Annotated in this window: 55 protein-coding genes, 1 pseudogene, 2 riboswitches and 1 other annotated feature (2 of these 59 running past the window's edge); of the genes and pseudogenes, 16 read left to right on the top strand and 40 right to left on the bottom strand. The window is 41.4% G+C overall.

The window, feature by feature from the left end:
• The 6 genes from MHI11_RS03440 to MHI11_RS03415 form a co-directional block, all read right to left on the bottom strand.
• Window positions 1-1,293, bottom strand: the start of a protein-coding gene (locus tag MHI11_RS03440; RefSeq protein ID WP_340960451.1) for an amino acid adenylation domain-containing protein. 3,177 nt of this gene lie to the left of the window's left edge; the window shows 1,293 of its 4,470 coding nt (coding positions 1-1,293); the start codon lies at window positions 1,291-1,293; its stop codon lies off the left edge, out of view.
• 91 nt (window positions 1,294-1,384) lie between these two features.
• On the bottom strand, window positions 1,385-2,584 hold the full coding sequence (locus tag MHI11_RS03435) for an MFS transporter (RefSeq protein ID WP_044141542.1): 1,200 nt from the start codon (window positions 2,582-2,584) through the stop codon (window positions 1,385-1,387).
• Between the two features lie 133 nt (window positions 2,585-2,717).
• Complete coding sequence (locus tag MHI11_RS03430) at window positions 2,718-3,905, bottom strand: CamS family sex pheromone protein (RefSeq protein ID WP_106066670.1); 1,188 nt, start codon at window positions 3,903-3,905, stop codon at window positions 2,718-2,720.
• Window positions 3,906-3,920: 15 nt separating this feature from the next.
• Window positions 3,921-5,927 (bottom strand): NAD-dependent DNA ligase LigA, encoded by a 2,007-nt coding sequence (gene ligA / locus MHI11_RS03425; protein ID WP_340960450.1) that lies wholly within the window; start codon window positions 5,925-5,927, stop codon window positions 3,921-3,923.
• A gap of 44 nt (window positions 5,928-5,971) precedes the next feature.
• On the bottom strand, window positions 5,972-8,194 hold the full coding sequence (gene pcrA / locus MHI11_RS03420; protein ID WP_340960449.1) for a DNA helicase PcrA: 2,223 nt from the start codon (window positions 8,192-8,194) through the stop codon (window positions 5,972-5,974).
• A 57-nt stretch (window positions 8,195-8,251) separates the two neighbouring features.
• Complete coding sequence (locus MHI11_RS03415) at window positions 8,252-8,944, bottom strand: heptaprenylglyceryl phosphate synthase (protein WP_041816135.1); 693 nt, start codon at window positions 8,942-8,944, stop codon at window positions 8,252-8,254.
• Window positions 8,945-9,216: 272 nt separating this feature from the next.
• Here MHI11_RS03415 and MHI11_RS03410 point away from each other — a divergent pair, with 272 nt between their 5' ends.
• Window positions 9,217-9,630 (top strand): DUF2283 domain-containing protein, encoded by a 414-nt coding sequence (locus MHI11_RS03410; protein WP_113768329.1) that lies wholly within the window; start codon window positions 9,217-9,219, stop codon window positions 9,628-9,630.
• On the opposite strand, the gene MHI11_RS03405 is transcribed toward MHI11_RS03410, so the two are convergent.
• Window positions 9,611-9,841, bottom strand: coding sequence for a hypothetical protein (locus MHI11_RS03405; RefSeq protein ID WP_106072537.1), 231 nt, complete (start codon window positions 9,839-9,841; stop codon window positions 9,611-9,613). The genes MHI11_RS03410 and MHI11_RS03405 overlap by 20 nt on opposite strands.
• Before the next feature lie 139 nt (window positions 9,842-9,980).
• Here MHI11_RS03405 and MHI11_RS03400 point away from each other — a divergent pair, with 139 nt between their 5' ends.
• Complete coding sequence (locus MHI11_RS03400; RefSeq protein ID WP_265208826.1) at window positions 9,981-11,561, top strand: FMN-binding glutamate synthase family protein; 1,581 nt, start codon at window positions 9,981-9,983, stop codon at window positions 11,559-11,561.
• 100 nt (window positions 11,562-11,661) lie between these two features.
• A pseudogene (locus MHI11_RS03395) lies at window positions 11,662-12,155 on the top strand (DUF3916 domain-containing protein).
• Between the two features lie 143 nt (window positions 12,156-12,298).
• On the opposite strand, the gene MHI11_RS03390 reads toward MHI11_RS03395, so the two are convergent.
• The 3 genes from MHI11_RS03390 to MHI11_RS03380 all read right to left on the bottom strand — a co-directional run bounded on the left by MHI11_RS03390 (window position 12,299) and on the right by MHI11_RS03380 (window position 15,468).
• Window positions 12,299-12,769 carry a bleomycin resistance protein gene (locus MHI11_RS03390; RefSeq protein WP_437435413.1) on the bottom strand — a complete coding sequence of 157 codons (471 nt, stop codon included), beginning with the start codon at window positions 12,767-12,769 and terminating at the stop codon, window positions 12,299-12,301.
• Window positions 12,770-12,862: 93 nt separating this feature from the next.
• The gene (locus tag MHI11_RS03385) at window positions 12,863-13,177 is read right to left on the bottom strand and encodes a YerC/YecD family TrpR-related protein (protein ID WP_003214053.1); all 315 of its coding nucleotides are present in this window, start codon (window positions 13,175-13,177) and stop codon (window positions 12,863-12,865) included.
• Window positions 13,178-13,725: 548 nt separating this feature from the next.
• Entirely contained in the window at window positions 13,726-15,468 is a 1,743-nt protein-coding gene (locus MHI11_RS03380) for an adenine deaminase C-terminal domain-containing protein (RefSeq protein WP_106036058.1), read from the bottom strand.
• Window positions 15,469-15,592: 124 nt separating this feature from the next.
• On the opposite strand from MHI11_RS03380, the gene MHI11_RS03375 reads away from it, so the two are divergent.
• Complete coding sequence (locus tag MHI11_RS03375; protein ID WP_106066665.1) at window positions 15,593-15,814, top strand: YgaP family membrane protein; 222 nt, start codon at window positions 15,593-15,595, stop codon at window positions 15,812-15,814.
• A 32-nt stretch (window positions 15,815-15,846) separates the two neighbouring features.
• Here the strand turns inward: MHI11_RS03375 and MHI11_RS03370 are convergent, their stop codons facing one another.
• The 4 genes from MHI11_RS03370 to MHI11_RS03355 are packed head-to-tail and all read right to left on the bottom strand — an operon-like array spanning window position 15,847 to window position 19,831.
• Window positions 15,847-17,112 (bottom strand): peptidase, encoded by a 1,266-nt coding sequence (locus MHI11_RS03370; protein ID WP_340960448.1) that lies wholly within the window; start codon window positions 17,110-17,112, stop codon window positions 15,847-15,849.
• A 14-nt stretch (window positions 17,113-17,126) separates the two neighbouring features.
• Window positions 17,127-17,792 carry a 3-oxoacid CoA-transferase subunit B gene (locus MHI11_RS03365; RefSeq protein ID WP_340960446.1) on the bottom strand — a complete coding sequence of 222 codons (666 nt, stop codon included), beginning with the start codon at window positions 17,790-17,792 and terminating at the stop codon, window positions 17,127-17,129.
• Window positions 17,768-18,454, bottom strand: coding sequence for a CoA transferase subunit A (locus MHI11_RS03360; RefSeq protein WP_340960444.1), 687 nt, complete (start codon window positions 18,452-18,454; stop codon window positions 17,768-17,770). The genes MHI11_RS03365 and MHI11_RS03360 overlap by 25 nt, the downstream gene beginning before the upstream one ends.
• A gap of 12 nt (window positions 18,455-18,466) precedes the next feature.
• Entirely contained in the window at window positions 18,467-19,831 is a 1,365-nt protein-coding gene (locus tag MHI11_RS03355) for an aspartate aminotransferase family protein (RefSeq protein ID WP_340960443.1), read from the bottom strand.
• 190 nt (window positions 19,832-20,021) lie between these two features.
• Between MHI11_RS03355 and MHI11_RS03350 the strand changes: the two genes are divergently transcribed.
• Window positions 20,022-21,680, top strand: coding sequence for a PucR family transcriptional regulator (locus MHI11_RS03350; protein WP_340960442.1), 1,659 nt, complete (start codon window positions 20,022-20,024; stop codon window positions 21,678-21,680).
• Here MHI11_RS03350 and ablB read toward each other — a convergent pair.
• The 19 genes from ablB to MHI11_RS03255 form a co-directional block, all read right to left on the bottom strand.
• The gene (gene ablB, locus MHI11_RS03345; RefSeq protein WP_340960441.1) at window positions 21,675-22,520 is read right to left on the bottom strand and encodes a putative beta-lysine N-acetyltransferase; all 846 of its coding nucleotides are present in this window, start codon (window positions 22,518-22,520) and stop codon (window positions 21,675-21,677) included. The two genes, MHI11_RS03350 and ablB, sit on opposite strands and share 6 nt — an antisense overlap.
• Window positions 22,521-22,542: 22 nt before the next feature.
• Window positions 22,543-22,737 carry a hypothetical protein gene (locus tag MHI11_RS03340; RefSeq protein ID WP_340960440.1) on the bottom strand — a complete coding sequence of 65 codons (195 nt, stop codon included), beginning with the start codon at window positions 22,735-22,737 and terminating at the stop codon, window positions 22,543-22,545.
• A gap of 113 nt (window positions 22,738-22,850) precedes the next feature.
• A complete protein-coding gene (gene purD / locus MHI11_RS03335; protein WP_340960439.1) occupies window positions 22,851-24,125 on the bottom strand; it encodes a phosphoribosylamine--glycine ligase in 1,275 nt (424 codons plus the stop codon).
• Window positions 24,126-24,137: 12 nt separating this feature from the next.
• The gene (purH, locus tag MHI11_RS03330; RefSeq protein ID WP_340960438.1) at window positions 24,138-25,676 is read right to left on the bottom strand and encodes a bifunctional phosphoribosylaminoimidazolecarboxamide formyltransferase/IMP cyclohydrolase; all 1,539 of its coding nucleotides are present in this window, start codon (window positions 25,674-25,676) and stop codon (window positions 24,138-24,140) included.
• A gap of 15 nt (window positions 25,677-25,691) precedes the next feature.
• The gene (gene purN / locus MHI11_RS03325) at window positions 25,692-26,261 is read right to left on the bottom strand and encodes a phosphoribosylglycinamide formyltransferase (protein ID WP_044141522.1); all 570 of its coding nucleotides are present in this window, start codon (window positions 26,259-26,261) and stop codon (window positions 25,692-25,694) included.
• The gene (purM, locus tag MHI11_RS03320; protein ID WP_113768216.1) at window positions 26,258-27,298 is read right to left on the bottom strand and encodes a phosphoribosylformylglycinamidine cyclo-ligase; all 1,041 of its coding nucleotides are present in this window, start codon (window positions 27,296-27,298) and stop codon (window positions 26,258-26,260) included. Before purM ends, purN begins: the two co-directional genes overlap by 4 nt.
• A 95-nt stretch (window positions 27,299-27,393) precedes the next feature.
• On the bottom strand, window positions 27,394-28,824 hold the full coding sequence (purF, locus tag MHI11_RS03315) for an amidophosphoribosyltransferase (protein WP_012009144.1): 1,431 nt from the start codon (window positions 28,822-28,824) through the stop codon (window positions 27,394-27,396).
• Window positions 28,800-31,031: a phosphoribosylformylglycinamidine synthase subunit PurL gene (gene purL, locus MHI11_RS03310; protein WP_340960437.1), complete on the bottom strand. Its 2,232-nt coding sequence runs from the start codon at window positions 31,029-31,031 to the stop codon at window positions 28,800-28,802. The genes purF and purL overlap by 25 nt, the downstream gene beginning before the upstream one ends.
• Complete coding sequence (gene purQ, locus MHI11_RS03305; protein ID WP_066031226.1) at window positions 31,015-31,698, bottom strand: phosphoribosylformylglycinamidine synthase subunit PurQ; 684 nt, start codon at window positions 31,696-31,698, stop codon at window positions 31,015-31,017. The genes purL and purQ overlap by 17 nt, the downstream gene beginning before the upstream one ends.
• Window positions 31,695-31,949, bottom strand: a complete 255-nt coding sequence (gene purS, locus MHI11_RS03300; protein ID WP_003214349.1) for a phosphoribosylformylglycinamidine synthase subunit PurS — start codon at window positions 31,947-31,949, stop codon at window positions 31,695-31,697. Before purS ends, purQ begins: the two co-directional genes overlap by 4 nt.
• Window positions 31,942-32,664, bottom strand: coding sequence for a phosphoribosylaminoimidazolesuccinocarboxamide synthase (gene purC / locus MHI11_RS03295; RefSeq protein ID WP_044141517.1), 723 nt, complete (start codon window positions 32,662-32,664; stop codon window positions 31,942-31,944). The genes purS and purC overlap by 8 nt, the downstream gene beginning before the upstream one ends.
• Before the next feature lie 72 nt (window positions 32,665-32,736).
• Window positions 32,737-34,032: an adenylosuccinate lyase gene (gene purB, locus MHI11_RS03290; RefSeq protein WP_340960436.1), complete on the bottom strand. Its 1,296-nt coding sequence runs from the start codon at window positions 34,030-34,032 to the stop codon at window positions 32,737-32,739.
• On the bottom strand, window positions 34,029-35,171 hold the full coding sequence (gene purK, locus MHI11_RS03285) for a 5-(carboxyamino)imidazole ribonucleotide synthase (RefSeq protein ID WP_268484505.1): 1,143 nt from the start codon (window positions 35,169-35,171) through the stop codon (window positions 34,029-34,031). The genes purB and purK overlap by 4 nt, the downstream gene beginning before the upstream one ends.
• Window positions 35,164-35,652 (bottom strand): 5-(carboxyamino)imidazole ribonucleotide mutase, encoded by a 489-nt coding sequence (gene purE / locus MHI11_RS03280; RefSeq protein WP_044141605.1) that lies wholly within the window; start codon window positions 35,650-35,652, stop codon window positions 35,164-35,166. The genes purK and purE overlap by 8 nt, the downstream gene beginning before the upstream one ends.
• 169 nt (window positions 35,653-35,821) lie before the next feature.
• Window positions 35,822-35,923, bottom strand: a riboswitch (purine riboswitch).
• A gap of 79 nt (window positions 35,924-36,002) precedes the next feature.
• On the bottom strand, window positions 36,003-36,203 hold the full coding sequence (locus tag MHI11_RS03275; protein WP_340960435.1) for an NETI motif-containing protein: 201 nt from the start codon (window positions 36,201-36,203) through the stop codon (window positions 36,003-36,005).
• Window positions 36,200-36,754 carry a DUF2179 domain-containing protein gene (locus MHI11_RS03270; RefSeq protein ID WP_003214176.1) on the bottom strand — a complete coding sequence of 185 codons (555 nt, stop codon included), beginning with the start codon at window positions 36,752-36,754 and terminating at the stop codon, window positions 36,200-36,202. The genes MHI11_RS03275 and MHI11_RS03270 overlap by 4 nt, the downstream gene beginning before the upstream one ends.
• A 206-nt stretch (window positions 36,755-36,960) precedes the next feature.
• Complete coding sequence (locus MHI11_RS03265) at window positions 36,961-37,761, bottom strand: hypothetical protein (RefSeq protein ID WP_113768213.1); 801 nt, start codon at window positions 37,759-37,761, stop codon at window positions 36,961-36,963.
• Between the two features lie 377 nt (window positions 37,762-38,138).
• Complete coding sequence (locus MHI11_RS03260; protein ID WP_126741185.1) at window positions 38,139-39,464, bottom strand: NCS2 family permease; 1,326 nt, start codon at window positions 39,462-39,464, stop codon at window positions 38,139-38,141.
• 144 nt (window positions 39,465-39,608) lie between these two features.
• Window positions 39,609-39,710, bottom strand: a riboswitch (purine riboswitch).
• A 115-nt stretch (window positions 39,711-39,825) separates the two neighbouring features.
• Window positions 39,826-40,722: a LysR family transcriptional regulator gene (locus tag MHI11_RS03255; RefSeq protein ID WP_335351302.1), complete on the bottom strand. Its 897-nt coding sequence runs from the start codon at window positions 40,720-40,722 to the stop codon at window positions 39,826-39,828.
• A gap of 101 nt (window positions 40,723-40,823) precedes the next feature.
• Between MHI11_RS03255 and MHI11_RS03250 the strand changes: the two genes are divergently transcribed.
• Window positions 40,824-42,011, top strand: a complete 1,188-nt coding sequence (locus MHI11_RS03250) for an MFS transporter (RefSeq protein ID WP_340960434.1) — start codon at window positions 40,824-40,826, stop codon at window positions 42,009-42,011.
• Between the two features lie 104 nt (window positions 42,012-42,115).
• On the opposite strand, the gene MHI11_RS03245 is transcribed toward MHI11_RS03250, so the two are convergent.
• The 3 genes from MHI11_RS03245 to MHI11_RS03235 all read right to left on the bottom strand — a co-directional run bounded on the left by MHI11_RS03245 (window position 42,116) and on the right by MHI11_RS03235 (window position 45,563).
• Window positions 42,116-43,468, bottom strand: a complete 1,353-nt coding sequence (locus tag MHI11_RS03245) for an IS1182 family transposase (protein ID WP_340960248.1) — start codon at window positions 43,466-43,468, stop codon at window positions 42,116-42,118.
• Window positions 43,469-43,603: 135 nt separating this feature from the next.
• Complete coding sequence (locus MHI11_RS03240; protein WP_340960433.1) at window positions 43,604-45,049, bottom strand: DUF4179 domain-containing protein; 1,446 nt, start codon at window positions 45,047-45,049, stop codon at window positions 43,604-43,606.
• Window positions 45,018-45,563, bottom strand: coding sequence for a sigma-70 family RNA polymerase sigma factor (locus MHI11_RS03235; protein ID WP_309219912.1), 546 nt, complete (start codon window positions 45,561-45,563; stop codon window positions 45,018-45,020). The genes MHI11_RS03240 and MHI11_RS03235 overlap by 32 nt, the downstream gene beginning before the upstream one ends.
• A 179-nt stretch (window positions 45,564-45,742) precedes the next feature.
• Between MHI11_RS03235 and MHI11_RS03230 the strand changes: the two genes are divergently transcribed.
• Window positions 45,743-45,916: a Fe3+ hydroxamate ABC transporter substrate-binding protein gene (locus tag MHI11_RS03230; protein WP_340960432.1), complete on the top strand. Its 174-nt coding sequence runs from the start codon at window positions 45,743-45,745 to the stop codon at window positions 45,914-45,916.
• A gap of 44 nt (window positions 45,917-45,960) precedes the next feature.
• Here MHI11_RS03230 and MHI11_RS03225 read toward each other — a convergent pair whose 3' ends face one another.
• The gene (locus MHI11_RS03225) at window positions 45,961-46,530 is read right to left on the bottom strand and encodes a hypothetical protein (RefSeq protein ID WP_340960431.1); all 570 of its coding nucleotides are present in this window, start codon (window positions 46,528-46,530) and stop codon (window positions 45,961-45,963) included.
• 138 nt (window positions 46,531-46,668) lie between these two features.
• Between MHI11_RS03225 and MHI11_RS03220 the strand changes: the two genes are divergently transcribed.
• From MHI11_RS03220 to MHI11_RS03200, 5 genes are all read left to right on the top strand, one after another.
• Window positions 46,669-47,235 carry a GNAT family N-acetyltransferase gene (locus MHI11_RS03220; protein WP_340960430.1) on the top strand — a complete coding sequence of 189 codons (567 nt, stop codon included), beginning with the start codon at window positions 46,669-46,671 and terminating at the stop codon, window positions 47,233-47,235.
• A gap of 5 nt (window positions 47,236-47,240) precedes the next feature.
• A complete protein-coding gene (locus MHI11_RS03215) occupies window positions 47,241-47,693 on the top strand; it encodes a LytTR family DNA-binding domain-containing protein (RefSeq protein WP_340960428.1) in 453 nt (150 codons plus the stop codon).
• 5 nt (window positions 47,694-47,698) lie between these two features.
• The gene (locus MHI11_RS03210) at window positions 47,699-48,106 is read left to right on the top strand and encodes a hypothetical protein (protein WP_340960425.1); all 408 of its coding nucleotides are present in this window, start codon (window positions 47,699-47,701) and stop codon (window positions 48,104-48,106) included.
• Window positions 48,107-48,237: 131 nt separating this feature from the next.
• Window positions 48,238-48,912, top strand: coding sequence for a CPBP family intramembrane glutamic endopeptidase (locus tag MHI11_RS03205; RefSeq protein WP_340960424.1), 675 nt, complete (start codon window positions 48,238-48,240; stop codon window positions 48,910-48,912).
• Between the two features lie 45 nt (window positions 48,913-48,957).
• Window positions 48,958-49,785, top strand: coding sequence for a hypothetical protein (locus MHI11_RS03200; protein ID WP_340960423.1), 828 nt, complete (start codon window positions 48,958-48,960; stop codon window positions 49,783-49,785).
• A gap of 127 nt (window positions 49,786-49,912) precedes the next feature.
• Here the strand turns inward: MHI11_RS03200 and MHI11_RS03195 are convergent, their stop codons facing one another.
• Window positions 49,913-50,485 carry a GNAT family N-acetyltransferase gene (locus MHI11_RS03195; protein WP_340960421.1) on the bottom strand — a complete coding sequence of 191 codons (573 nt, stop codon included), beginning with the start codon at window positions 50,483-50,485 and terminating at the stop codon, window positions 49,913-49,915.
• A 3-nt stretch (window positions 50,486-50,488) separates the two neighbouring features.
• Window positions 50,489-51,367, bottom strand: coding sequence for an AraC family transcriptional regulator (locus MHI11_RS03190; RefSeq protein WP_340960419.1), 879 nt, complete (start codon window positions 51,365-51,367; stop codon window positions 50,489-50,491).
• Between the two features lie 211 nt (window positions 51,368-51,578).
• Between MHI11_RS03190 and MHI11_RS03185 the strand changes: the two genes are divergently transcribed.
• From MHI11_RS03185 to MHI11_RS03170, 4 genes are all read left to right on the top strand, one after another.
• Complete coding sequence (locus MHI11_RS03185; protein ID WP_340960417.1) at window positions 51,579-52,466, top strand: AraC family transcriptional regulator; 888 nt, start codon at window positions 51,579-51,581, stop codon at window positions 52,464-52,466.
• Between the two features lie 242 nt (window positions 52,467-52,708).
• Window positions 52,709-52,973 (top strand) — a binding site (T-box leader).
• A gap of 56 nt (window positions 52,974-53,029) precedes the next feature.
• Window positions 53,030-54,691 (top strand): 2-isopropylmalate synthase, encoded by a 1,662-nt coding sequence (locus tag MHI11_RS03180; protein WP_340960414.1) that lies wholly within the window; start codon window positions 53,030-53,032, stop codon window positions 54,689-54,691.
• Window positions 54,692-55,771 (top strand): AraC family transcriptional regulator, encoded by a 1,080-nt coding sequence (locus MHI11_RS03175; protein ID WP_340960412.1) that lies wholly within the window; start codon window positions 54,692-54,694, stop codon window positions 55,769-55,771.
• An 18-nt stretch (window positions 55,772-55,789) separates the two neighbouring features.
• Complete coding sequence (locus MHI11_RS03170) at window positions 55,790-56,275, top strand: YbaK/EbsC family protein (RefSeq protein WP_340960411.1); 486 nt, start codon at window positions 55,790-55,792, stop codon at window positions 56,273-56,275.
• A gap of 486 nt (window positions 56,276-56,761) precedes the next feature.
• On the opposite strand, the gene MHI11_RS03165 is transcribed toward MHI11_RS03170, so the two are convergent.
• Window positions 56,762-57,671, bottom strand: the 3' portion of a protein-coding gene (locus MHI11_RS03165) for a hypothetical protein (protein ID WP_340960410.1). The gene runs 548 nt beyond the window's last position; the window shows 910 of its 1,458 coding nt (coding positions 549-1,458); its start codon lies off the right edge, out of view; the stop codon is at window positions 56,762-56,764.

Below are 57,671 nucleotides of genomic sequence, written 5' to 3'. Positions count from 1 at the left end.
TTCTGTCATGAGAAGTACGTCTTTTAACAGCTGCTTTGGCTGAGCGAGTATCGTTTCGACAAAGAGAAGCATTCTTTCGTGTAGAAAGTCGATATCTTCATTGCTGTAATCTGAGATCTTGTAGTCATATTGAAGCTCGATTTGCCCTTTTTCATCCCATTCTTTCACAGCAACTTGTAAGCCATATGGCTGGAAGCCATTGTAAAGCTCTATGTATTCAACTTTGTATCCTTCCATCTCCTGCACCATATTGGTGCTGTAGGAGTTGATATAGATTTGAAAAAGCTGATCATACCCTGCTTTTGCAAGCTCTAAATCTTTGACAAGTGCATCATAGGGATAACGCTGATGCAGGAAGTAAGCCTTATAGCTTTTTTGAACGTCTGTTAAACTTTTTAACAAAGATAGATGAGGATCGATCTTCATTCGATATGGCATTGTACTTACGGTCATACCGGACGTGGCTTTTTCCTTTTGTCCGGAACGATTGAGAACTGGCGTCCCAATAATAAAATCTTTTTGCTGGTATCTTTTATGCAAGTAGACGAAGAGTCCTAAAGTAAATAAAGAGTTGATTGAACAATGATGGACATCTATAAATTCATAGATTCGTTCTGAGAGTTGTCGATCAAGGTAATGGCTTTGCCGATGGCCTTTGATTTGGTCAGTTCCTTGTACCAAATAACTATCGGACACATCAGATAATGCTTCTTTCCAAAATTGCTGATCTTTTTTAAATCTTGGGGAGTTCATATATTTTAATTCTTTATCAATAAATACAGAATGATTGTCTGCTTCTTGTTCGATAGAGGAGCTTTGGGTAAGAGCAGTGTAAAGCTGGCTAATTTTATCGATGATTACTTTCATCGACCATCCATCTGCTACTGTATGATGGCATTTGATGAAATAACCAGATTGTTGTTCACTGATTTTTAGTACAGCAAATTCGGCGAGAGAGGTTTCTGTTAATTGAAATGGTGTTTTGAAGGCTTTTTCGGCCCATTCTAGCATGTCTTCATGTGTGGAAAACTCATAGGTAGGAATAGGGCTATCGGCGTTTGGATCAACGTATTGAAGCGTTTCACCATCTTTCTCTACTAGCTTGAGACGAAGAGATTCTGTCATCATGATACAAGATGCAATGGCCTGCTTCAGTTTATCGAGCTGCAATGGCCCATTGACGAAAATGATACCGCCAATATGATTGATCGGTGTTCCTGGATAAAATGTTTCCATGTTCATCACGCGCCGCTGCGGATGTGTTAATGGCCAATATGCTAAACTATTAGTCAATTACGCCACCTCTACTTTTCATATAGTTAACATTTCTACCAACATATTAAATCATATAATGGTATTTTTGTAAATAATTGAGATAAAATGTCTAAATTTGTTCATTTTTTAATCTAGACGCTAGGAAAGCCGACACAGTAAACAGGGCAACGTTTATAAAAAAGACGACTCTTGCCCCAAAGAGATCGGTCATGGTGCTCATAACGAGGATGGACATTCCGTATATAAAAGTTGATAGTGTATGTTGAGCTGATAGTATTTTAGGCAATTCAATTTCACTCAATGTATCTTGTACATAGGTTCGAATGGAAATACTGCGAAGCTGAAAGGCTGGCCCTAATAAAAAGACAAACAACAAACTCATCCATGCAGAATGATTCAATCCTAAGCAAAGGGTTAGCACAGCAACGATCACCGAACTGTAAAAAATGTGATCGAACAAACGCTGTTCCACATGCTTTGCGAACCGCAACACAAGCAGGCCGCCTAGAATGGTTCCGCCAAAATAGCTTGCGTTAATAAAGCCCCACCATGTTTCAGGCTGATGTAAGACTTCTGTGACATACACAAGGATAATGGCACCAGTCCAAATACTTCTACCGCTCATGGATAGCATTTCTAAAATCGTTAATGTTCGAATAGTTGGCTTTTCATACATGAGCTTCCACCCTGAAAAGACCCTTGTAGCAAATGAGTCAGACTGTTGCTCTTGTTTGGCTGCAGCCCCCGTATCAATGATAAAGAGCATAGATATGAGCGACAAACTGTATAAAACAAGTGTCGTCAATAGGAGAAACTGTGGTCCAAGAATGCCAATAAACAGCCCTCCTAAAAGCCAGCCTAGTAAAAGGACCATTTGATCAGAAGTTAAGATATAGCTATTTGCTTTTAGTAAAAAGTTCTTTTCTACTAGGCGTGGGATCATCGAATTTCGAACTGGAATGGTTCCTCCATCTATCAAAGAAAGGAAAAATACAATGATAAAAAAGAGAGGAATAGTAAAAGTTGATAGTTGTAGAATATAAATGAAAATTAAGCAACCGAAGAAAGCAATTTGACACATTTGCAAATAAATAATGAGTCTTTTCAGCTTAAATTGATACATAAAGAAAGGAATGAGTACCGCTCCAAGTGCTTGTCCAACAAACTGTGAGACAGCCACCATTGAAGCAATCAGTGTAGAATTTGTTAATTGATATGTCAGGATGGTCAAAACGAGGACATATAGCGAATCCCCAAAATTAGCTAGGGATTGTCCCCCTAATAAAAAGTAAAATGATTTGTTTTTCATAGTGATCTCCATTTTCTCTTCATTATCACCCATAATAATACATTATTTTCTACACTTCTACTTTTTATAGCAATATTTTCATAATTTAATACATTATGACTAATTTAAAAAACCGCCAAAAGGCGGTTTTTATTTAGTCATATATATGGACGGTTGGTTCTTTGTCTTCAGCATTTTTCGTGATCAAGGCTTCTTGTTGATCTGAAGATGTGATGTTAATTTCGATATTGGTACTCTTATAGTAATCCATGACTTCACCTGTTAAATATTGCGTGAAGGCTACGACTTCCGTTTTTCCGTAGAACTGCATTGGAATTTCGACTTTCATTTTTTGCAGGTTGCCGTCTTTGTAAAACCCTTTTCCTACGACACCAGTATAATTCGGGAAGTAGTCTTCGACTTTTGTTTTGAAGCGGTCAAATCGCTCGGAATCATCTTTGTAGTTGCCTTTTGCATTATCTGAAGGGAAGAAGACATTCTCCTCTTTGATCGTATCCCAATTGCCGATATCAGCTGAGCCTGCTTTCACATCCGTTTTGGCGATAAAGTTTCCTGGAACGATAGATGATTTTGGTGCTTGCTTATAAAGGGCAATCATGACAGGCACTTTTTGCAGCCCATCCATTTGACGAATTCGTTTGATCACTTGTTCAGCAATTTTTTCGCCTTCTGTCAAAAGTTTCTTTGAATTTTTCGAAGAATCGATCGTCACTTCTTGCTGCGGGTCACCGATATTTTCACGGTAATAATAAACAGAGTTCAGCGCAAGTCCAATGACAACTCCGCCAAGCTGTAAGCTGTTTTTATCTTTTCGAATTAAGTAATTATGCTCTAGCATCGAAGCTAAGTAAATTGGACTATTTTCATTTTTAGACTTTGTTGAACCTGAGTTCGGAAGAGCAGGGTTTAAGCCTAGATTCTTAAAGTCTTTATCTTCTTTTTCTGCCTTTTTCAAATCACTGCCTGTTTTTTTGCGCGCCAGCCAGCCTAGAACGGTGTCCTCATCTAAATGCTGTCCTTCTTGGAAAAGGTAGTCGTTTGTATTAAATGACTCTGTTGCGAGACGCATGAGTCCTGTTTCAAATTCATCGATGTCCAAGCGTGTGTTGAGACGCTCTGCTGTTAATCCTCTCGCAGCACCTTGTTTAAACGGCAGCACCATTTTGTAATAGGAGTCAGAGATATTGTACATCGGGATGATGGCTGTTTCCTTCGTTTCATCCGTTTTTTGTGTGACCTCTTCCTCTTCCTTTCCCCCAAAAGGTGCACACGCTGACAATACCAGTGTGAGCATTGTCAGCAGCAATAACAACTTTTTCAATAGAAAACACTCCTCTTATTTCTTTAGCTCCTCGAGCATTTTAGCTTCGTCCCAAATTTCAATATTGAGTTCTTCTGCCTTTGTCAGCTTACTTCCCGCTGCTTCTCCGGCTATGACTAGATCTGTTTTTTTACTCACACTACCTGCCAGTTTACCGCCTAATGCTTCGATCGCTGCTTTTGCATCGTTTCGAGCCATTTCTTCTAATTTCCCTGTCAACACAATGGTTTTACCTGCAAAATAGGAATCACTTTCTTCAACCTTCACCGGTTTTGGTCCTGTATAGGTCATATTGACCCCAAGCTCTTTTAGTTCATTTAGCAGATTGAGTATTTCTTCTTTCTCAAAGTACGTAACGACAGCATCAGCCATTTTTTCACCGATTTCATCGACTTCGAGTAATTGTTCTTTCGTCGCTTGCTTTAATTGATCGATATCGCCGAAATGCATCGCCAAGGTCTTCGCCGCTTTAGAGCCAATAAATCGTATACCGAGTCCAAATAGTAAACGCTCTAGAGAGTTTTCTTTCGATTGCTCAATCGAACGCAGTAAATTGTCGACAGATTTTTCGCCCATTCGCTCAAGCTGAATGAGCTCTTCTTTCGTTAAGCGGTAAAGATCAGACACACGAGAGACAAGCTGTTCTTGGAAAAGCTGTGTAATGACCCGCTCGCCAAGCCCATCAATGTTCATTGCATTGCGGGAAACAAAGTGAATGAGTCCCTCACGTATTTGGGCAGGGCATTCTGGATTGATGCAACGCAAAGCCACTTCGCCTTCAATTCTCACCAGCTCACTATGACACTCCGGGCATTCAGTCGGCATGTGAAACGGCTTTTCTTCTCCTGTACGCTGATCGATCAGTACGCCTGCCACTTCCGGAATAATATCGCCCGCTTTTTTCACAATCACTTGATCAAAAAGGCGAATATCCTTTTCTTTGATCAAATCTTCATTATGAAGAGAAGCACGCTGCACTGTCGTTCCTGCTACTTTGACAGGCTCAAGGATCGCCGTTGGTGTGATGACACCTGTACGCCCGACACTTAGTTCAATATCAAGCAGCTTTGTCACGACCTCTTCAGCTGGAAACTTGTACGCAACAGCCCAGCGGGGACTTTTTGCTGTAAAGCCGAGCTCTTCTTGCTGAGCTAACGAATCGACTTTGATCACAATTCCATCGATTTCATATGAAAAATCGGCACGCTTCGTTTTCAGTGTTTCAATAAGCTCGATCACTTCTTCAATTGTTTGGCACATCCGTCTTTCTTTGTTCGTTTTAAAGCCAAGTTCGTCGAGAAGATCAAGTCCTTCGCTTTGCGATTCAACACCGATTTCATCAAGCTCCGCTATACTGTAGACGAAGATATCAAGGTTTCGTTTCGCCGCAATTTTCGTATCAAGCTGACGAAGCGAGCCTGCCGCCGCATTACGCGGGTTCGCAAACGGCTCTTCTTCGTTTTGTAATCTTTTTTCGTTTAATGCTTCAAAAGAAGGTTTTGGCATAAATGCCTCGCCTCTCACTTCAATTGACAAAGGACGTTTGATTTTGAGCGGGATGGAACGAATGGTTTTGAGGTTTTCAGTAATATCCTCACCCGTTGTCCCATCTCCACGTGTGGCACCTCGGACAAACAGGCCATTTTCATAACGGAGAGAAACAGCGAGTCCGTCAATTTTCAGCTCGACATTGTAAGCGACGTCGTCACCAACTGCTTGACGAACCCGGCGGTCAAAATCAAGAAGGTCCTGTTCATTAAACGCATTCCCAAGGCTGAGCATCGGTGTGCCGTGGCGCACTTTTTGGAAGGCGTCTAACACAGCGCCTCCTACTCTTTGTGAGGGGGAGTCCGCTGCTTTTAAATCAGGGTGCTCTTCCTCTAAAGAGATCAGCTCACGCATCCGCGCATCATATTCAGCGTCAGGAACACTTGGACGATCCAGTGTATGATATTCGTAGTTGTATTGGTTCAAAATCTGGTGCAGTTCCTCGATCCGGCGTTTCGCTGCTTCTTTATCCATCTGCTTCTTCCTTTCAATTCATCCGTTTTATAAGTCTTATCGGTTTATTGCTTCTCAATTGGCGCAAATGCTGCGAGAAGACGCTTAATGCCTGTAGGGCTTGGGAAGGCAATATCAAGCTCTGTGCTGTCTCCACTGCCTTTTACGCTCACAACCGTTCCAACGCCCCATTTTTTATGAGCCGCTTTATCGCCCACAGCCCAGCCAATACTTCCGCCGCCTGTGTTTTGAATGGTTTGAGTTTGTGGACGTGAGACAGGTCCCCGTCTTTGTGGTCTTTCTCTAGTTTGGCCAAATGGTGTTTTCGTTTCTTTTTTCTCATTTAGGTTGTCCAATAAATCGGCTGGTATTTCTCGAATGAATCTTGATTCAAGGTTCATGTTTGTCCGGCCGAAGAGTGTTCTCATCTTGGCACTTGATAAATAAAGCTCTTCTTCCGCCCGTGTGATGCCTACATAAGCAAGGCGGCGCTCTTCTTCCATTTCTGCATCTTCCATTAATGAGCGGCTGTGCGGGAAGACACCTTCCTCCATGCCCATTAAGAAGACAACCGGGAATTCTAGACCTTTTGCGGCGTGAAGCGTCATTAAAATGACCGCATCTTGATCTTCTTCCTCATTCTCATCCAGCTTATCAATGTCTGCGACAAGAGCGAGATCTGTCAGGAAGGTCACAAGGGACTTGTCTTCATTTTGTTCTTCAAAGTTCTTAGTCACAGAGAGAAACTCGTCAATATTTTCTAGACGGCTTTGTGCTTCAATCGTTTTTTCAACCTTTAGTGCTTCACGATAGCCTGTTTTCTCTAAAATTTCTTCTGTTAGTTCTGTGACAGATAAATAATCCTGCATATTTGTCATTTGATCAATGAGCTGTTTGAATTCATCAAGTGCATTGGTTGCCCTTGCACTGAGTCCAATGAAATCTACCTGACCAAGCGCTTCAAACATAGACAGGTCATTCATCTCCGCGTATGCTGCGATTTTATCAACAGATGTCGCACCGATTCCGCGCTTTGGTACGTTCACAATTCGTGCAAAGCTAATGTCGTCATCTGGGTTAGCTACTAGGCGTAAGTACGCCAAAATGTCCTTGATCTCTTTTCTGTCATAGAACTTTGTGCCGCCGACAATGTTGTATTGAATGTTTGACTTCAATAATGTTTCCTCTATGACACGAGACTGGGCATTGGTTCGATAAAGAATCGCAAAATCGGATAATTTACGCTTACCGCTCTGATGAAGCTGATGAATCTTTCCAGCAACAAATTGACCCTCGCCGAATTCATTATCTGCACGGTAATAGGCAATCTTCGCCCCTTCATCATTTTCTGTCCAAAGGTTTTTCGGCTTACGGTTTGAATTGTTTTGAATCACCGTGTTTGCGGCATTCAGTATACGTTTCGTCGATCTGTAATTTTGCTCAAGCAGAATCACTTCACTGGATGGATAATCTTTTTCAAAGGAGAGAATGTTTGTAATATCCGCTCCGCGCCAGCGGTAGATGGACTGATCCGAGTCACCGACCACACATATATTTTGAAAACGCTGAGCAAGCAGTTTCACAAGCATGTACTGCGCTCTGTTCGTATCCTGATACTCATCGACATGAATGTATTGAAATTTTCGCTGATAGTGTTCTAATACTTCAGGGATGCGCTCAAACAGACGAATCGTCATCATAATAAGATCATCAAAATCGAGTGATTGGTTCTTGAGTAATCGCTTTTGGTAATCTGTGTAGACATCGCTGACCACTTGATCATAGAAATCACTGGCTGTTTTGGCGTATTCCTCTGCGTCAATGAGTTCGTTTTTTGCACTGCTGATTGATCCTAAAATGCTGCGAGGATCGAACTTTTTAGGATCGATATTTCGTTCTTTTAAAATGTTTTTAATGACTGAAAGCTGATCAGATGTGTCTAATATAGAGAAGTTGCGATTTACACCAATACGGTCAATATCGCGTCGTAAAATACGCACACACATGCTGTGGAACGTAGAGATCCAAATGTCATCCGCACCAGGTCCTAAAATGGCTTGGACACGCTCACGCATTTCACGTGCTGCTTTATTTGTAAACGTAATCGCTAAAATGTTCCACGGAGCCACATGCTTTTCTGCCATTAAGTAGGCAATTCGGTGTGTGAGCACCCGCGTTTTTCCGCTTCCTGCTCCTGCCATCAAGAGTAGCGGACCGTCTGTTGCTTTGACCGCTTCTTTTTGCGCGTCATTTAGCCCTTCTAATAGATGATTCGATATTTCATTCATTCCATTCACCGCCAATTCGAACTTATGTTCTATTTTAACCCTTTTCGTCTTGTTTGACTATGATGACTTTTTGACTGCGCTCACTGTCTTTAATGCTTCTTTGAAATTGTCATAAATGACGTTTCCTACAACAACCACGTCCGCATGCTGCGCAAAATCTTCCGCCTGCTTTGCGTTTTCAATGCCCCCGCCATAAAAAAGAACCGTATCAGAAAGCACTGCTTTCGTTTCTTTCACAAGCTCTATATCTCCAAGCGTTCCGCTGTATTCTAGATAAAAAATGGGCAGCTTCATCAAATGCTCTGCCACTCTTGCATATGCTCTTACGTCATCGATGTCCAGTGCTGTATTTGCCTCTGTGAGCTTGGCCGCTTTACACTCTTCATTTAAAATAACATAGCCTTCAGGCACGATCTCTTCCATCGACATCAAATCACCGAATTCCTTCATCGCATCCTTGTGAAGCCCAACAATCCAATCAGGATGAGAACTGTTTAAGACGGTCGGGATGAAATACAGATCGAAGCCCGGCACAATCATTTCATGTGTTGAGATTTCGAGTACACATGGCACAAGAAACCGGCGGACCTTTGACATTAATTGAAGCACGTTGTCCTCTGTCACATTGTCACTGCCGCCAATCAATATAGCATCCGTACCAGATTCGCAAATCGCCTCCAGCTGTTCATCGGATATTTCTTTATTTGGATCGAGTTTAAAGACATGCTTCCACTCGGTAACATCATACATGAAAAACGTTCCTCCATTCGTTTCATTCCATTTAAATATTATAACAAAATCAGTGACCGCAAAAAATGGGTAACCTTCTTCAGCTAAAAGTTTCATTCTTTTGAAAATGGTGTTCGTGACTTTAGGTTAGAATGCTGAAAACATATAGGAGCTGAGAGGGATGATCTTTGACCGTTCACTGATAGGAGAGCTTTGTATCACCACATGTTATTATACAATAAAGGGACATTTTACTATTGATCAAAAAACCATACATAAAGCAGGTGACTCATTTGAAAAGAACCATCACATATGATCAAACAATCGACATCGGATACATCTATCTCCTGCCTGTGGGAATCGGGACAATCAAAGAAACCATTGAATTAGATGTGAATGAATGTGTGAACGCAGATATCGACAAAGAGGGCCGAGTAGCTGGTCTGGAGTTATTTGCAGAAGAAGCCGAGGTTTTGAAGCATGCACCCGTTTATGAGGATGAGCTTTCGTTACGTTTTACAGATCAGGACGTTCTCTCCACCTATCATTTATCAGGCATTGAATTTCATTTCTCGACGCCTGATCACAAAGGGCTGATCGGTTTTACAATTGTCGATCCTCATCGATATCACGTCAAAAAAAAGACAAGAAAAAACCGTTTTGAATGGTCAAAACGGTTTTTCCAAGCTATTGTCTCACTTCATTGAAATAATGGACGGATGTCATGGCCCCTTCATCGACCATCTTGTTGTCTTGAATATCTAATGGATCAGGGTGTCCAGCTTTTTCAGGAATCTTTTCATCTGAGCGGAACATGCTTGCCCATTTTTTGAGATGCTGTTTATTTTTCACTACTAATAACACAGCACCACCAACCCCTAATCCTGCAAGTACATACGCATTCGGACGCTTATTCATGTATGTTCCCTCCCCTTATGATCTTATTTGTAAGTTACCCCGCCTTTTCATTTCTAAACGTCACAATATGGTGAAGTGGTTTCTCTTTCAATGAAAAGTGGAATAACAACAGCAATGATAGAGAAAAGAGGGGATCTTCGTGACAACAACTTTCATTGTCATTGGCACACTATTAGTGATTTGTTTCATCATACCAATCATTTTATTCATCTGGATTTGGGTGAGAGATGAAAAACAGGAAGAGCATTCTGTCCTGCGAAACTATCCGGTCATTGGAAAGCTGCGGTTTATTTTTGAAAAAATAGGACCTGAGCTTCGCCAATATCTGTTTCTTAATGATCGCGAGGAGCTTCCTTTCTCAAGAAGAGAATACGAGCAAGCTGTTATGTCTGGGAAGTACAAAAGCCGGACGATGGGCTTTGGATCAAAACGTGATTTTGACAAGCCTGGTTACTACATTCGCAACGTCCTATTTCCAAAGCAGCGAGATGAGTTACGTATCGATCAATCTGAAAAAATCCAAACAAAAGTGTACCAGATTGATCAAGACAATTTACTCCGAAGAAGTGAACATACCAAAGAGGTCGAAGCAAAACCTTACTATCTCCATCAAGACGATGTACAAGTGATTGGCGAGCACACATGTCAAAAGCCATTCCGTGTAAAAGGCCTGATTGGACAGTCTGCCATGAGCTACGGATCTTTAGGCGACAGGGCCATTACAGCACTATCCTCGGGATTAAAGATGGCCGGCGGTACGTGGATGAACACAGGTGAAGGCGGGCTTTCTCCCTATCACCTCAAAGGCGGAGCCGATATCATATGCCAGATTGGGCCCGGTCTATTTGGCGTGAGAACAGAGGATGGCGCTTTTTCCTTTGAAGAATTTAAGAAAAAGAGCGAGCACGAGGAAGTCAAAGCCTTTGAGCTGAAGCTGGCACAAGGAGCTAAAACACGCGGCGGTCATATTGACGGCAAAAAAGTCACCGAAGAAATTGCGAACATCCGTAAATTGCCGCCCCACCAATCCATTGACAGCCCAAACCGATTTGAGATGTTCCACTCCATTCCGGATATGCTTGATTTCATTGAACAGCTGCGAAGTATAGGCGGAAAGCCTGTCGGCATCAAGCTTGTGGTCGGACATAAAGAAAACATTGAAGAGCTTGCAGCGTACATGAAAAAAAGCGGAAAGCATCCTGATTTCATTACAGTGGATGGCGGAGAAGGAGGCACTGGTGCATCCTTTCATGAATTGGCAGATTCCGCAGGGCTACCGATTTTCACGGCACTCCCAATGGTTCATCAAATATTGAAGGAATACGGTGTCAGAGATCAGGTCAAACTCTTTGCTTCTGGCAAACTTCTCTCACCAGATAAAATTGCAATTGCCCTTTCCATGGGTGCTGACTTTGTCAATATCGCACGGGGACTCATGTTTTCAGTCGGATGCATTCGCGCCCAAGTGTGCCACACGAATAAATGCCCAGTCGGGGTCGCCACAACTGATCCAAAACTGCAAAAGGGTTTATCAATTGAAGAAAAGAAATACCGAGTCTGCAATTATATCCTTTCTCTAAGAGAAGGCTTGTTTAACTTATCCGCAGCCGCTGGTATTGAATCTCCCATTCATTTTAATGAGAAACATATTGTCTACAGACAAGAAAATGGTCAGACAAGTGAAGTGCCGACGTTCTCAGGGACACAGCCATCCGTCTAGTTTGAGAAAGGTGCGTTTTTGCAATTTTTTTCAATTGACATTTTGGCTCAATCGCGTATAAAGAACTTAGACAAATGACCAGGAAGTGGAGAGATGGAGGATGCGTGAGAAAAAGGTTCGCGGGATGAACCGGAAGACGAATGAGATGGTGACAAGAATTGAGGAAGGTACACAAGAGTTCCCGGCAGATATTGAACAAGGTTATTGACATCTCCCACTACCAGTTGCGCATGATTTTATTTGTTCAAGCAAAACACCTCAAAAAATCAAGCGATTGTCCATTCAAACACTGCTAAATAGAGCTGAACATCTCATTGATTTGAAGCCACTTGATGGAGAAGTATATCGTGTCGTGGTTGCAGTAGATGCCACTGAATAATGGGGATCACAAATCATTGTGTTTAAAGGAGATTCCTATATTAAAGACTTTTTCAATAGACATGATGATGATCAGAGATGGCTGCCTCTTTCCGATGCGAGAAACATTCAAAGGGAATGGGGTTTATCTGTGCCAAAGGATAGGCAAACAATAGGTTTTAAAGACATCATCGCTGACGAAGATGGCATCTCTGGTTTATAGGCGAGCTAAAATAAAAACAAGAAGGTTCGGGTTTGGCGAAATTAGTCAATTTTTTGTATCTGTTACTCATGTATCTCAAAATAAAAAAGAGTAGCCGCAGCCACTCTTAATTTTACTTATTCAACAATCGCGCCCTATTCAGGAAGAGACTTTCATGTTAACCTGCCATTTCTTGCGAGAACCTAAGTAAATATCCATCAGGATCTTGAACAAGAAATTCCTTTTGTATAAACGTAGTATCATTACTTTTATATTTGCTAACAGTTGGCTCTCTGAATAGTGGAATGTTTTGCTTTCTTAAACGGTCAATGACAGGCTGTACGTCTTCAATGTCTATTTGAAAATTGATTCCCCGTCCAAATGGGTATTTTAACTCCCCAGTGTCCCAATGGCCATTGATTTCTTCTAACATCATTTGTGTTTCCTCTTCCAACGAAACAAATATAAATTTATCGTCTTCACGCTCATATTCCAATTTAAAACCAAGCAATTCTATATAGAACCATTTAGACTTTTCGATGTCTGTTACAGATAACTCTGGTATCAAAGCATTGAATCTCATTTTTTCTTCTCCACAACCTTCTGATAAAGTTATTCGGTTAAATGATCCGTTTGTTGCTTCTCTCAAGCCAGTCCTTGCTTGCCTTTTCAGCGCTCTCCATAAAAAAACTGTAAACAACTCCATTCTTGTTGAAAAGGATTGTTTACAGTGAAAACTGCTTTATTTTGTTTCGTCATTTGCCTGCTGTTCTGCTACGCGGTCAAGTGCCATTGTATAGGCATCATTTCCGTAGTTCAAGCAGCGTTTGACTCGTGAGATGGTTGCAGTGCTCGCACCTGTCTCCGTCTCAATTTTATGATACGTGTTCCCCTCGCGAAGCATACGCGCTACTTCAAGACGCTGTGATAAAGATTGGATTTCATTGATGGTACACAAATCATCAAAGAATCGATAGCATTCTTCCAGGTCTTTAAGGGATAAGATGGAGTTGAATAACTGATCTAAGCTTTTGCCCCTTAATTTATCAATTTGCATCTTTATACATCTTCTCCTTTACTATTGGCACCGCTTCGCACGACATTCTGCAGAGAAAGCGGTATCTTTCCTGACTATTTTTTTCAACCTCAGCAATGAGCTTTGAACGAATCATGACAGGTTTGGTTCTACTCTGGAAATGCCGTCAGTTCTTTCGTAAGCCGAAGCTTCTTTATCGTATACAAATTCGACAAGTTCTGTCATTTTCCTTGTTCGACAATCTGACAAACTTGTTTGCTTACGATATCAGAATCACTTCTGCTTCATTAGGTCTGCCCTAAAAATACAGGTTGTGCGGAAAGCTCGGCGAGACCACAAACATGCGCCCCGCCTCGCTCAATTATTCAAAATATGTTGGTCGGCCAGCGTAACCGACAGATTCATTTTTCAATCAGGCCATTTCACTCGTCATGTCAAAGCCCTCTGCTTCAACAACTCCACATAAGTATTTTCACTTACATGGCAGTGAAGAGATCCATTGCTCATGTCTGCCCTATAACAGTTGTCAGAAATGTGGCAAAGATGATACAGCTCCACTCAGTTATATTTTAACGCATTATAGACGGAAAGAGTACAGTTTTTTTCATGACATCAAATATTCCTCTTGGTGTCACTCGAATATACGGCAAATGTGTACTTTGGAAAAAGACGAGTGTATCAATTGGGCAATCAAATGGATAGCCTCGCTCAATGAGCAGCTTGCGTAAGGTTTCTATCTGCTGAAGAACAGTCTCAAACGGTTCAGCCGATGCACAGCCTGATAATTGCAGCGGGATTTCGTGCAAAATTTTCCCGTTCTCTGTGAGGACGATTCCCCCGCCAATTTCTTTCATTCGCTTATGCGCCAGCATCATATCCTCTTTATTTTTCCCGATCACTAAAATGTCACCCGTGAGCGAAAATGAGCTGACAAAACCTTGTACTTTATTTGCAAAACCTTTGAGCATCGTATTCACACGCCACTCGCCTTTTCGGTCAATCAGGCTAAAGAAACTTTGATCATGATCACATGACAGCTGGTTCACAGAGTTATCAATCTCCACTGTATAAGGCTCCATGATGACAGCATTTCTCATTTTGACGCCTAGCGGCATGGAAAATTGCAAATCACTCGTCGTCAGATCATAGCCTAAATCTAATGGAACAAGCCCGCCATTTTCCCATTTAGTTTCTTGAAATTGATGCTGGTTCTCTCCATCTAATTTGAGGATAACCCCTTTAGATATCACCGTTTCAGGATTTGGATTCATTGGATCATCTAACACATTCAATGAAGCCAGACGTCCTGGACCGACAACCCCTAATAGGTCATCAATTTGATAGTACTTCGCAATGTTAAAGGTCGCCATATTGTATGCATCGATGATAGGCACGCCTTCTTCAAGGGCAATTGAAATCAAACGATTAATCATACCCTCCTCATAAAAATGAGGCGCCGCTCCATCTGTTGTATAGAAGAAGTGATCATAGTGTCTAAAGTCACGCTCGTGCAGCTCTCTTAAAATGTTCACTAAATCTGGGCGGATGGAAGAATGACGAAGTGAGACATGGTAGCCAAGAGATAAGCGCTTTAGCACATCGTCTGCATTCATCGCTTCATGATCGCTGTCCGCGCCAAACAGCTTCATTTTTGTTAGCGTTTTCTCAGAAGCTCCGGGGAAATGCCCTTCAATTCGTTTCCTCTGCTTCTTCGTTTCTTGCATGCAATATAAAATGAGATCATCACCGTCCATCAATCTTGGCCAGCTTGTTAATTCGCCGCCTTGAAGGACATCAGGATGATCAATCCATTCCTTCCGGTAGTTGATAGGAAGCATCTCATCTTCATATCTGACTTCAGTTTGAAGATCGTATCTAGACCACCAGAAATACTGAAATGGCTGCTGTTTTAATTCACATAGAGTGGAAAGCGCTTTCTTTTCATTGCTCTGCAAAAGAAGAAATAAGTTATCACTGACCATCGTTGTTGTGCCAAATTGAGACACATATTCTGCAAGTGATTGGGGATTATAAATATGGAACGGGTGCGCGTGAGGCTCTATATACCCAGGCACAATGTATTTCCCTTCACAATCAATCACACGTTTAGCTGATTTATTTTGAGGAAGCTCTGCTCCGACATAAACAATTCGATCATCATGTATCCAAATATTTGCCTTCACCCATTGTTTTAAAAACGGGTTTAGCACGAGTCCATTCGTTAAAAGGAGTGTTGGAACTATTTTTGAGTCGACTACATCGATTTGTGTGCGGATGTCATTGTTTCTCCAATTAAAAGTACGTTCGGACATTCACATACTCTCCTTCATTTGTATTAGCCCTATCGTAACATAACGAACCACGTTACGCATTAATGAAACGTTACAATTTCTTGAAATCACACTTAAAATATTTAAAAAAGGAGATTTACCTTCAATGAAACCTAATCTCGGCTTAATGGAAGCGCTCATTCGAATTGCCTGTGGAATGACAATATGTACTGTGGCTGGTTCTTTATATGCTAGAAAACCATGGAGTAAAATGCTGCTTTTCAGCATCATGTTCGGCGGAATGAAACTGGCATCTGGCATTCTTCGTTTTTGTCCAGTGACGTATATGTGTGAGCAGCAGGACACACATGAAGAGAAGGCTGAGTGAGACAGCCTTCTTTTTTTGTGATCGTTTTCATATCACTCCGCTGCTTCACACCATTCCACCATCGTACCTGCGATGATTTCTGCAGCTTCAATGACATGCTCAATGTCGATGGATTCATTCGGAAAATGGGCAAGCTCCGTTGTTCCAGGTCCGAAGACAATGATCGGGATACCTGCCGCCTGTGACAGTAATCCTCCGTCTGTTCCCCAAGGAGCGGCTTCGATCTTTGGCGGCTCCTTCTTGACCGCTTCATATTGTTCCTTCAATAGACCTAAAAGTGGATGGTCCGTATCGATTGAGCCTGGAAGCCATCTTGCACCAAACCATTCGACTTTAACAGAATGCTCTTTGAACCATTCATCCTCTTCCCCAAGTCTCATCATCCAATTTTCTAGTTCCTTCTCTGCCTGCTCAACCGTTTCACCTGGCATCACACCAAGTCTTCCCTCCATTGTGACTAGATCTGCTACAGAGGACGGCCAATCACCACCTTGAATTTTCCCTATGTTGATGGGGATTGGAATCGGGATATGCTGAAATAGCGGCTCTGTGATGCGCTGATTTCGTTCTTCTTCAAGTGCTGCTATATGTGAAAGAACGATCATACTTTTTTCAATAGCGGAAACGCCATGATATCTTGTTCCGCCATGAGCTGCCCTTCCTTTAATATGCAGTCTGAACCACTTAGATCCCTGCTGAATCGGAAAGATTTTCATATGACTTGGTTCTGGAATGATGGCCGCATCTGCTGTATACCCTCTCAGTATGGCTGCAAGGGTGCCTGCACCGCCGCTCTCTTCTTCGACGACACTATGAAACACGACATCTCCTTTCAGCGGAATCTGTAGTGCATGCAGTGCCTCTAGTGCAAAGAGTAAAGAAACGTTTCCGCCTTTCATATCTGTTGCCCCGCGTCCATAAAGTCTCCCGTTTATGATATGCCCGCTGTAGGGCGGATATGTCCATTGTTTCGTATCTCCTGCTGGCACAACATCGACGTGCCCATTTAATAAAATGGATTTGCCGCCCCCTTTTCCCTTCAATCGTCCGGCGACATTGGGACTTCCTTTAAAGGAACGTCTCGGGGAATAGAAATACGGGTGTTCTAGCAAGTCTTCTCCGCCAATGTCCCATACATCTACATCAAAACCAATGGCAGACAGCTTATTTGCTACGATTTGCTGCACACCTTGTTCATTCCCTTGGGTGCTCTCACATTGCACCATTTGCTGAAGAAGCGCAATCGCTTCATCTTGGTGCTCTCTCATCCAGCTTCTGATACGTGTGATTGGCTGCAAGTCATTCATCCTTTCTACACAACAGATTTGACATCAGGCGCTAAAATTAAAGGTGCCTCTGTCGCCCTTATGACATCTTCCGGCTGATACGGGGGCATGACTTCACGTAAAATGAGCAGCTGCGATTTGACCTCAATGACTGCAATATCCGTTATAATCAGATCCACACAAGACTTAGCAGTTAAGGGCAGTGTGCAAGCAGATTTCACCTTTGACTCACCGTGTTTATCAAGGTGGCTCATCACCACCACAACCTTTTTCGCCTTTTGAGCAAGCTCAATCGCTCCGCCCATCCCAGGCACTCGTTTACCTGGCACAATCCAATTCGCAAGGTCACCCTGACTGCTTACTTCAAGTGCACCTAAAATCGTCATATCCAGCATGCCTTTTCGAATGATGCCAAAAGCGGTCGTGCTGTCCATGTATGAGCCGCCTTTTGTTAACGTAATAGGAAAACCACCGGCATTGCACAAATTCGGATCTTCTTCTCCTTGTGCTGGTGAGGCGCCTGCCCCCATAATGCCGTTTTCTGCATGAAGCCATACGTTGTAATGCGCTGGAATGTAATCAGCCGCAAGGGTTGGGATGCCGATCCCAAGATTGACGATCATGCCATCTTCAATTTCCTGCGCCGCCCGTTTGGCTATGCGGTGTCTTATATCGTTGTCTCCCATGCCCATGTCCAGTTCACTCCTTTTGATTGCACGATCAGGTTCACAAATACGCCTGGTGTCACGATTTCCTCTGGATGAAGACTGCCCACAGGCACGATCTCTTCCACTTCCGCAATGGTCCAGTCTCCTGCCATCGCCACAATCGGGTTTGTATTCCGTGCACTTTTATCAAATATCAGATTTCCTGCTTCATCTGCTTTGAGGGCATTCACAATGGCAATATCCGCTGTCAGCGCAGGCTCAAGGATATATGTCTTTCCGTTTAGCGGCACGAGCTGCTTCTCATCGAGATTGAGGCTATCCATGCAGACATCTGTTACAATGCCTGCCAAGCCCATCCCGCCTGCTCGAATTTTTTCTGCTAGAATGCCCTGCGGGTAAAAATGAACGTCTAGTGTACCTGCCTGCATTTTCTGTCCGGCTATTGGATTTGAGCCAATATGAGAAGCAATGATCTTCTTGACTCTTCCTTCTGTGATCAGCCGGCCAACACCTATTTGCGGGAAGCCTGCATCGTTTCCGATCAATGTCAGATCTTTGATATTCGCTTCTAGAATGGCGTCGATCAATGATGGCGGCGACCCTACGCCGCCAAACCCGCCAAACATGATGGTCATGCCGTCCCTAAAATGCGTGATCACTTCATCTACATTCACTGTTTTGTTCATCATCTTTCCTCCCTACATCGCAGATGGGAAAAACCCTCGGTTGATGACTTCTTGTTCGACCTGCGTGATGGTCTGCTCAAATAATTGAATGAGTTCATCCATCTCCTGCTGCGTGATAGAAAGCGGCGGTGCGATCATGACCGCTGCACCTCCCAATCCATCCTCGCCGGCGCTTGCTGGGTATAGGAGCAAGCCATTTTGCTTTGCCGTCTCAACGACTAGATTGGTCATCTGTGCATGTGCAGGAAATGGTGTTTTTGATAAGCGGTCTGCGACAAACTCAATGCCAATGAGCAGTCCCTTTCCTCTCACATCTCCTATGATGAAATGGTTTGTTTGCATATCCTTTAAAGCATTCATTAAATAGCGGCCAGACAGATCCGCTCGGTCAGGAAGCTGATGTTTTTTCATATATCGAATGACAGCCAGTGAGACGGCTGCTGAAAGCGGATTGCCGCTATAGGTATGACCTGCCATCACAGATCCGGAACCGCTCAGAATTGGCGCGATGACATGATCCGCTGAGACGGCTGCCGCAATCGGTGAATAGCCAGCACTCATCCCTTTGCCTAGAACCATAATATCTGGTACGATGCCCCAATGCTCCATCGCAAACATTTTCCCAGTTCGTCCAAAGCCTGTCATGACTTCGTCTGCAATCATTAAAATATCGTTTTCCTCACAGACACGCTTCATTGCTTCAAAATATCCGTCTGGCGGTACTAGAGCCGCTCCCGATGCTCCGACAATCGGCTCTGCAATAAAAGCGGCAATCCTCTCTTTTCCTATACGCTGAATGACGGTTTTAAATTCCTGGACATACCATTCAACCTGCTTGCCCTCTTCCTTCGGCAGCCATGAACGATAGCTATATGGCGGAGACAGCACTGGGTTCTTTTCGAGCAATGGTTCAAAGCGCTCTCTCCTTGCAATATGTCCGGACATTGACAGCGCACCGAGGGTGATGCCGTGATAACTCATCCATCGTGAAATAATGTGATTCTTCTCAGCCTTTCCCTGCTCCTGCCAATGCTGAATAGCAATTTTCATAGCCGTTTCCGTTGCCTCTGATCCGCTTCCGACAAAAAAAGACCAGTTCAGGTTACCTGGACAAAGCGTACTCAATTCATAGGCAAGTTCTTCTGCTGGTTCATTTGTGAATTGTGATCTGTACGTAAAGCTCACTTTTTCCGCTTGCTCGGTCATGGCATCAATGATTTCACGTATGCCATGTCCAATACTTGCCGTGACAGCCCCCGATGAGCCATCTATATATTTTTTTCCGTCCCGATCATATAAATAAATTCCCTCTCCTTTCACAGCCACAGGATAATGCTGATTCAACATCGGTTTGATTAAGTAATCCCGGGTCTCCACTTTGCCATTCCTCCCTCTCTCGTCAGCAGCTGCCTCTTTCTTTTTCATGAATCGCAAGAAAATTTTGTATACTTGTTATAAGATTAGCTTAATCAAGAGGGCAGTCATCCTCCATTCGCCACATGCCCGAATTTCAGACGCATTTTTTATACATCGTGTATAAGAGTGTTCAAAAGGAGGTCATGAGTCTATGGCGATTCTCGTCAAAGATGCACTTTCGCTCGATATCATGAAGGGAACAAAGCTGCTTGCTGGAGAAAATGGACTGGATCGCCTCATTCAGTGGGTGACCATCGTGGAAATCATCGAGGACACGTCGAGGCTTTCCGAAGGGGAATTACTCGTCACAACCGGATTTGGGCTCGCAGACAATCAAGAAAGACGCGCCCGGCTTGAGGAATTGATTCAATCTCAAAGGCTATCAGCTATCGCCATTTATAAAGGTGTGTACTTAAGCGACATTCCAACATCACTCATTCAAGCGGCGAAAAATAGCGGCATTCCGCTCATCGAGATTCCGCCACACATCAATTTCTCAGATATTACAAAAGCCGTGTTAGAACAAATCGTGAGTAGCCAGCTTCATCAGCTTAAATATTCATCCGCGATTCATCAAAGACTGACCCAATTAAATGTAAGGAATAAAAATGTGACGCAAATTACAGAAGAACTGGCACATCTCACTGCAGCGAACATTGTCGTTCTTGATGTCTTTTTACATCAAACAGCGGCTCATCTCATAAAAGATGAAGTGACGTACTCTCCTGTTTTTGGCTTTCTGACAGATCATGAACCAATTGAAACTATGCCCCTTCTCAAGCAGGCAGAGGAAAAAGGGCGGCTCGTCTATGACACGTGCGGAGCATTTGTCCTCGCCGCATGTCCGGTGATTGCGATGGGTGATATTTTCGGGTTTATTGTGTCTTTAAAGAAAAAGGATACGTGGCATCATCTCGACGCGATTGCGATCGAGCATGCCGGGGCCGTGTATGCGATTGAATGGCTGAAGCAAAAAGCCATTCAAGATACAGAAAACCAAATGCAGGGACATTTGTTAGATGATATTTTGCAGCAGCAATATACAGAAGAAAGCTACGTGGTCGAACAAGCAACAAAGCTGCAATATGATATGAGCGAGGAGCAGGTGGTGATCTACTTTCAATTCCAGCATCAGCACACACAGCTCGATCACCAAATGATGCAGCGTCTATCGCAATTACTCACCTCGATCTTTGAACGCAGACATATTCCTTTTTTACTAAAGACGAGACTCGATTCCATTTTTGTCCTAACACCCGCAGGAAAAAAAGCGTTTCAAGAAGCGGAATGGTATCGCGCAGCAGAGGAGTGCCGGAGTACTTGGTCTTATTTTTTCCCCGTCCATCCGATTGTCATTGGTATTGGGAGAGCCTATGACCAGATCAGTCTCTTTGCAAAAAGCGCAAAGGAAGCGCAGTATGCAGCAAGGCTTCTTCCGCTTTTAAAAACAGACGAAAGCATCATTCATTATCAAAAGCTCGGCTTATATGGGATGCTTCTTGAAATGAATGAAGCGGGTATGAATTTGCATGATTTTTACGTGGAGCTGTTAAGTCCTTTGCTATATACGAAAAAACAAGGGGCTGACCTGATCCATACACTCGAAGTGTATTTGGCGCACAATGAAAATATTCAAAAATCTGCGGGAGAATTGTTTATTCACAGACATACATTAAGCTACCGGCTGAAACAAATTGAAACGAGAACAGGCTGCAGCCTTAAATCCACTGATGATCGGATGAAGCTGCAGCTCAGTATCATGGCGTACCGCCTATCTGGTCTGCTTGATCAGATGAGAACCATTTCATGATTCATTCGGCGTTTTGACCCATAGATTCATATCTTCAATTTTGTCAAAAATATAGCAGTTGTTTTGGAAGCGCCCGGTATACGTATAACCAAGATGATAAAACACTTGATTCATTCCATAGGACAGTGCACGAGCAAGTGAATAAAAGACATAGATATGCATCGACTGGAGTTCTTTTTCAAGTGCTAGAATCAAATGATGCATGAATCCTAGTTTTCTATATGCAGGAAGGGTCGCACAATCTGTTAATTCCGCATGACCATACGGCGCATTGATTTCAGCGGATGCTGCACTCACAATGTGTCCGTTGTGTTCAACAGCATAAAAGACCGTCCCTTCCTCCATTACCTTTTGAATATAATCTGGCTCGTTCATTGGCGTAGGATACGTTTCAAAGACCGTATCATAGAGCTTTGCCAGCTTGTGCACATCCTTCAGATCGGCTTTCCTCATCACATACTCATTCTGCCATGTGCTTTGGTCTTTTTTGATTTCTTTTGCTTGAATGGATGCTACGATCTCATCTTCCTCCAACCAATACGAACTGTTCATTCGATCCTCAGTGAGAAAAAGCGACATACCGTAAGCGTCACTTCCAAGAAAATAATGAGAAAATACGCCTTCAAGCCGAAAGCCTTTTTCTAAAAAAAGCGGCACATGCTCACGTCTTACTTTCACAATGACCTTAGAAGCCTTACAGGCCGCCGCTTCCTGAAGAACGGATTGAATGACATCCCGCACCCTGCCACTATAGTCGTCCAAACGAATTCGCTCATTAAATGAATCAATACAGACCAAGGCAGAAAAACGCTCGTTTGCAAGTTTCTTCAATTGCACCATACACTCATTCCTCTCTTATGAATCAGCTAATAAAGAATGTCCAAATAGAAAACGAAACAATGACAATGCCAGAAAAAATGGAAATGACCATATAACGAAGGGCTGAACCTTTTTTAACTTTGTTTTGCTTGATTGCTACACGCATGATGTGATTTGAAGCGACTAAAAATAAAATGAGCATGACGATTGCAAAGATAATAAATGCTTTGATTTCCATGTTTCCTCCCGATACCTATTCGTGATCCCATACTACTTCTTCATTTTCAATCGGCATCCCTTCTCATGAACAAAAAACACCTTTCCATCTCATCAGATAGAAAGGTGTTTTGATTAAACGGTTTTCCCCGCAGCCTTCAGCGCACGGGCACCAATGTCACGGCGATAAAATAGCCCTGGTTGAATGATTTCTTCAACCGCTTCATACACTCTTGATCTTGCCGCTTCAAATGTGTCATCAAATGCCGTCACATTCGCTACACGGCCGCCATTTGTGACGAATTGATCGTTTTCTTTTTTTGTTCCTGCGTGGAAGGTCACGACATCAGACACCGTTGTTTGCAAAGCACCGATTGGCGCGCCTTTTGCGTAGTCTTCAGGGTATCCTTCTGAAGCAAGAACGACACTGACAGCGGCAGTGTCTTTCCACCGCAAGTCCACATCTTTTCCGTCCAGAATGTCGATGAAGACTTGAACTAGATCTGATTCAAGACGAGGGAGAACCACCTGCGTTTCAGGGTCGCCGAAGCGTGCATTGAACTCAATGACCTTTGAGCCTTCTGGTGTTAGCATTAAGCCTGCATATAAAATGCCTGTAAACGGACGCTCTTCCTGCACCATGGCGCGAGCCGCCGGTTTGACGACATCTTCCACCGCTTTTTGGACAACTTCATCTGAAATTTGCGGAACTGGTGAATAAGCGCCCATTCCGCCGGTATTCGGTCCTTTGTCATCTTCAAATGCCCGTTTGTGATCTTGCGCGATCACCATTGGGTACACCTTTTCTCCATTAACAAAGGCCATCAATGAAAATTCCTCGCCTGTTAAAAATTCCTCGATGACGACAGATGCACTTGCATCGCCAAACTTTTCATCCTCTAAAAAGTCGTGCAGACAGTTGATCGCCTCTTCAAGTGTCATCGCAACGGTCACGCCTTTTCCTGCTGCGAGACCATCTGCTTTAATGACAATCGGCGCACCCTTTTCTTCCACATATGCTTTCGCTTCTTCAAACGATGTGAAGGTAGCGTAACCGGCGGTCGGGATCTCATAATTTTTCATTAAGTCTTTTGCAAATTCTTTTGAGCCTTCAATGACTGCGGCTTTTGCATTTGGTCCAAATACCTTTAGACCTGCCTCTTCAAATGCATCCACCACACCTGCAATTAAAGGAACCTCTGGACCGACAATCGTTAAGCCGATTTTATTGTCTTTTGCAAAACGAATTAACGCCTCATGATCACCTTCGTCGATTGGGACAAGTTTCGCAGCATCTGTCATTCCATCATTGCCGGGTGCGACAAATACTTGGCTGACAAGTTCACTTTGGTTCACTTTCCATGCGATGGTATGCTCTCTTCCGCCTCTGCCGATAATTAATACGTTCACACTGTCATCCCCTTAATGTTTGAAATGTCTAACGCCAGTGAAGACCATGGCGATGCCGTATTCATCTGCCTTTTGAATCGATTCTTCATCACGAATGGAACCGCCTGGTTGAATGATCGCTGTGACGCCTGCCTTCGCAGCAGCTTCCACTGTATCGCCCATTGGGAAGAACGCATCAGAGCCTAGTGCGCTTCCTTTCGCTTTTTCACCTGCTTGTTCAATCGCAATGTTCGCTGAGCCCACACGGTTCATCTGACCAGCGCCGATACCTGCTGTCATTTGATCCTTCGCGAGGACAATGGCATTTGATTTCACATGCTTGACGACTTTCCATGCAAGCTTTAAATCTTTCCATTCGTCTTCTGTTGGTTCTCTTTTCGTTGGAATAGAGATGGTTGCTTCCTCTAAGCCGTACGTGTCAATATCCTGCACGAGCAGTCCGCCATGGACACTTGTCAGCTGCTTTTCTTTTTTCTCAAGATTCGCTTCTACATCTAGTGTTAATAGACGAAGATTCTTTTTCGCTGTTAACACGTCAAGTGCTTCTTGGCTAAAGGATGGGGCGATGACGATTTCTAAGAAAATCGTATGCAGCACCTCAGCTGTTTGTTTGTCTACTTCACGGTTAAGCGCCACAATGCCGCCAAAAATAGACGTTTCATCTGCTTTGAATGCACGGTCAAAGGCTTCTGCAATCGTTTCTCCAGTACCAACGCCGCATGGGTTCATATGTTTTACAGCCACAGCCGCTGGCTCCGTAAATTCACGCACGATTTGAAGAGCTGCATCTGCATCTTTGATGTTGTTGTAGGAAAGCTCTTTTCCGTGTAATTGCGTTGCAGTAGCTAAAGAGCCTTTGCTTGAAAGAGCATTTTCATAGAAAGTCGCCGCTTGGTGCGGGTTTTCTCCATAGCGAAGGGATTGTTTTTTCTCAAACGTGACGGTGAACTGCTCTGGCTCTGTTTCGCCAACAAAGTTCGTTAAATAATCTGCAATGAGGGCATCGTAAGCAGCTGTATGACGGAATACCTTCGCCGCAAGCTCACGTTTTTTCTCAAGTGACACGCCGCCTTCTTTGATTTGCTGAACGACTGTATCATAATCACGAGGATCGACAATCACTGTGACGTCTTGGTGGTTTTTCGATGCCGCACGAAGCATTCCCGGTCCGCCAATATCAATGTTTTCAATTGCTTCTTCATACGTTACATCGTCTTTTGAGATCGTCTCTTTGAAAGGATAGAGATTTACGACAACAAGATCAATCGGCTGAATGCCATGCTTTTCAATCTGTGCCATATGCTCATCATTTTCTCTCACTGCCAATAATCCACCATGAATGTTCGGGTGAAGCGTTTTGAGTCGTCCGTCCATGATTTCAGGGAATCCAGTGACTTCAGAAATCCCAATGACATCAATGCCATTCTCTTGAAGAAGCTTATGTGTACCTCCAGTTGAAATGACTTCAACACCAAGTTCTGTTAATTCGTTCACAAAAGGTACAAGATTCGTTTTATCAGAAACACTGATTAATGCGCGTTTGATCGTCATGCCTTCGTCACCTCATTAAGATAATTCTAAAAGTGATTTGATCACTTTTGGATATAGTGTGTGTTCTAGTTCATGCATTCTTTTTTCAATTGATTCAAGCTCTTCGCCTTGTTCAATATAGATCGCGGCTTGGTCAATAATCGGACCTGTATCCATCCCTTCATCGACAAAATGGACGGTGATGCCTGCCACTTTGACGCCTGCTTGATAGGCTTGTCCGATGGCATCAAGACCTGGGAATGCTGGCAGCAAGGATGGGTGGATATTCACGATTTTCCCTTTGTATGCTTCAAGTAATGTCGGACCGATCAGTCTCATATACCCCGCAAGGAAAACCCATTCTACTTCATGAAGCCTCAGTTGTTCGATGATCGTTTGTTCAAAAGCGGCTTTATTCGGAAAAGCCTTCGGGGTAAAAGCAAAGGAGGGAATGCCCTCTTTCTCAGCTCGCTCCAGCACCTTTGCACCCGGTTTATCACAAATCACAATGGCGGCCTCTGCCTGCCACTTTTCTTCTTTTAACGTATCTATAATGGCTTGAAAGTTCGTCCCGCTTCCAGAGGCGAAGATCGCAAACTTCTTCATGAGAGGCTTCCACCGCCGAATGTGACACCTTCTCCTTTTTGAACACGTCCGATGAGAAAGGCTTTTTCTCCATCTTGTTCAAGCTCACTAATCACATCCACAAGATCGTCCTCTTTTACAGCTAGGACAAAGCCAATGCCCATATTAAACACGTTGAACATCTCTTCTGCCTTCAACTGACCCTTTTCTTGGATAAAGGAGAAAATGGGTGGTACTGGCCATGAGCCGTTATCAATCTCAACGCCAAGACCTTCAGGCAGCATACGTGGTAAATTCTCAATAAAACCGCCGCCTGTCACATGTGCCATGCCGTCAACTTTGCCGGCTTTTACTTGTTTGAGAACGGGCTTCACATAAATTTTTGTCGGTTCAAGAAGCTCTTCACCGAGCGGTCTTGTAAAAGGTTCATACGTTTGGTGCAGGTCAAGACCAGCGTCTTCCAGCAAGACTTTACGAACGAGAGAGTATCCATTGCTATGAATTCCACTTGAGCTGAGTCCAATGAGCAAATGTCCCTCTTTGATGCTGTTTCCTGTCACGATTTCGTCCTTTTCAACGACACCTACTGAAAAACCAGCAATATCATATTCTTCTTCTGTGTAAAGACCTGGCATTTCGGCTGTCTCACCGCCGACAAGTGCTGAACCAGACTGCTCACATCCGTCAGCCACACCTTTGACAATGGATTCAATTTTTACCGGATCTGCTTTTCCAACGGCTAAGTAATCTAAGAAAAAGAGCGGTTCTGCCCCTTGTGCAAGCACATCGTTGACACACATGGCCACGGCATCGACGCCGATCGTATCGTGTTTATCCATTAAAAAGGCAAGCTTTAATTTCGTTCCGACACCATCTGTTCCTGAAACAAGAACGGGCTTTTTGTATGGCAGCTCAGATAGATCAAACATACCGCCAAATCCACCTAGAGCGCCCATGACACCTGCTCGTTTTGTACGTTCTACGTGTGTTTTCATTCGTTTGACGGCTTCGTACCCTGCTTCGATGTCGACACCGGCGTTTTTATATGCTTCTGACATCCCATTCACTCCTTTTAGCTGCTGCTTTCCATGTATTTTCGGCAGAATGAAAGAGCAGCATATCAACTCATCTTGACTGCTGCTCCTTTATTCGATTATTTCGTCAGGACCGTTTCCTTCACATGCGGAAGAACCGTATCTTCATATATTTCAGTCGGGTATTTCCCAGTAAAGCATGCTAAACACTGACCGCGCTGCGGATCATCATACTTCCTGCCAATCCCGTCCATTAAACCGTCTACAGATAAAAATGCAATGGAATCTGCACCGATTTCCTGTCTAATTTCTTCCACTGAATGAGAAGAAGCAATCAGCTCTTCGTGTGTGGATGTATCAATTCCATAAAAACATGGGTGTGCGATTGGCGGTGAACTAATGCGTACATGGACTTCCGTCGCACCCGCTTCTCTTAGCATCGTGACAATTCTGCGGCTCGTTGTCCCGCGTACGATGGAATCATCCACCATCACGACACGCTTTCCTTCGACTACACCGCGCACAGCAGACAGCTTCATCCGTACGCCCTGCTCACGCAATGCTTGAGACGGCTGGATAAACGTCCGGCCAACATAACGATTTTTAATCAAACCGAGCTCATACGGAATACCTGTTGCTTCGGCATATCCAATCGCTGCAGAAATACTGGAATCTGGTACACCTGTCACAACATCTGCTTCGACATGCGCTTCCTCAGCAAGCTTTTTGCCAAGACTCTTTCTCGCACTATGCACATTGATGCCGTTGATATTGCTGTCAGGTCTTGAAAAATAAATGTATTCCATGCTGCACATGCTGCGGTTAATGTTCATCGAGAAGCGCTCAGATTTGAGGCCTTCGTCATTAATGATCAGCATTTCGCCAGGCTCCACATCACGTAAATACGTGGCACCGACGACATCAAATGCACATGTTTCAGAAGCGACAACATAAGCATCCCCAAGCATACCAAGTGAAAGTGGGCGTAAGCCGTTCGGATCAAGCGCCACGATCATTTCTGTTTCCGTCATGATTAAGAAAGCATATGCTCCCTTAAGCATAGACAACGCATTTTTGATCTGTTCCTTCAATTCCATATGCCCGCTGCGCTTAATTAAATGAGCTAGCACTTCGGTATCAGAAGAGGTCTGAAAAATACTCCCTTGGTTCTCTAGCTGCTGCTTTAACTGCGTTGCATTTACTAAGTTCCCATTATGAGCAAGGGCAAGGCTGCCATTGTTTTGCGAACGGAAGAAGAGGGGCTGCACATTTTCAAAGCCGCCTCCGCCTGCTGTCGCATACCGAACGTGTCCGATCGCACCTTTTCCTTTCAAATCCTTTAGCTCACCGTTTTGAAAGACTTCCGTAATCAGTCCAAGGCCTTTGTGTGATGTCAGGTTCTCACCATCTGTTGCAATGATTCCCGCACCTTCTTGTCCTCGGTGCTGAAGGCTATGCAATCCGTAATATGTGATTTGCGGGGCTTCTTCGTGTCCCCAAACCCCAAAGACACCACACTCTTCATTTAAGCCTCTGATTTCAGCAAGCATGGGATCGCTCCTTTCCATGCACGTTCAAGCTCGTTGACCGCTGCATGAATCCATTGTTGTCCTTCTTGATTTTTGACAGTAAACACACCATCATTTGTAACCGTTCCGACTTCTTTCGCATCTTTGACCGCCGCAGCAAACGCTTCGCGGTGCTCCGGTTTAACTGTGACGACAAAACGTGACTGTGTTTCACTGAATAATGAAGCTTCACTGATTAAATCGATTTGGATATCTGCACCAAGCCCGTCAGTTCCAAATGTACTTTCAGCAAGTGCTACACCAAGTCCGCCTTCAGACACATCGTGTGCTGATTGAACGAGACCGTTTTGAATTGCGGCTAGAAGGGCTTCCTGACGCGTCAGCTCTACGTCCAAATCAATTTCTGGTGCTTTTCCGTAAATACGGCCTTCTGTCATCTTTTGAAGCTCACTGCCTGCGAATTCTTCCTTCGTCTCACCAATGACGAAAATGACATCGCCAGCCTGCTGGAACGATTGCGTCGTAATATGAGCAGTATCTTCAACCAAACCAACCATTCCAATGACTGGTGTTGGGTAAATCGCTGTTCCATTTGATTCGTTATATAAAGAGACGTTCCCACCGATAACTGGTGTGCTTAGCGTGCGGCATGCTTCGCTAATCCCGTCAGCAGATTTTTCAATTTGCCAGAAAATTTCTGGTTTCTCCGGGTTACCGAAGTTTAGGTTATCTGTCACTGCTAGTGGACGAGCGCCTGAGCAGACAATGTTACGTGCTGCTTCTGCGACGGCGATTTTCCCGCCGACCTCTGGATCAAGGTAGAGATAGCGTGCGTTACAATCTGTTGTCATCGCTAGGGCTTTTTTCGTTCCGCGGATTCTTAGTACGCCCGCATCAGAGCCCGGTGCAACGACGGTATTTGTCCGAACCATGTAGTCATACTGATCATAGACCCATTCTTTACTTGCAATCGTTGGCTGCTGAAGGAGCTGCTTTAATGTCTGTGCTGCATCTGTGATCGCTGGAGCTTCCACTTTCGTTTCTAAAAACTCACGATAGTATGCAGGCTCACTTGACGGCTTGTGATAAACCGGTGCTTCCTCTGCTAGTGCATCAACAGGAAGCTCACAAACCATTTCGCCTTGATGGAGTAAACGAAGCATTTTATCGTCTGTCACATGACCGACTGATACTGCTTCAAGATCGTATTTTTCGAAAATATCAATGATTTCTTGCTCACGGCCTTTTTCAATGACCAGAAGCATTCTCTCTTGCGATTCAGACAGCATCATTTCATATGCGGACATGCCTGTTTCACGCTGCGGAATGAGGTCTAGATTCATCTCAATACCAGAACCTGCTTTACTCGCCATTTCCGCACTTGAGCTTGTTAAACCAGCCGCTCCCATATCTTGAATCCCAACGAGCGCATCATTTTTGATGACTTCAAGGCACGCTTCAAGCAGCAGTTTTTCCATGAATGGATCGCCGACTTGAACCGCTGAACGTTTTTCTTCTGATTCATCGGAAAATTCTTCAGACGCAAATGTTGCACCGTGAATACCGTCACGTCCCGTTTTAGCACCAACGTACATCACCGTGTTGCCGACACCTTTTGCCTGCCCTTTTTTGATGTCCTCATGGTTGATTAATCCAACACACATCGCATTCACAAGCGGATTGCCTTCATAGCTTTGATCAAAATGAACTTCTCCGCCGACTGTAGGAATTCCGATACAGTTTCCATAGCCTGCGATCCCTGCCACTACTTCTTCAAACAAGTACTTCACGCGCGGTGAAGTCAGTTCACCAAAACGAAGAGAGTTTAGTACAGCAATTGGACGCGCACCCATGGAGAATACATCACGGATAATTCCGCCGACACCTGTTGCCGCTCCTTGATACGGTTCAATCGCAGATGGATGGTTATGTGATTCGATTTTAAATACAACCGCTTGGTTGTCTCCAATATCAACGATTCCAGCGCCTTCCCCAGGACCTTGAAGAACATGCTCTCCTTTTGTCGGGAATTTGCTTAAAACAGGCTTTGAGTTTTTATAACTGCAATGCTCTGACCACATGACAGAAAAAATACCCGTTTCTGTGTAGTTTGGCAGCCTGCCAATAATGGATTCGATTAAAGCGAATTCTTCATCACTCAATCCCATTTGCTGATACAATTTCTCTTCTTTAATTTGCTTGTGACTTGGTTCAAGCAGTAGTGACATGAGTGTCCCTCCAATTTTTCACGATAGATTGAAACAATTTAAGTCCGTCTGCGCTGCCTAGTAATGTATCCACCGCGCGCTCAGGGTGCGGCATCATGCCGAGTACATTGCCCTCTTCATTCGTAATACCTGCAATTCGATTGACACTGCCGTTAATATCGTCTCCGTAAGTGAAAGCGATTTGGTTATTTTCAATAAGCTTTGCTAAAGTGTCTTCATCACAGTAGAAGTTGCCTTCACCGTGCGCTACAGGAACCGAAATGGATTCGCCTTTTTGATAGCCGCTTGTAAATTGCGTTTCGTTGTTCTCTACAATGAGTTCAACTGGACGACAGATAAATTTTAAGTCTTTATTTCGTCTCATCGCACCTGGAAGAATGCCAAGCTCCTGAAGAATTTGGAACCCGTTACAAACACCAAGAACAGGCTTTCCTTCCGCAGCTGCTTTTTTCACCGCCGGCATGATGTTTGAAAAGCGAGCAATCGCACCACATCTTAAGTAATCCCCATAAGAGAAACCGCCTGGTACGAGTACACCGTCAAATCCGTCTAGACTCGTTTCGTCGTGCCATACATATTCAACTTGTTCACCTAACTCATCTTGAATCGCATGGTACATATCGATATCACAGTTAGAGCCAGGCAAGACGATCACTGCAAACTTCACTGTGCGACAACCTCCTCCACCTCATAGCGGTAATCTTCAATCACCGTGTTGGCCAGTAATTTTTCACACATTTCTTTGACGACTGTGTCTAAATCACGATCTGATTTTTCAATGACAAGCTCCATGTATTTCCCGATACGGACATCCTTTACTTCCTGATAAGACATGCTGTGCAAGGCGTGCTGCACGGCACTTCCTTGTGGATCAAGAACGCTCTCTTTTAAGCTGACAAAAATTTTCACTTTATACATGTTTATGGCCTCCAAGTCTTTTGAAAATTTCTTCGTATGCATTTGTTAAGCCGCCCAGGTTTCGTCTGAACACGTCTTTATCAAGCTTTTCGTTTGTATCTTTGTCCCAAAGCCTGCACGTATCAGGTGAAATCTCATCAGCTAGCAAAATACGATTCTCGTGATCTATTCCGAATTCAAGTTTGAAATCAATTAAATTCACATGGCAGTCTGAGAAGATTTGCTTTAACTCTTCATTTACTTGTCTTGTGATCTGCTTCATTTCCTCGACTTGCTCTGGTGTCGCTGCATCTAAAATGCGAATATGATCTTCTGTAATGAGCGGATCGCCGAGTGCATCATCTTTGTAGTAAAACTCGATCAATGGTGTATCCAGTTTTGTTCCCTCTGGAATGCCAAGGCGCTTTGACATACTGCCTGCCACCACATTTCGTACAACGACTTCAAGTGGCACAATCTGCACCTTTTGAATGAGCTGCTTTGTTTCAGAAAGGCGTTTCACAAAGTGATTGTTGATCCCTTTCTCATGCAGCATTTGAAAGATTAAGCTTGAAATTTCGTTATTCAGTCTGCCCTTGCCTTCGATTTCTGCTTTCTTTTCGCCGTTAAATGCTGTCGCTGAGTCTTTATATTCGACATATAGAATATGCTCGTCATCGGTCTGATAGATTTTTTTCGCTTTGCCTTCGTAGAGAAGTTCTTGTTTCACAGTCATTCAGGTTGGCCTCCTAATTTGAATGTTGGCAATTTTCAGGATTGGGCACCTGACGAGCAGGCGACCCATTTCTTACGCAAGACCTAGACGTTCGAAAATCATATCGACATTTTTCAAGTGATAGTTGTAATCGAAGCAGTCAGCGATTTGTTCAGGTGTTAAGCGTGATGTGATTTTTTCTTCCGCTTCTACTAATGAACGGAAATGCACTTGCTTTTCCCACGCTTCCATTGCCTTCGGCTGAACCGTATCATATGCCTCTTCACGTGCCATACCTGTATCGATTAATGCAAGAAGAACGCGTTGTGAATAAATCAAGCCAAGTGTGCGGTCCATGTTGCGTTTCATGTTCTCAGGGAAGACCGTCAAGTTTTTCACAATGTTTGAGAAACGGTTTAGCATGTAGTTCAGTGCAATCGTTGCATCTGGTAAAATGATGCGTTCAGCAGACGAATGAGAAATATCACGCTCATGCCAAAGTGGTACATTTTCATAAGCTGTCAGCATATATCCACGGATGACGCGGGCAATTCCCGTCATATTTTCAGAGCCGATTGGGTTGCGTTTATGCGGCATTGCTGATGATCCTTTTTGTCCTTTTGCAAAGAACTCTTCTACTTCACGTGTTTCACTCTTTTGAAGTCCACGAATTTCAACAGCAAATTTCTCAATGCTTGTTGCGACCAGTGCAAGAGTTGCCATGTAATCGGCATGACGATCACGCTGCAAGGTTTGGGTTGAGATTGGTGCAGCTTTGATGCCAAGCTTCTCACATACATATTGCTCAACAAATGGGTCGATGTTCGCATATGTGCCAACAGCTCCAGACATTTTGCCGAATTCAATGCCAGCTTTTGCTTGTTTAAAACGTTCTAGGTTACGCTTCATTTCTTCGTACCAAAGACCAAGCTTCAGGCCAAATGTTGTCGGTTCAGCGTGTACACCGTGTGTACGGCCCATCATGACGGTATATTTATGCTCTTTTGCTTTTTCTTTTAGGATGTCAACAAATCTCTCAATGTCCTTGAGCAAGATATCGTTCGCCTGTTTTAATAGATATGAAAGCGCCGTATCCACTACGTCTGTAGAGGTTAACCCGTAATGAACCCACTTTCTTTCTTCTCCTAGAGATTCAGATACAGCACGCGTAAAGGCAACCACGTCATGGCGCGTGTCTTGTTCAATCTCTAGAATACGATCAATATCAAAGCTTGCATTCTTGCGCATGGTCACAACGTCTTCTTTTGGAATAACGCCGAGCTCTGCCCAAGCTTCACAAGCGAGAATTTCTACTTCAAGCCATGCATTAAATTTGTTTTCCTCTGTCCAGATTGCTGACATTTCTGGTCGTGCGTAACGTTCGATCATTTCCCGTTTCCTCCATCTCTTTCAGTCCATATCTTTGTGATGTTTGTCATCCATTCATCATCAAGCTGTTTCATAAAAGTCATATGCCCCATTTTGCGGCCGGTTTTCACTTCATGCTTTCCATATAGATAAAGCTTCGCTTCTTTGAGAAGCTCAGGTTGTTCTTTTGGGATGTCTACTTCATCGCCTAATAAGTTCACCATCATGCCCTCTGATAAAAGGGCTGTACCGCCAAGCGGCAAACCGCATATCGCGCGAACGTGCTGTTCAAACTGACTCGTCTCACATAAATCGAGCGTATAATGACCAGAATTATGCGGGCGAGGCGCCAGTTCATTGACGAGCAGCTCTCCTTCGTTTGTCAGGAACAGTTCTACAGCAAGTGTACCCACTAGCCCCAGCTTTTCAGCCAGTGTCGTTGCCAACACTTTTGCCTTCTCCTGAATGCTTTTATCTACTCTTGCAGGCACAATGCTTTGGAACAAAATGTTGTGCTTATGAATGTTCTCAGCGACAGGGAATACCGCAATCTCCCCATGAATAGAACGAGTGACGATGACCGAGAGCTCCATTTGAAATGGGACCCAGCTTTCTAAAACACAAGTTCCATGTGTGAGCAATGCAGTTGCTTCATGAAGCTGTCCTATTTCCTTGATCACATACTGCCCTTTTCCATCGTAGCCGCCTCTGCATGTTTTCAGAACGGCTGGCAAACCAACTACGGTTACTGCGTCTTCCAGCTCTTTTTCATCATGAATGATACGATAAGGCGCGACTTCACAGCCTGCATCTACAATCCCTTTTTTCTCCGTTTCACGATTTTGAGTTAAAAGAAGAAGTTCACTTCCTTGCGGTAAATTGGCTTCTTCCTTCAATTGATTAAGTGCATCATAATCAATATTTTCAAATTCATATGTCACGACATCGCTAATTTCTGCGAGCTGTCTGATTCCATCCAGGTCACTATATGCAGCTGTGATTTCTGTATCAGCAACCTGTCCACAAGGAGATTGTGCGACTGGGTCTAAGACAGCTGCCCGGTACCCCATTTGCTTTGCGCTGACGGCCATATATCTGCCAAGCTGTCCTCCGCCGATAATACCGATGGTTGCGTTTGGAAAAATGGTCTGCTTAGCCAAGCTGATCACTGCTTTCTAGTACAGTCTGTTTTGTTTGCTCTCTTCTTTCTTCAAGGCGAGCAGCGATTGTTTCATCAAATGCTGAAATCATTTGTGCAGCTAGAAGCCCTGCATTTGTTGCACCGGCTTTGCCAATCGCAACTGTCGCAACTGGTACACCGCCTGGCATTTGAACGATGGATAATAAGGAATCCAGTCCATTTAGTGCTTTTGATTGTACGGGCACACCAATGACCGGCAGTGTCGTTTTCGCTGCGACCATCCCCGGTAAATGTGCTGCGCCTCCAGCACCGGCAATGATGACTTTTAGTCCTTTACCTCTTGCTTCTGTCGCATATTCAAACATCAAGTCAGGTGTCCGGTGTGCGGATACTACCTGTTTTTCATACGGAATGTCTAATTCCTCTAAGATATCGCACGCATGTTTCATTGTTTCCCAATCAGATGTACTTCCCATGATGACACCTACAAGCGGCTTCATTTTGTCCCCACCTTTAAGCTGATATTCGATTTTGTATCGTTTGACACGCTTCCCAAACCTAAGCAGCTTGTCAAACGCCGAACAAAAAAGCCCGATTTGCATTGCATTGTTAGGAAGCAACACAAACCGGGCCATGGTAAGCGCTGTTCGCTTTTGAAACGCCATGTCAGTTTTGTTCACTATCCTGCATAGTCCAGTCATTTACGGTAACTGGGTAGAAACTTATGGGCCATATTCCCAAGATTATATGAGGTTCGTGTTTTGAATTCATGTTTATCTTAACAACGGATGTTCATGATGTCAACGGATTTATCGAACAATCTATGAAGTCGTCGTTTTAATGTTCGGATTTAGAGTGTTTTTCCTTCAAATACGATTTTTTTCCCAACCGGAATGATCTGAATCGACCCATTTTCCTTCTTTTCTTGAAAAACCGGCTCCTCCATTCGTCGGACAGGCGAGTAGCCTTCCGCTGCCATCTGGGACAACACTTGATCGATCGACATGTTGTCTTCCACATAGAATTTTTTCTTCTTTGGTTTTGCGGTCATTCTTTAATTCTCCTTTTCTTCACAGCCTTCACCCAGAAGCCGCCGTGAATTGATTTGGGCTCATAAGAAATGATAAACGCCTTTGAATCAAGCGTTTTAATCGTTTCATATAATTGCAGTTCATATTTTCTCGGTGTTAAAATTTGCATTGCTGACCGGTCTCCTTCAAGACCGCCTGCTGCCCAGGTGGTGACACCATATCCTTTTTCTCTCAATTGTCTTGGGAGATCGACATCTAATTCTTTTGTGATCACGTTAACAGTTGTGTAGCCAAGTGCCAGCTTCTCTTCAATTTTCATCCCGACAATGATCCCCATCCCATAACCTAGCGCATACGCAATGACATTTTGGATTTGATCTAAGTTATCAAGTACGATACTTAATCCAATCACATAAATAAGCATTTCAATCGTACCAGCAAATGCAGCTGCGTACCGTCTTCCTTTCATTGTTAAAATCAAACGCATGGTGGAAAAAGAGACATAGACAATATTAATGACTAAAATGATCAAAACCATGGTGAACGCATTGGATAAAAGTTGTTGAAGCACGATTCGAACCCCCTGCACTAAAAAATCAAATAAAGCACCCCATATTCTACTAGAGAACATACCTTGATACAATCAAATTTGCGCGAGAAAAACACATATATCTTTCGACAAGAAAGGTGGTCTTTGTTACCAAGAGTTTACCCGTTTTTTCCTCTTCTCAACATGAAAACCTCCTTTTTCAAAAAAGGAGGTTTTCAGTGTGTGTATTATCCAAATCGAACAGGCACAAGTGATGGAATCAAATACTCTCCGACAATGCTCCAAAGCAGTGCAATGATGACAAGCTCCACCAATAAAAAGATCCAGCTGGCATACATCAAATCACCGCGCACCGCTTCATGCTCCGATTGAACCGAGTGAAACAGTACGACCGCAATCAACTGGAGACCAAAAAACATCATCACAGATAAAATGACCGTCACATATGGAATATTCAGCATGGCAAATACAAGCCAAAGGATGGATAAAACCAAAACCGGTACAAGTGCGGCACCAAACTTCATGATCACTTCTTTCAGTGATATGTTTCCTTTTAGCATGTACTTTCCGAGTAACCAGACGGTCAGCATCATCAATGTCAACAAAATGAGTGTAAAGACCGCTACCCTCAAAAAGGCGTCACCAAAAGAGTAATGAATGCCAAAGCCTAATAAACGAGTCTTTGACGCCTTTAATTGAACATAGTTGCCTAAAGCAAAAAACACGCTGAATAACACAATCGAGATCCAGGCGTACTTCATCCGTAATGTTTCCGCTTGATTGATGGACCGGCTCGGTGATTTTAACATCGCAAGTCCATATGAGCCATAGCGCTTAAACGCGCCTCCTACACCTTGCAGCATACGCTGAATGGCAGAACGCTCATCATCCGCTGCTGCTTTTACTTTCGACGTTCTTCCACGTTTTGCGGCGCTTCTGCTAAGGCGGGATTGCCTCGTTTCTTGATCTATTGATGGCTCTTCATTTTTTAAGTCTGATGTACTTTGCTCTTCATCTTTTTCTAACATCTCATATCAACTCCTATCCAGCACAATCCTTATAGGCTCATACGAATGACCTATTCGGATGACTCCTCTTAAAGTAGCGGAGTCTCTCTGTTCAGTCAAGATTCCTTGACGTTCATACGAATAGACGGATAAAAGGCAGCAGAGGTTTTAAAGTGCCAAGAAAATAAGACAAAACAAAAAAACAGCAGCTTCCATGAGCTGCTGTTTCAGCGTGTAGACAACCCCTCGCATTCGTTGTCAGTCCTGCGCGCTGGTGCTTACGAATGTCAAATTCGCTCCGCGCCAGTGCTCGTCCTTCCTAGACTTCAAATGTTTTCTATCACGCTGAAAGAAGACAAAGGGATAAAATAAAGATCATTTTAACCCTTTGTCAACAATTAATGATTTAAGAAAACAAAGTAGAGAATAAAGATCACAAACAATCCGTACATAATCGGATGTACTTCTTTGGCTTTCCCTTTAAAGATCATCGTAATCGGGTAGAAAATAAAGCCAACCGCAATCCCTGTTGCAATACTGTATGTGAGTGGCATCATAATCATCGTTAAGAACGCTGGTACGGCAATTTCAAAACGATCCCATGCAATCTTCGCAAGCGGAGCGACCATCAGTGCACCCACAATAATCAAAGCAGGTGCTGTCACATTCGATGTAACGATGGATAATAGCGGCGAGAAGAACATCGCAAGCAAGAAGAAAATACCTGTCACGACAGCTGCAAATCCAGAACGTGCACCAGCCGCAACACCTGAGCTAGATTCAACATAAGATGTTGTCGTCGATGTTCCAAGAACAGAACCTACAACGATTGAAGATGAATCCGCTAGAAGTGCTCTTCCTGCACGCGGCAGCTCATTATTTTTCATTAAACCAGCTTGGGTTGCAACAGCCACAAGCGTTCCTGCTGTATCAAAGAACCCAACGAATAAGAACGTTAAAATCACGACAAGCATTTGAATCGAGAAAATGTCTGGCAAGTGAATCAAGGCTTGTCCAAAGGTTGGAGATAAGCTTGGAATACTTCCCACAATTTGAGTCGGTACTGGGATAAGACCAACAATCATTCCTGCAATAGCTGTCACAAGCATCCCAATGAAGACACCTGCATTTACTCGCAGAACCATTAAAATGACAGTCACCACGATACCAAACACCGTTAATAAGACAGGACCACTATGAATGTTTCCAATCGAAACGAGCGTATTATCATTATTGGCAATAATGCCAGAGCCTTGCAGACCGACAAACGTAATGAATAGGCCAATACCTGCACCAACCGCCAGCTTCAGCTCAGCCGGAATGGCATTGATGATTTTTTCACGGAAACCTGTTAAAGAAAGGGCAACGAAAATCAATCCTGAAACAAATACACCAGAAAGTGCTGCTTCCCATGTGATGCCCATGCCAAGAACAACCGAGAAGGCGAAAAAGGCATTCAAGCCCATACCTGGTGCAATCGCAATCGGATACCTGGCAATTAGCCCCATCAGAATACACCCTGCGGCAGAGGCTAACGCCGTCGCTGTAAAGACAGCGCCCTGATCAATTCGTAATTTATCTGGAAAATCCGGTACTGCTACTAAAGCAAGTGTGGTCGGATTGACAAACAGAATGTAAGCCATCGACAAAAATGTGGTTAAACCACCGATGATTTCTCTGCGGTAATTCGTTCCTAACTCATCAAACTGAAAAAACTGTTTCAAGCCAACTGACTCCCTTCATGTCCTTTTGCTTTAGTCTGCCCCATTCACAAGTCAAATAAAAAACGCCCCAACAGTTTTGGGACGCTTGACTACATATGTGAATTCAGACGGTGACATAAAACAAGAACAATGCATGATTTATATCAAACGAGTGTGAATTGACGTAGTCAAGCTATTTACGGTAGCTTGGTAGAAACTTGCGGGCCATATCCCCGCTATTATACGACTTCTATCTATTTGATTTCTGTGTCTATTGTACCAACTTCATTTTTAAAACACAATACGAAAAGCGAACATTTTTCAAAGAAATGTCCGCTTCATTCGTCTTATTACACGAATTTGGAAAATCGCATCTAGTTCTTTATACATCCTTCTCCAAATCCTTCTCTTTTGCAAAAACTGCTGCGGCTACATGGAAAAACTCTTTCACTGCCGGAGAAGCTTGGGAGAGAGACGGACAGGCAAGTGCAACCTCACGGTGATGAGAGACATTCAACTTTCGAATGTGCACAAGCTGCTGCGTTTTTAAAAACAGCTCAGGACCTATCGTGACACCAAGTCCTTCTCCGACCATACGAGCAATGGTCGTACAATCGTGTACTTCAAATAAAGTAGCTGGCTTCAATTGAGCCTCAGAAAATATATCCTCTACATGTGATTGATACATGCCAGTCGGCATAATAAATGGTTCATCCGCCAAATCTGTAATGTCTACAATGGACAGCTGGTGAAATCGATGATTTGGATGATAGGCGACCACCATTTCATCTTTGATCAGCGGCAACAAGTCAAAGGCTTCATCCGCATGGCCTTTCACAACAAATCCAACATCAATGATGCCAGAGCCCAGCCACTCCAATATTTCTTCATACGTCCCCTCATAAAATTTAAATTCGATTTTCGGATGCTTTTTCTGATAGCTCACAAGCAGCTTAGGCAATAAACAAGCAGATGCACTGGCAAATGTACCGATACGAATCAAGCCAGTTTCGATATTTTTCGTTAACGCAATCTCCTGCTGGATCTTCTCCACCCTATTTAACACTTCTCTAATATGCGGGAGAAGCGTTTGACCGATATCTGTCAGCATGATGCCCTTTTTTCGATCACGAATGAATAAGGACACATCCCACTCCGTTTCTAAACTCGCCACCGCATGACTGACCGCGGACTGCGTCATATTTAATGCTTCAGCTGCTGCGGTAAAGCTGCCAAGCTCGACCACTTTTGCAATAATATCAAAGCGAACAAAGCTCATGAGTATTCACTCATCTCCTTCATGAAAAACATCAATTTTACTTATGTTAGCACGGAATTTAAACTAAATACAACGTATCAAATTGAAGGAAGGGTTCAAAAATGAAAAACACATCACATCAGTTATTGATTATTCTTTTAGCTGTCGGTTCATTCGTCACAGGCACTTCAGAATTCGTCGTGTCAGGCATTCTAGATATGATTTCTGTTGATTTAAATATCTCCATTCCTGCTGCCGGGCAGCTTATCACCGTTTACTCTCTCTTTTATGCAGTAGGTGCTCTCTTTTTAGTGATGGCAACATCGAAATTGAACCGAAAAAAGGTTCTGTTATCGGCTATTTTTGTGTTTATTTTAGGCAATGTGGTCGCCTTTCTTAGCCATCACTTTATGCTACTCCTGCTATCCCGAGTCATCATGGCCATGAGTGGCGGCTTATATATTGTCGTCGCCACGAATTATGCAGCGCAGATCGCCCCTCCAGAAAAAAAGGGAAGTGCAATGGCGACGGTCATTACTGGTTTTACCGTTTCACTCGTACTTGGTGTCCCTATTGGCACATTTCTATCAGGTCATGTGAATTGGCACTATATTTTTCTCATTATTGCGCTAGGTACTGCTTGTCTTTTATTACTGCTTTATCAATTACTGCCACGCATGGAGGGACATTCACATCTGCCATTGAAGCAGCAATTACATCTCCTTCAAGATAGCAGGGTGATCAGCGGCTTAGCCACGACCGTCTTTTGGATCTTAGGCTACACAATGGTGTTCACTTATATCTCACCTTTATTACGACAGACCGCTGGCTTCTCTCTTGAAATGACAAGTATCGCCTTACTCATTTTAGGAATCGCTGCTTTTATAGGCTCACGATTTGGCGGCTTCGCCGGTGATCAATGGGGACCAAACCGAACCATCTCGATCAGCATCATGATCCAGATGCTCGCTCTATTCACCCTATTTTTTACACAATTTTCTACAATTAGCGTCTTGATCACATTAGCCATATGGGGCATCGCAACATGGACAACAACTCCAGCGAAGCAGTTTTACCTCATCTCTCTAAAACCCCATGCATCAGAAACCGTACTGAGCTTTAATACAGCGATTATGAATATCGGCATGATGCTCGGATCGTCAATGGGCGGTGTGATTATACAATATACAAATGTCACGAACTTAAGCTGGATTGGCGGTTTAGCCAGTTTTGTTGCGTTCATGTTGATTCGATACTCGTTCCATCGCAATCAGCTGGTCCAAAAGCAGACAAAAAGCGAACATGTATAATCATGTTCGCTCAGATTGTAGAGAAACTCATGTTTTTCTACAATCTTTTTTATTTTCATCGTAATGATGATGGATGAGATTAAAGAAAAAGGCCTCCCACACACCTAGCCTAGCTTCGCTAGGTGTGTGGCAATCTTCTTCATGTTCTGACAGGCAGCTGTGAGAAGCACTTGCTCACTCACATTTTGTTTTCCCCTCAACCGGCAGTAGCGAAGCCCATGCAGTTGTTTTGAATCTGCAAAGCTTCGCTCTATTTTTTCTTTTCTTTTTTTATATAGCTCTTTTCCAGAAGCAGACAGACGATTTTGTCTGATCTTTTCTTTATGTTCTTCCCATACATGTCTTGAGATCACTTTTTGATGATTTTTCGACCTTGTACAGCTCTCTAGGAAAGGACACGATACGCATTTTTTAGGGTCTGATTTGTAGAATCGATAACCTTTTCGATCAGTTGTTGTATATAATAGCTTCTCGCCATTTGGGCATATGTAGTGATCATGTTCAGAATCATACTGAAATTTCCATTTCTCAAATAATCCTCTTGTTGGATGAAAGCGTCTATGTGCGATGACACCAAAAATACGGCGATCGGATAAACCTTTACAGATTGGGGTTGTCAAATAACCAGAATCAAGGGCAACAGCTTCTACTTGAAAACCAAATCGGGCGATTTGGTGATCCAATCGATCAAGATACGGAACAGAGTCATGGATATTGCCGGGCGTGACATGGGCATCCGTGATGATATTGTACTTCATATCCGTTGTACGGTGGTCTAGGTAGAAAAAGCCTTCTGGCTTGTTTTCACGATAAAGATAGCCACTTTCAGGGTCAGTCGTACTTTGACGAATGTCTTTTTCCGTTTTCACCTCCTCTTTTACCTTTAAGGGCTTTTTTCCGTGTACCTCTCGATCTTCTTGGATCGCTTCTTCTAAATCATTTATATAGTTCTGAGTATCTTGTTCAATCGTTTTTCTCGTATATTTATGTTTATTGGCATTGGCTTTAAGATGAGTCGAATCAGTAAAAAGAACGCGGCCTCCTACCATATCATGATTGATGGCTTGAAGCACAATTTCATCAAAAATGTCTTGAAAAATCGTTGTATCTTTGAATCGAGTACGACGATTCCAGCTAATGGTCGAGTGGTGGGGAACGGGGTCATTGATGTTCAAACCTAAAAACCATCTATACGCCATGTTATAGTAAATTTCTTTTTCAAGTTGTCTTTCAGAACGGATACCGTACAGGTATCCGATAAACATCATTTTGAACAAAATAAGTGGATCAAGAGAAGGACGACCTTTATTCTCACTATAATAGGGTTTGACTTTATCTACGATAAATGAAAAATCAATGTACTGATCAATTTTACGAAGCAGGTGATCCTCTTCGACCAGTTGATCTAGCAATACAAATTCGGCTTCGTGCTGAGAAGAATTTCTAGTGTGGAACATGAGAAAAACACCTTCCTTTAGTATGCTTTTCTCTATTATAAAACGGGGGAATGGAAACTTTAAGGGAAAAAATAAAGCTGTCGAGATTTTCTCGACAGCCTGAGCGAACATGTATAATCATGTTCGCTCTCTTATTTATTGACTAGCTTTTGAAGTTTCTTTTTTGACTGGAATGGTTACCTTTATCGCTTTCTGTGGTGCCAACATATTCAGTTCTGACAAATCAAGATAAAGCCCATAATCTTTAAAAGAAAAATGGTTTAATGATAAAGTCTCTAGATTCTTATCATCAAATTCAAAGGTGGATTGCATGGAAGCTGTCTTTACATTCGTCATCTTCGCATGGTTCCCCTTCAAGTAATATCCGCTTTCATAGTCTGCTTGTGGATTGGGCCATGATTTCATCTTTTCAACATCGCCTAATCCAATGAATTCACCTATATTCTTCATCACATCCTGATCTAATTCTTTTTGATCTACTCCAGTAAATTGATAATCAACCATCACAGAACGGTCTTTTTGCTCTATCTTATTGATTTTGATTCCGATGCCATGGTGTTTTGTTTTGAACTGAACAGGCAGCTTTGTCTTGAGAGGAATGATGTGGCTGTATTCTCGTTCGATATCCACAGATGTGTCAAATGTCAATTCGGTCGCCTTTGGATTGATCGGCTGATTCAAAATCGTCAAATGTTCTTTTCTATTTTTATCAGAAGTCAGTTGTTTTTTCCTTAAAACAGTTCCAATCTCAAGCTCATACTCATTTCCTAAATTATCTTTCATCCCATGTATACTAACTTTATCATCTTTGGCAAAACCATTGTAATCAATGGCATATTGAATAGCAGAGCCATTCACTCCGTTTTCAACCTTTACGTTTCTTATTTGATAACGTCCATTTAAAATAGACACGTCTTTTTGTCCCGCTAATAAAGTGGTTTTTTGCTTGACCACAGGTAACTTGAAGCGCCAATTCCCTACAATATCCCCAATCTTCGAAATAACAAGCGGGACTTGTTGACCTTGTTTGATCGTTTGTCCATTTGTATAGACTTCCGTCTGCCCAACATAGCGGCCATCTTTTAATTTTTTCAACTCTGTTTTATCAAAATTCAGTTGAAAGTTTCCATCGATTTTTTCTGGATTCACTCTAAACGATACAACATCTTCGTTTGTATGGAAATTCTCCACAGTAAACGTATAAACAAGCCGCCCGGCATCGTAATACACACTATTTACTTTCACAGTAACCCCTCTTGATTCAGCCCCCTCATTGACATGCTTCACCAAATCACTCTGAAAAAGAGACATTCCTACTTTATCGTGAAACATCATATAAAACTGTCCAATAATCGGGACACGTGCCATCGCTGTATTAAGAGAAGGAAAAAGAAAGCCTGATGAAAAATAAAGAACGATTAGTATGATGACAGAATATATTGGCGTTCTCCAATTCCATGTGAACAAAAGTCTTTTCTTTTCCGCTTTCACATCTCCTATTGCTTGGCGAATCGCAGAGGTTACTTCAACCGTTGGTACATCAATCTCATCATAAAGCTTTTTCATTTCTTTTCGTTCCATCGACACTCTCCTCCTTCTCCAATGTTTGCTTTAATAACTTTCTTGCTCGATACAAATGGGTTTTGACCGTTCCTTCAGGCACACCCATCTGTTCAGAAATCATTGAAATCGAATAATCTTGAAAATAAAATAGCTGAATCACGAGCTGGTATTGCTCATCTAACACATCAAGTGCATTTTTCAAATCGAGCTTGTCTTCCAAAAAATCATGACGCTCAACGCTTTCATGATGCTGTTCAAACGGAACAACATCTTGCTGCTTTTTCTTCATCGCAAAAATCGTATGAATCAAAATCCGCGTCAGCCAGGTAGAAAAATAAGCCGGTTCTTTTAAGCCAGATAGATGCTTAAACGCTTTAATGACTGTTTCTTGAACAGCATCTAACGAATCCTCTTTATTTCTTGTGTAGAGAAAAGCCGTTTTATATAAACGCTCCTGATACATCAGCATTAATTTCTCAAATGCCGGGACATTCCCTTTTTGTGCTTTTTTAATTAGACGCACTTGCTTCATCTCACTCACACCTCCTACACCTGTTAGAGCAAGCTTTCTCTCAAACGGTTTCAACAAATAAAAATTTATTTTACTTAGCATATGTCGGATAAAAATAGAGAAAGTGAAGAATAGAGTCGAAAGAATAAGTTGAACATTTGATATAATGGAAGAAATATGTACAAAAAGGAGTATGTCGATTGTTTCGATTTGAAGAACCTACATGTGCTAGCTGTCAGAAAAAGATAGAAGGAAACGAAGAAGTGTACGTCAAGCTGGTCTATCCAAAGAGACGAGGAATGACAGAGGTGAAGGCTTGGCTGAGGAATGAAGGGGTTTTTTATTGTCAGGCATGTTATAAAAAAACAACATAAAAACGAGCATTTCAATAGAATGCTCGTTTTTACTTTCTACTATTTCACTCCTGCTTACTACGAAGTTCAATGAGTGCTAGTGTATTGTCATTGAAAAAGAACTCCAAAATGATACCGTTTGATTGATCTTGATATTGTATACCTTTGCTATACCCTTCGACAAACCAGAGCTTCTTGAATTGATCTCCATATGTTTGTATCACAGATGAATAATCTTCTCCAATTTTAACTCCCTTAGATGTTTGAAGATTTTTTTGTTTTGATTGATTATACATAGATATAACTCGATGATGTTGATCAACTGATACGACAAAATCTTGATTTTCTTTTTCCATATAGACCGTCTGTTTAGGATGAGAGAATTGAGAATTCTCCACAAAATGATGATCTCCCTCAAATGTTTGACCTATCTTAAAATGACCTAGCGATTCATCTATTAAAGTGATAGAGTGAAAATTCAAAAACATTGCTATCCAAACAGCTAATACAGCTCCTCCTAAAACAGAACCTACTATCACTAACACCTTAGAACGAATGATTCCCTTTTTAAATAAATAGATCATTAAAGATACGGTGATCATCATGATACAAATCATGATTAGAAAAATACCCATTTCACTTATCCTCTTTCTCTTTAGTATAATTCGTATGTAAATGATTACCACGATGATAATTTCATATTATACCAAAGCATTCCACAAAATCGATCAGTACAGGTATAATTTAAATAAAATAAACAATAGGAGATACATATGACTAGACATAAGCTGATATTTCCACAATCATTTCCAACAATACATACCGAAAGACTGATCTTAAAACAAGCAACGATCGCAGATGCTAAGGAAATGCACATCTATTTATCCAATGAAACCGTGTGCCGATACATGGGAATCGATGCTCATGAAACCATCGAAGACACAAAAGAAGAAATCAAGTGGTATGACAATATCTTCAAAGAACAAACAGGGATTAGATGGGGCATTTCTTTAAAAGATGACCCCACCATCATTGGCAGCTGCGGCTTTCTCAATCTAGAAAAACAGCACTGCCGCACGGAAATCGGCTATGAATTACATCACGATCATTGGAGAAAAGGCATTATGAGCGAGGCGATTGCTGCGGTGTTGCGATATGGATTTCAGGAGATGAATTTGAACCGGATTGAAGCCATCATTGATCCAGCAAATACGTCTTCTGTTCAATTATTGGAGAACTTTGATTTTGTGAGAGAGGGTTTATTGAGAGAATATGATCTTGGTCAGAATGGGTTTGATGATGTGTTTATGTATGCGATTTTGAAGAGGGATTACGAATAAAACAAATGAAAACGGATATTCATTTCATTCAAAAGCCGCAATCAGAATATGTTTCTTTTCACATTTATGAGCTTAATTCGACGATTGAAAAGCTTGTCCAGCAGGTGGAGCAATCAGTCCCCTTCTTCCTAGCGAAAGACCCTGAGAAAGAAAGCATGAAAAAGATCTATTATCACGACATCTTATATATAGAAAGTGTCGATAAAAGATCGTTTTTATATACGACAGATGGGGTGTTTCTCATAAAAGAAAAGTTATTTGAACTCGAAGAGCAACTTGAGGCGCATGACTATGTCAGGATTTCGAAATCGATGATTCTTAATATTGATTATATCGCGGCTATTTCTCCTAAAACGAGCGGCCGTTTCGAGGCAACCCTGACAAATGAGGAAAAAGTGATGATTTCACGTTTTTATATTCAAGCATTAAAAGAGAAGCTTGGGTTACGGAGGAAGTGAAAAGGATGAGACATTATATCATCAATCTTTCGATAACATTTTGTATGATCTTTACGGCGTTAGTGCTGATTTACTGTTTCACGTTTGGATCAATGCCGATTTACATTTTACAAGCAATCATTTTAAATTCCTTTTTTTCAAGCGCAATGACTTTCTTGCTATACCCAAAACAAACATATAGCCATCAACGGATTCTTTTTCAACAAATCCTTTATGTTGTCCTTGTGATGTGTATGATTATGACAACTATCATTATCGTCAGCGGGGAAATCAGTCTCCTTTCGTTCATCGTGAATTTCCTAGTGGTTATGGCATTATTCTTTTTGATCAAGACCCTCTTGTATAAAAAAGATCAGGCAACCGCTGCGGAAATCAATGACCTTTTACAACAGCGAAAAAAACGAACAACTTAATGTGCATCTTAGGGCTTAAAATTGACATGTTAGGAAGATTTAATTGTGACTTCTGCTTGATTCCACTACTCTGACGTTAGAGGGGGAATCAACAATGAAACCAATGACAATCATTCCAAAAGCTGTACTTCTTGTTTTCTTTAATCATCCCAACAAGTGCAGGTGTCTATATATCCATCAAAGAAGTAACCGACCCACTGCAAATCTATATCATCAATGGCTGTGCCATGCTGGCTGGGTGTCTCTTTCTTCTATTCATTATTCAGAAAAGTCGTTTTCACTTGAAAGAACTAGGCTGTCGAAAAGGGGCTCTCGGGATGTGGTTCATTCCCATTCTTATCATTGAGGCCATCCCTTTTATTGCTGGATTAAACAAGGAGCTATCCTTACCTTCCTTTACTGCACTTTGTTTCTTCATGGTGTGTGTCGGTATTTTTGAAGAAGGTATTTTTCGAGGCATCCTGTTTCAATATTTAAAACGAATCAATCTAAGCACTGCCATCTGGGGATCTGCCGTACTATTCGCCCTTGGTCATGCTGCTAATCTACTAAGCGGAAAAAGCCTCACATTAACAATGGCACAAATCTTATTTGCCTTTTTATTTGGATTCGTTGCGGCTGAAATTGTGACACTCACTAACAGCCTGCAGTGGGTCATCATATGGCACGCGGTTCATAATATCGTGGATCAAATGACAAATGGGCATACGCCTGTGGAATTGCAAATGTTTTTACTATCGATTCAATGTGTTATCTTGCTTGTTATTTCGGTGGTGTTGTGGAGAAAATTAAAAATTAAAAATTGAATGCTTCATACTGAAAGATGAGTAGAACAGGAGGAAAGAAAAGAAATGAAGGAGCACACTTGGATAATAGAATGGTTTCAAAAGTGCGAAGAACTTGAAATCAAGCCTTGGGAATGGGATTTTAAACAAAGTTATATCAAAGAACCTATACCAAAAGATAAATCATCTATTGAGTTAATATTAGATTATAAAAGTCGTAAACTCAAAGAAATTGGAATCTGTAATATTACCAAAAAAGCTGGTCGCAAAGCTGACTGTGATAAAGAACCTTTTTATCTTTATCAATTACTTTGGAGTACTGAAAATGAGCCAAAGCTTAAATCTCAGCTTTCTTTAGATCGTCACAATTTGCTCCGTGGAGAAACAATGAATTCGTTCATTACGACTTTCAATCATTCTAAAAAAATAAATTCGGATAGTCATCTCAAACTTGAGTTTGAAAAATTCGCTACTTCCACCCACTGCATTAGAAATTTCACCGTATTACCACATTGGATGAATTCGGGTCGTTATTTATTTTCTCAAGATTATTGGGATGTAACGATGTATTCACTTTTTGAATTCTTTCAACCATTAGGATGTTGGAAACAGTTCGTCGAACGATATTTCCTTCAACCTTATGTGAATAATGATGAAGAATGGACAGTGAGTGAATTTTGGAAAGGACATTTTGATAGCATAGGAAATTACAATCATTTAAAACCTCAAAATGAACAAGAATTAAGTGAGTACCTACATAAAGTCAATATTAGGATTGAAGAACGAGGCAAATGGATGATCAAAAAAGTCTGTGAAGAATTGAAGTTACAACATTTCACATTTTATGATGAACTAAAAGATAGACAAATTCGATTTTCAAACGAAATGAAATAAACCTTAATGAGCGAGCTCAATGTTCGCTTTTTTATTTTCTATAGGGAGTTCTCAAATACAGAAAAATAAGATCGTAACAAAAAGCTGATATCCTAAACGCCATATCAGCATCATCATGTTCTCGTGCTTATTCACTCATGTAATCCTCTTTCAACATGCTGTATATTTCTAAATCAACAACTCCTTTGCCAGACCATAAAACAGCTTGTCTGAGGAGCCCTTCTTTGATAAAACCATTTTTCAATAGGACTTTTTTTGATACTTCATTTGCTGGCATGACCTCTGCTTGAATTCTATTGATATCAATCTCTTCAAAAAGAAATGTCACAAGTGTAGAGACAGCTTCTGTTGCGATGCCCTTGCCCCAATGTTCCTCTGCCAAGAAATAGCCAATCGTCACCGCATTCACTTTTTGATTGAGGTCCATTATTTCAATGATGCCAACTAGCGTATGGGGCATGTTCTTTTGAAAGATTCCCCATTTCACTCTGCTTTTCTTCGTATAATCTCGTTCAAAATGTCCAATCATCTTTTTTACCGTTTGGAGGTTATGTTTCGGAATGATTCCACAATACTGAAAGACCGTGTCATTGTCGTAAATTGAAAATAGCTCTGGCAGATGATGCTCTTCCACCTTTTTTAACAATACATTCTTTGACGCAACTACAGGAAAAGTGCCAAAAAGACTTTCTATTTGCATCTCTTACTCCCCCTTCTCAATAGGAATATAGATTCTCATTTTGATATCATTCGGGCCATTCGAATGTAAGACATCTGTTATTTCAAAGTCTGGTCCACTCGTTCTTTCATAATTAGAATTTGGAAGCCAGCTACCATAGATATATCTTCTAGTGTTTTGCACCATTTCATGAGATCCACTCACTTTAAATTCTGCATATCTCCCCTCAGGAATCAATATTTTTACAAACCCTTCATTTAAATCTATATCGGATTCTTCCACTTCTTCTCCAACAACAAACGAAAAACGGCCATCATCTTGAAAAGAAGTAGATACACCATAAGCCATATGAGGAGTTATTTTTTTTGGAATCTGTTGATAATATTTTTTTCTTCCAAAATCCATATACAACAATGGAATGTCCCTGAAATAATCCTCATTTTGAAGATTAGTTTGATATTCGTAACCAATGATATAAAAATTATCTAACTGAGTCATAACGGGTTTATTCATATTGAATTCACCCTCTAACGCATATTGGTACGCTAAAAAATCCATTTTGTTTTGATTCTTTAACATCAATCCCTCTTTTCGAAACCTGCCTGGTGTCACTCCAAAGAATTGTACAAAAGCACGAGTAAACGCTTCTTGAGATCCATACTGGAAAGCAATCGCTATGTGTAAGACATTCTGCTTTGTTTCTTTTAATAATCTAGCAGCCTCAGAGAGCCTTCTATTTCTGATATACTCTTGCACAGAAAAACCTGTAATGGCTTGAAACAATCGCTGAAAATGAAACGCTGAAAAGCAGGATTTCGAGGAAATATCCTTTATACTGATATTGTTTTGGAGATTCTCCTCAATAAACTCAATCGAATGTTGTATTCTCTCATAGTAATCCATTGTTTCTCTCCCCCTCTACCTTTTATTTTATTACTTCCCTCATCTTTTTTTTGATCATTTGTGCTAATTGTTTATTTTTTAATAGCCTTTCACTTATTTTTTCTTAAATGCTTGTCCCTCTATTCTTTGATATTGCAACATAGCACAAAAAGTCAAGTTTCTAAAAGATGATTTCCGCTATACTAAACTCGTAAGGCAAGGAGGTGCACGGTTGTCCTATCAAGAACATGAAAAAACGATTCAAGACACATTAAATTATATTGAACAGCATCTGAAAGATGATTTACCGCTTCAAACTCTAGCGAAACACGCTGGTTATTCTAGGTTTCATTTTCACCGTATGTTCAAAAAAGTGATTAAGAAATCAGTGGTTGATTATATACGGGAACGACGGATGACCCAAGCGGCAAAGGATTTAATTCATACGGATCAACGGGCGATTGACATCGCATTGCAGTATCGATTTAGTTCACAGGAATCCTTCACTAGAGCCTTTAAGAAGATATATGACATGTCACCCGCACGTTATCGGAAATTATTAAGGAATGTGATTAATGAGGAGGAAACAAATATGGCTGAGAATCAGAACACACCTACTGGCTGGATTATGACGGGGGATACCCCATCTGACTATGAAACAGGTTTGGATGACAGAATTGTACACAGTGGGACTAACTCCGCTTATTTAAAATCAAAAGATGAAAAAGCTGGAGGTTTCGCAACATTGATGCAACAAATTAAGTCTGATCGTTATCGAGGAGAACGGCTTCAATTTTCTGCTTTTGTTAAAAGCGAAGATGTGAAAGGCTCAGCTGGTTTATGGATGAGAATCGACCATTCTTCAGGTGAAGTTCTTGCGTTTGACAACATGATGGACCGTCCCATTACAGGAACAAATGGATGGAATCATTTTAGTGTAGTACTAGATGTTCCAGTAAAAAGTGAAGTCATTGCGTTTGGCATATTACTACAAGGTCCAGGTCAAATTTGGATGGACGAACTTAGTTTTAAAATTGTAGATGAAAGTGTGCCAGTGACAGAACAAAATACTGTGGATGATTTAGAGGATGAACCAGTGAATTTAAATTTTGAGGGCTAGCAGACTGAAGTGAAGACGAGGTTAATTGCCATGAAAAAAATTGGTGCGATTTTATTGTTCGCTATGAATTCACTCACCTTTATTTGTGGCCTTGGATTTTTATTTGGTGAAGAGGATACCACATTAAAACAGAAGTAAAATGAAGACAAGCACCCATAGGACAAAAAAAATCAATTAAAAAAGATATGCCTACCACTATCTCTTTTTTGTCATCTTGGTATAATAGAAAAAATCAGAAAAATTAGAATGCGATGATAAGGAATAGTACTTGCCGAAATGTTTTCAGAAAGTTGCTGGTTGATGAGAAGCGATAACAAAAAGGTAGGGAACTCACCTTAGAGTAGCCTTAGTGAAATGAAAAGTATTGATGTAGTTAAGGTCGGCACCCCACCGTTATATGGGAAGGATATAAGATATAACAATCTGTATCCGAATAAGGGCATGATAATGTATGGTTATCATGAAACAGGGGTGGTACCGCGTAAGAAGAAGTCTTTCGTCTCCAAGTTCAATCTTGGAGATGATAGGCTTTTTTTATATTCCAATTACAGGAGGAATCGATAATGTTTAACCACAAAAAATACGAAAAGAAATACTTTTTGCCACCGAACCTTACTTATGATTGGGTGAAGAACGAAACATTAGAAAGTGCTCCGATATGGTGCAGCGTGGACTTACGGGATGGAAATCAAGCATTACCTATTCCTATGAACTTAGAAGAAAAATTGGAAATGTTCCAGTTACTAGTAGAGATCGGTTTTAAAGAAATTGAAATCGCATTTCCAGCTGCTTCCGATACGGAGTTTAGGCTATTACGGACACTGATTGATCATCATATGATTCCAGACGATGTAACGATTATGGTGATCACGCAAGCGAGAGAGCATATTATCCGCCGAACCTTCGAAGCCATTAAGGGGGTACCGAAAGCGATTGTTCATTTATATAATTCGACTTCAGAAGCGCAGCGCAGACAAGTATTTAAGAAAACAAAAGATGAAATTAAACAAATTGCCATTGATGGAGCTATTTTAGTAAAAGAACTGGCCGAAAAAACAGAAAGCGATATTTATTTTCAATATAGTCCTGAAAGCTTTCCAGGAACAGAAGTGGATTATGCGTTAGATATTTGTAAGAGTGTTTTAGATATTTGGAAACCGACACCAAATCATAAAGCGATCATCAATATTCCGACAACAGTTGAATATTCAATGCCTCATATCTTTGCAAGTCAGATTGAGTATATACACAAAAATCTGTCTTACCGAGACAGTGTGACATTATCTGTTCATCCTCATAATGACCGTGGCTCTGGGGTGAGTGATGCAGAATTTGGTGTGCTAGCTGGCGCAGAAAGAGTCGAAGGTACATTATTTGGTATCGGTGAACGTACAGGGAACGTAGACTTGATTACTTTGGCGATGAATATGTACTCACAAGGTTATGATCCAAAATTGAATTTCAATAACCTAGAAGCGATTCGTAAAAAATATGAAAAACTAACCAAAATTACTGTTCATGAGAGACAGCCATATTCTGGCGAGATGGTATTCACCGCATTCTCTGGGTCACATCAAGATGCGATATCTAAAGGTATGAAATATAGAAAGGAAAATCATGTTGATAAATGGGACGTTCCGTATATCCCAGTAGATCCAGTTGACTTGGGAAGGAATTATCAAACGGATGTAATTCGGATCAATAGCCAGTCTGGAAAAGGCGGCATAGGCTATATACTAGAAACAAATTATGGCATTCAACTTCCTTATAAAATGAATGAAGCCATGGGATATGAAGCGAAGAAAGTATCTGATCAGTCAAATAGGGAATTGTCTGTCGAAGAAATATATCATGTTTTTGAAAAGCAGTATGTTGATTTTCACCCTCATTTCCAGCTGCTTGATTATCAATTTCATAAAGGAGAGAAGCAGGAAGTCACCTTAACTTTGCTGAGAGATCATCAACAAATTGAAATACAAGGAACTGGCACTGGAAGTTTAGATGCAATCAGTAATGCGTTAAAAGCTTATTTTAATCTCGAGTATGTTTTGGAAGTCTATGAACAGAATTCTTTGGGCAAGGATTCTCAAGCAAAAGCCTGTGCACAGATTGGTATTTCATATCAAGGAAAAATGCATTGGGGTGCTGGAATAGATAAAGATATTATAGAAGCAACAGTGAAGGCCCTTGTGGTTGCAGTAAATAAGCTAGAGGTTTGGATGTAGATGGAAAAAGATAAACTTGAAAAACATGAAGCGATGCAATATTTAAGAGAATATAACGAGCAAGAAATCTTTTATCAACAATACCAACAGAAAAGGCATGACAATCAATCATTGCAATTATTTTTGAAGGATTATGATCAAAACAATTTAATGCATAAGCAAATATATATAGAAGAATTTTTGCTTAAAGGGCAGAACGAATTTGAAAAAGAGGATACCATGTGGTTAGGTCAGGAGAAAGATATCGAAGTGAGAAAGTATAGCCGTTTTATGCCTCAATTGTCGGCTATTCATGATTTCTTTGAGATGATCTATGTTCTGGAAAATGAGATGTATTTAGAAGTGGAAGATAAAAAAATGGCTTTAAAATCAGGAGATATTGCCTTTATTCCACCTGATACAATACATAAGCCAATTGTCATGGAGAATACAATCGCAATGCAAATCATGATCCGTAAAAGTACTTTTCAAAAAGTGTTTTTTAAAATGTTAAAAGGCAATAATGTCATTTCAGAGTTCTTTTTGAATGCATTGTATATAAAAGAAAATAAAAATATTCTTATTTTCCATAGTCGCTTGGATAAAAATTTGCTAGACTGCTCTCTTCAACTATTTACAGAAAATTATATTCGGTTCCCTAGTTACCAATTGATTATGAATAATTTGTTTGAGATATTATTATGTCTCTTATTAAGATTCAAACCAAGTCATATGAACGTAAATCAGGTCAAACAATATAGTGATATACGTATGATTCAAATGCTCCAATATATTCAGCAATGTTGTGAGCATATAACAATCCAGGAGATGGCAGAAGAATTTAACCTTTCACAATCTTATCTGTCAAAATATATAACTCGTAAACTTGGCAAATCATTTAGTGAGATTCGACAAGAAATAAGATTGGAAAAAGCCTGCAAAATGCTCACAGGTAGCAATTTACAAGTAGATGATATCGCGGCAGCCGTTGGTTATCAAAATGTAGAGCATTTCATTCGTTTATTTAAGAGAAAGTATCACCTAACACCACAACAATATCGTTTAAATAATAAAGTCGAGCAAATTTCAAATCAATACTAATAAAAAGGAGAAATCATCATGTCAATCAAAAAAGTAAAAGATTATTTTAAACAATATGATATGGATACTCGAATTCAAGAATTTTCAGTATCTAGTGCAACCGTAGACTTGGCTGCTTCTGCATTGGGCTGCGAACCTGAAAGAATCGCAAAAACACTCTCCTTTCTAGTAAATGGGCAAGCTATTTTAGTTGTGACCTCTGGCGATGCAAAAGTTGATAACAAAAAATTCAAAGAATATTTTAAAACAAAAGCTAAAATGCTTTCTCCTCATGAGGTCGTTGACTTGGTCGGTCATGAAATTGGCGGAGTATGTCCTTTTGCTATAAAGAATGGCGTTTCTGTTTATTTAGATATTTCACTAAAACGTTTTGAGACAGTCTATCCAGCCTGCGGGAGCAGTAACAGTGCTATTGAACTAACAATCAAACAATTAGAAAAATACTCCGGTTATTTACAATGGATTGATGTGGGTAAGGGATGGAATGATTCATTAACGCATTAAAACGGAGGGAAAAATAAAGTGGGATTCAAAGATTTAATAATAAGCATAACGATAATCCAAGAGCTAGACGCAAATAACACAGAGCCAATCATTTGAGTTTGATATATCACTCATCTTATCAGCTCTTTTTTTAAATAAAGTTTATTCATTTTTTATAGTTTTCGCTTCTTTGATACCATTAGCTAAAGCTTCATAAGCAGTAGTAGCTCTGGATCATCTCCTTTAAGGAGACAAAGCAAAACTATGATGCCTCCCACAAAAATCAATTTACCTGTGGACTATTTAGGAAAGCAGAAACAAAAAGTGCAATTAAAAATAAAAAAGAGCTAAAAACCTTGATACATAAAGGTTTCTAGCTCTATTACAACTATTCCCATTCAATCGTAGCAGATGAAAGGGTGTTTTTCAGCATTATTCACCTTTATTAATGAGTGCCTTTTCAATCTCTTTTTAAATTCTATTTTATTCATTCTTACTAAATCTATTTTAAATTTGGTTATTATACTTTAACAACTTAATCAAATTATCACCAATTAAAGTATGTGCTTCCCAATTTAAATTAGTCTTAGCTCTTTTTATTGCATTATAAAATGGCTCCGTTGCTTCTTTAACAGATACAAATACTACAATTGCCTTTTCACCAAAATAAGTAAACGGTCTAAAAACTTGATACGTAATGTCTTCTTTTACCTTACCCTTTATCTCTCTTCCTGACTTAAAAGGCATACATAAATAATAAGTGTCAAAACTTTCTTTTACCCTTATCGGTAATTCCATATCTGAAATTTCAAAAACACCATGTGGTTTAACACTTTCCTTATCAATTATAGACCTGTCAATGTTAATTATTGTATTTCCTATCTTGCTTCTAAGCTCATTATCATCCCAATTTTCAACTTTTATTCTATCATCTTCATTGATAATAACATTACTAATCTCTTTGTAACCATTGAAATAATTGGCCAATTCAAACCAGTGCTTTTCATTAAATTTCTCAAACACTGGGATACTTATGTCAGTTATGTAAGTGTCTTGTTCTAAAAATAGCCACTTTACACAGTTTCTTAATAATATAATTTGTTCTATTGGCCTCAATTTATCAAAATTGAATTCATACATTCTACTAAAATCATTTTTAAATTGTGCTTTAAAGTTTTTACTATCAATATTAGAAAAACTTAAAAATGCCCAATTTTTTTTACTAACATTATTATATTCTTTAAAATCTTCAATATTTATTCGATTATAATCATATTCTTCATTTTTCCAAATTTTATATCTCTTGACTTCATTTTCAAGAAATAACCCTAATTGATAATCGGATTCTAATCTGTCTTTTATTGATTGTTTTTTAAAAAATTTATTTATAATTTCATTAGCTTCTTCAATAATTTTC

Origin of the sequence: Bacillus sp. FSL K6-3312, from assembly GCF_038007485.1 — a bacterium.
Classification (GTDB): domain Bacteria; phylum Bacillota; class Bacilli; order Bacillales; family Bacillaceae; genus Bacillus; species Bacillus pumilus.
This window is presented reverse-complemented; position numbering and strand designations above follow the sequence as displayed.

Coding starts and splice junctions, on each gene's coding strand:
- MHI11_RS03220 (WP_340960430.1), top strand. CDS start 46,669: ATGACTAGACATAAGCTGATATTTCCACAATCATTTCCAACAATACAT.
- purC (WP_044141517.1), bottom strand. CDS start 32,664: ATGACTGTGAAACAAGAACTTCTCTACGAAGGCAAAGCGAAAAAAATC.
- MHI11_RS03175 (WP_340960412.1), top strand. CDS start 54,692: ATGGAAAAAGATAAACTTGAAAAACATGAAGCGATGCAATATTTAAGA.
- MHI11_RS03170 (WP_340960411.1), top strand. CDS start 55,790: ATGTCAATCAAAAAAGTAAAAGATTATTTTAAACAATATGATATGGAT.
- MHI11_RS03275 (WP_340960435.1), bottom strand. CDS start 36,203: ATGACCGCAAAACCAAAGAAGAAAAAATTCTATGTGGAAGACAACATG.
- MHI11_RS03225 (WP_340960431.1), bottom strand. CDS start 46,530: ATGGGTATTTTTCTAATCATGATTTGTATCATGATGATCACCGTATCT.
- MHI11_RS03195 (WP_340960421.1), bottom strand. CDS start 50,485: ATGCAAATAGAAAGTCTTTTTGGCACTTTTCCTGTAGTTGCGTCAAAG.
- MHI11_RS03265 (WP_113768213.1), bottom strand. CDS start 37,761: ATGTTAGAAAAAGATGAAGAGCAAAGTACATCAGACTTAAAAAATGAA.
- MHI11_RS03245 (WP_340960248.1), bottom strand. CDS start 43,468: ATGTTCCACACTAGAAATTCTTCTCAGCACGAAGCCGAATTTGTATTG.
- purB (WP_340960436.1), bottom strand. CDS start 34,032: ATGATCGAACGTTACGCACGACCAGAAATGTCAGCAATCTGGACAGAG.
- MHI11_RS03240 (WP_340960433.1), bottom strand. CDS start 45,049: ATGGAACGAAAAGAAATGAAAAAGCTTTATGATGAGATTGATGTACCA.
- MHI11_RS03350 (WP_340960442.1), top strand. CDS start 20,022: ATGGCGATTCTCGTCAAAGATGCACTTTCGCTCGATATCATGAAGGGA.
- MHI11_RS03215 (WP_340960428.1), top strand. CDS start 47,241: ATGAAAACGGATATTCATTTCATTCAAAAGCCGCAATCAGAATATGTT.
- MHI11_RS03210 (WP_340960425.1), top strand. CDS start 47,699: ATGAGACATTATATCATCAATCTTTCGATAACATTTTGTATGATCTTT.
- purE (WP_044141605.1), bottom strand. CDS start 35,652: ATGAAGCCGCTTGTAGGTGTCATCATGGGAAGTACATCTGATTGGGAA.
- MHI11_RS03340 (WP_340960440.1), bottom strand. CDS start 22,737: ATGGAAATCAAAGCATTTATTATCTTTGCAATCGTCATGCTCATTTTA.
- MHI11_RS03380 (WP_106036058.1), bottom strand. CDS start 15,468: ATGTCCGAACGTACTTTTAATTGGAGAAACAATGACATCCGCACACAA.
- purN (WP_044141522.1), bottom strand. CDS start 26,261: ATGAAGAAGTTTGCGATCTTCGCCTCTGGAAGCGGGACGAACTTTCAA.
- purS (WP_003214349.1), bottom strand. CDS start 31,949: ATGTATAAAGTGAAAATTTTTGTCAGCTTAAAAGAGAGCGTTCTTGAT.
- purH (WP_340960438.1), bottom strand. CDS start 25,676: ATGACGATCAAACGCGCATTAATCAGTGTTTCTGATAAAACGAATCTT.
- purL (WP_340960437.1), bottom strand. CDS start 31,031: ATGTCACTACTGCTTGAACCAAGTCACAAGCAAATTAAAGAAGAGAAA.
- MHI11_RS03435 (WP_044141542.1), bottom strand. CDS start 2,584: ATGAAAAACAAATCATTTTACTTTTTATTAGGGGGACAATCCCTAGCT.
- MHI11_RS03180 (WP_340960414.1), top strand. CDS start 53,030: ATGTTTAACCACAAAAAATACGAAAAGAAATACTTTTTGCCACCGAAC.
- purF (WP_012009144.1), bottom strand. CDS start 28,824: ATGCTTGCTGAAATCAGAGGCTTAAATGAAGAGTGTGGTGTCTTTGGG.
- MHI11_RS03365 (WP_340960446.1), bottom strand. CDS start 17,792: ATGGGCATGGGAGACAACGATATAAGACACCGCATAGCCAAACGGGCG.
- pcrA (WP_340960449.1), bottom strand. CDS start 8,194: ATGAATGAAATATCGAATCATCTATTAGAAGGGCTAAATGACGCGCAA.
- MHI11_RS03375 (WP_106066665.1), top strand. CDS start 15,593: ATGAAACCTAATCTCGGCTTAATGGAAGCGCTCATTCGAATTGCCTGT.
- MHI11_RS03360 (WP_340960444.1), bottom strand. CDS start 18,454: ATGAACAAAACAGTGAATGTAGATGAAGTGATCACGCATTTTAGGGAC.
- ablB (WP_340960441.1), bottom strand. CDS start 22,520: ATGGTGCAATTGAAGAAACTTGCAAACGAGCGTTTTTCTGCCTTGGTC.
- MHI11_RS03385 (WP_003214053.1), bottom strand. CDS start 13,177: ATGCAAATTGATAAATTAAGGGGCAAAAGCTTAGATCAGTTATTCAAC.
- MHI11_RS03255 (WP_335351302.1), bottom strand. CDS start 40,722: ATGAGCTTTGTTCGCTTTGATATTATTGCAAAAGTGGTCGAGCTTGGC.
- MHI11_RS03235 (WP_309219912.1), bottom strand. CDS start 45,563: ATGAAGCAAGTGCGTCTAATTAAAAAAGCACAAAAAGGGAATGTCCCG.
- MHI11_RS03190 (WP_340960419.1), bottom strand. CDS start 51,367: ATGGATTACTATGAGAGAATACAACATTCGATTGAGTTTATTGAGGAG.
- MHI11_RS03405 (WP_106072537.1), bottom strand. CDS start 9,841: ATGAATAAGCGTCCGAATGCGTATGTACTTGCAGGATTAGGGGTTGGT.
- MHI11_RS03250 (WP_340960434.1), top strand. CDS start 40,824: ATGAAAAACACATCACATCAGTTATTGATTATTCTTTTAGCTGTCGGT.
- MHI11_RS03200 (WP_340960423.1), top strand. CDS start 48,958: ATGAAGGAGCACACTTGGATAATAGAATGGTTTCAAAAGTGCGAAGAA.
- ligA (WP_340960450.1), bottom strand. CDS start 5,927: ATGGATAAAGAAGCAGCGAAACGCCGGATCGAGGAACTGCACCAGATT.
- MHI11_RS03415 (WP_041816135.1), bottom strand. CDS start 8,944: ATGTATGATGTTACCGAGTGGAAGCATGTCTTTAAACTCGATCCAAAT.
- purM (WP_113768216.1), bottom strand. CDS start 27,298: ATGTCAGAAGCATATAAAAACGCCGGTGTCGACATCGAAGCAGGGTAC.